The organism is Geodermatophilus sp. URMC 61, from assembly GCF_052931555.1.
This window is the reverse complement of the sequence record NZ_JBRFHZ010000002.1, coordinates 3708970-3766640: the sequence shown is the minus strand read 5'-3', so window position 1 is coordinate 3766640 and position 57671 is coordinate 3708970. Positions and strand designations below refer to the sequence as shown.

At 74.9% G+C, this 57671-nt stretch carries 49 protein-coding genes (2 of these 49 only partly in view); 25 read left to right on the top strand and 24 right to left on the bottom strand.

Annotated features, from left to right (window positions below; all coding sequences use genetic code 11):
* The 3 genes from ACU610_RS17590 to ACU610_RS17580 form a co-directional block, all read right to left on the bottom strand.
* Positions 1-167, bottom strand: the 5' portion of a protein-coding gene (locus ACU610_RS17590) for a hypothetical protein (protein ID WP_446768986.1). The gene continues 91 nt to the left of window position 1, outside the view; only the first 167 of its 258 coding nucleotides appear in the window; its start codon is at positions 165-167; its stop codon lies beyond the left edge, outside the window.
* 144 nt (positions 168-311) lie between these two features.
* The gene (locus ACU610_RS17585) at positions 312-3974 is read right to left on the bottom strand and encodes an nSTAND1 domain-containing NTPase (protein ID WP_446768985.1); all 3663 of its coding nucleotides are present in this window, start codon (positions 3972-3974) and stop codon (positions 312-314) included.
* Positions 3971-6073, bottom strand: a complete 2103-nt coding sequence (locus ACU610_RS17580; protein WP_446768984.1) for a CHAT domain-containing protein — start codon at positions 6071-6073, stop codon at positions 3971-3973. The genes ACU610_RS17585 and ACU610_RS17580 overlap by 4 nt, the downstream gene beginning before the upstream one ends.
* 626 nt (positions 6074-6699) lie before the next feature.
* On the opposite strand from ACU610_RS17580, the gene ACU610_RS17575 reads away from it, so the two are divergent.
* The 11 genes from ACU610_RS17575 to ACU610_RS17525 all read left to right on the top strand — a co-directional run bounded on the left by ACU610_RS17575 (position 6700) and on the right by ACU610_RS17525 (position 18584).
* Positions 6700-6930 (top strand): hypothetical protein, encoded by a 231-nt coding sequence (locus ACU610_RS17575; RefSeq protein WP_446768983.1) that lies wholly within the window; start codon positions 6700-6702, stop codon positions 6928-6930.
* An 81-nt stretch (positions 6931-7011) separates the two neighbouring features.
* On the top strand, positions 7012-7794 hold the full coding sequence (locus ACU610_RS17570; RefSeq protein ID WP_446768982.1) for a hypothetical protein: 783 nt from the start codon (positions 7012-7014) through the stop codon (positions 7792-7794).
* Between the two features lie 355 nt (positions 7795-8149).
* Positions 8150-9712, top strand: a complete 1563-nt coding sequence (locus ACU610_RS17565; protein ID WP_446768981.1) for a multicopper oxidase family protein — start codon at positions 8150-8152, stop codon at positions 9710-9712.
* Between the two features lie 225 nt (positions 9713-9937).
* Entirely contained in the window at positions 9938-11293 is a 1356-nt protein-coding gene (locus ACU610_RS17560; protein ID WP_446768980.1) for an MFS transporter, read from the top strand.
* Positions 11294-11388: 95 nt separating this feature from the next.
* Entirely contained in the window at positions 11389-12837 is a 1449-nt protein-coding gene (locus tag ACU610_RS17555; RefSeq protein ID WP_446768979.1) for a glycosyltransferase, read from the top strand.
* Positions 12834-14135, top strand: a complete 1302-nt coding sequence (locus ACU610_RS17550; RefSeq protein ID WP_446768978.1) for an exosortase/archaeosortase family protein — start codon at positions 12834-12836, stop codon at positions 14133-14135. Before ACU610_RS17555 ends, ACU610_RS17550 begins: the two co-directional genes overlap by 4 nt.
* Positions 14132-15172, top strand: a complete 1041-nt coding sequence (locus ACU610_RS17545; protein ID WP_446768977.1) for an ATP-grasp domain-containing protein — start codon at positions 14132-14134, stop codon at positions 15170-15172. Before ACU610_RS17550 ends, ACU610_RS17545 begins: the two co-directional genes overlap by 4 nt.
* A complete protein-coding gene (gene wecB / locus ACU610_RS17540; protein WP_446768976.1) occupies positions 15169-16317 on the top strand; it encodes a non-hydrolyzing UDP-N-acetylglucosamine 2-epimerase in 1149 nt (382 codons plus the stop codon). The genes ACU610_RS17545 and wecB overlap by 4 nt, the downstream gene beginning before the upstream one ends.
* Positions 16314-17027: an HAD family hydrolase gene (locus ACU610_RS17535; RefSeq protein WP_446768975.1), complete on the top strand. Its 714-nt coding sequence runs from the start codon at positions 16314-16316 to the stop codon at positions 17025-17027. The genes wecB and ACU610_RS17535 overlap by 4 nt, the downstream gene beginning before the upstream one ends.
* A gap of 290 nt (positions 17028-17317) precedes the next feature.
* On the top strand, positions 17318-17890 hold the full coding sequence (locus ACU610_RS17530; protein WP_446768974.1) for a hypothetical protein: 573 nt from the start codon (positions 17318-17320) through the stop codon (positions 17888-17890).
* Positions 17883-18584, top strand: coding sequence for a PIG-L deacetylase family protein (locus tag ACU610_RS17525; RefSeq protein WP_446768973.1), 702 nt, complete (start codon positions 17883-17885; stop codon positions 18582-18584). The genes ACU610_RS17530 and ACU610_RS17525 overlap by 8 nt, the downstream gene beginning before the upstream one ends.
* A 651-nt stretch (positions 18585-19235) precedes the next feature.
* Here ACU610_RS17525 and ACU610_RS17520 read toward each other — a convergent pair.
* Both ACU610_RS17520 and ACU610_RS17515 read right to left on the bottom strand, forming a co-directional pair.
* Positions 19236-19409: a DUF1059 domain-containing protein gene (locus ACU610_RS17520; RefSeq protein ID WP_446768972.1), complete on the bottom strand. Its 174-nt coding sequence runs from the start codon at positions 19407-19409 to the stop codon at positions 19236-19238.
* A gap of 67 nt (positions 19410-19476) precedes the next feature.
* A complete protein-coding gene (locus tag ACU610_RS17515) occupies positions 19477-20628 on the bottom strand; it encodes an EAL domain-containing protein (protein ID WP_446768971.1) in 1152 nt (383 codons plus the stop codon).
* A gap of 195 nt (positions 20629-20823) precedes the next feature.
* Between ACU610_RS17515 and ACU610_RS17510 the strand changes: the two genes are divergently transcribed.
* The 3 genes from ACU610_RS17510 (at position 20824) to ACU610_RS17500 (ending at position 23587) form a co-directional block, all read left to right on the top strand.
* Complete coding sequence (locus ACU610_RS17510; RefSeq protein WP_446768970.1) at positions 20824-22428, top strand: sensor histidine kinase; 1605 nt, start codon at positions 20824-20826, stop codon at positions 22426-22428.
* Positions 22425-23087: a response regulator transcription factor gene (locus tag ACU610_RS17505; protein ID WP_446768969.1), complete on the top strand. Its 663-nt coding sequence runs from the start codon at positions 22425-22427 to the stop codon at positions 23085-23087. Before ACU610_RS17510 ends, ACU610_RS17505 begins: the two co-directional genes overlap by 4 nt.
* 230 nt (positions 23088-23317) lie before the next feature.
* Positions 23318-23587 (top strand): hypothetical protein, encoded by a 270-nt coding sequence (locus ACU610_RS17500; RefSeq protein ID WP_446768968.1) that lies wholly within the window; start codon positions 23318-23320, stop codon positions 23585-23587.
* 83 nt (positions 23588-23670) lie between these two features.
* Here ACU610_RS17500 and ACU610_RS17495 read toward each other — a convergent pair whose 3' ends face one another.
* Positions 23671-24675, bottom strand: coding sequence for a DUF2382 domain-containing protein (locus tag ACU610_RS17495; RefSeq protein ID WP_446768967.1), 1005 nt, complete (start codon positions 24673-24675; stop codon positions 23671-23673).
* Positions 24676-24963: 288 nt separating this feature from the next.
* Here ACU610_RS17495 and ACU610_RS17490 point away from each other — a divergent pair, with 288 nt between their 5' ends.
* Both ACU610_RS17490 and ACU610_RS17485 read left to right on the top strand, forming a co-directional pair.
* Complete coding sequence (locus tag ACU610_RS17490; protein WP_446768966.1) at positions 24964-25656, top strand: TetR/AcrR family transcriptional regulator C-terminal domain-containing protein; 693 nt, start codon at positions 24964-24966, stop codon at positions 25654-25656.
* A gap of 95 nt (positions 25657-25751) precedes the next feature.
* Positions 25752-26459 (top strand): hemerythrin domain-containing protein, encoded by a 708-nt coding sequence (locus ACU610_RS17485; protein WP_446768965.1) that lies wholly within the window; start codon positions 25752-25754, stop codon positions 26457-26459.
* A gap of 106 nt (positions 26460-26565) precedes the next feature.
* Here the strand turns inward: ACU610_RS17485 and ACU610_RS17480 are convergent, their stop codons facing one another.
* A complete protein-coding gene (locus tag ACU610_RS17480) occupies positions 26566-27609 on the bottom strand; it encodes a YihY/virulence factor BrkB family protein (RefSeq protein ID WP_446768964.1) in 1044 nt (347 codons plus the stop codon).
* Between the two features lie 97 nt (positions 27610-27706).
* On the bottom strand, positions 27707-29155 hold the full coding sequence (locus tag ACU610_RS17475) for an MFS transporter (RefSeq protein ID WP_446768963.1): 1449 nt from the start codon (positions 29153-29155) through the stop codon (positions 27707-27709).
* A gap of 191 nt (positions 29156-29346) precedes the next feature.
* Here ACU610_RS17475 and ACU610_RS17470 point away from each other — a divergent pair, with 191 nt between their 5' ends.
* A complete protein-coding gene (locus tag ACU610_RS17470; protein WP_100499932.1) occupies positions 29347-29529 on the top strand; it encodes a hypothetical protein in 183 nt (60 codons plus the stop codon).
* Between the two features lie 179 nt (positions 29530-29708).
* Here the strand turns inward: ACU610_RS17470 and ACU610_RS17465 are convergent, their stop codons facing one another.
* Positions 29709-31502: an acyl-CoA dehydrogenase gene (locus ACU610_RS17465; RefSeq protein WP_446768962.1), complete on the bottom strand. Its 1794-nt coding sequence runs from the start codon at positions 31500-31502 to the stop codon at positions 29709-29711.
* 198 nt (positions 31503-31700) lie between these two features.
* Between ACU610_RS17465 and ACU610_RS17460 the strand changes: the two genes are divergently transcribed.
* The gene (locus tag ACU610_RS17460; protein WP_446768961.1) at positions 31701-32177 is read left to right on the top strand and encodes a hypothetical protein; all 477 of its coding nucleotides are present in this window, start codon (positions 31701-31703) and stop codon (positions 32175-32177) included.
* On the top strand, positions 32174-33343 hold the full coding sequence (locus ACU610_RS17455) for a zinc-dependent alcohol dehydrogenase (RefSeq protein ID WP_446768960.1): 1170 nt from the start codon (positions 32174-32176) through the stop codon (positions 33341-33343). Before ACU610_RS17460 ends, ACU610_RS17455 begins: the two co-directional genes overlap by 4 nt.
* Positions 33344-33409: 66 nt before the next feature.
* On the opposite strand, the gene ACU610_RS17450 is transcribed toward ACU610_RS17455, so the two are convergent.
* Both ACU610_RS17450 and ACU610_RS17445 read right to left on the bottom strand, forming a co-directional pair.
* Positions 33410-36106 (bottom strand): DHA2 family efflux MFS transporter permease subunit, encoded by a 2697-nt coding sequence (locus tag ACU610_RS17450; RefSeq protein WP_446768959.1) that lies wholly within the window; start codon positions 36104-36106, stop codon positions 33410-33412.
* Positions 36103-36630 carry a MarR family winged helix-turn-helix transcriptional regulator gene (locus tag ACU610_RS17445; RefSeq protein ID WP_446768958.1) on the bottom strand — a complete coding sequence of 176 codons (528 nt, stop codon included), beginning with the start codon at positions 36628-36630 and terminating at the stop codon, positions 36103-36105. Before ACU610_RS17445 ends, ACU610_RS17450 begins: the two co-directional genes overlap by 4 nt.
* Positions 36631-36822: 192 nt before the next feature.
* Here ACU610_RS17445 and hrpA point away from each other — a divergent pair, with 192 nt between their 5' ends.
* Positions 36823-40857 carry an ATP-dependent RNA helicase HrpA gene (hrpA, locus tag ACU610_RS17440; protein WP_446768957.1) on the top strand — a complete coding sequence of 1345 codons (4035 nt, stop codon included), beginning with the start codon at positions 36823-36825 and terminating at the stop codon, positions 40855-40857.
* Between the two features lie 52 nt (positions 40858-40909).
* Here hrpA and ACU610_RS17435 read toward each other — a convergent pair whose 3' ends face one another.
* Positions 40910-41275 (bottom strand): hypothetical protein, encoded by a 366-nt coding sequence (locus ACU610_RS17435; RefSeq protein WP_446768956.1) that lies wholly within the window; start codon positions 41273-41275, stop codon positions 40910-40912.
* A 225-nt stretch (positions 41276-41500) separates the two neighbouring features.
* On the opposite strand from ACU610_RS17435, the gene ACU610_RS17430 reads away from it, so the two are divergent.
* Both ACU610_RS17430 and ACU610_RS17425 read left to right on the top strand, forming a co-directional pair.
* The gene (locus tag ACU610_RS17430) at positions 41501-41905 is read left to right on the top strand and encodes an ATP-binding protein (RefSeq protein WP_446768955.1); all 405 of its coding nucleotides are present in this window, start codon (positions 41501-41503) and stop codon (positions 41903-41905) included.
* Between the two features lie 74 nt (positions 41906-41979).
* The gene (locus ACU610_RS17425; RefSeq protein WP_446768954.1) at positions 41980-42156 is read left to right on the top strand and encodes a hypothetical protein; all 177 of its coding nucleotides are present in this window, start codon (positions 41980-41982) and stop codon (positions 42154-42156) included.
* Positions 42157-42300: 144 nt separating this feature from the next.
* Here the strand turns inward: ACU610_RS17425 and ACU610_RS17420 are convergent, their stop codons facing one another.
* The 7 genes from ACU610_RS17420 to ACU610_RS17390 form a co-directional block, all read right to left on the bottom strand.
* The gene (locus tag ACU610_RS17420; RefSeq protein ID WP_446768953.1) at positions 42301-43677 is read right to left on the bottom strand and encodes a sulfate adenylyltransferase subunit 1; all 1377 of its coding nucleotides are present in this window, start codon (positions 43675-43677) and stop codon (positions 42301-42303) included.
* A complete protein-coding gene (gene cysD / locus ACU610_RS17415; protein WP_446768952.1) occupies positions 43677-44585 on the bottom strand; it encodes a sulfate adenylyltransferase subunit CysD in 909 nt (302 codons plus the stop codon). Before cysD ends, ACU610_RS17420 begins: the two co-directional genes overlap by 1 nt.
* Positions 44586-44681: 96 nt before the next feature.
* Positions 44682-45431, bottom strand: coding sequence for an inositol monophosphatase family protein (locus ACU610_RS17410; protein WP_446768951.1), 750 nt, complete (start codon positions 45429-45431; stop codon positions 44682-44684).
* Complete coding sequence (locus tag ACU610_RS17405) at positions 45428-46141, bottom strand: PaaI family thioesterase (RefSeq protein ID WP_446768950.1); 714 nt, start codon at positions 46139-46141, stop codon at positions 45428-45430. The genes ACU610_RS17410 and ACU610_RS17405 overlap by 4 nt, the downstream gene beginning before the upstream one ends.
* Before the next feature lie 30 nt (positions 46142-46171).
* Positions 46172-47692, bottom strand: a complete 1521-nt coding sequence (locus ACU610_RS17400; RefSeq protein ID WP_446768949.1) for a sensor histidine kinase — start codon at positions 47690-47692, stop codon at positions 46172-46174.
* A 79-nt stretch (positions 47693-47771) separates the two neighbouring features.
* A complete protein-coding gene (locus ACU610_RS17395) occupies positions 47772-48494 on the bottom strand; it encodes a response regulator transcription factor (RefSeq protein ID WP_446768948.1) in 723 nt (240 codons plus the stop codon).
* 101 nt (positions 48495-48595) lie between these two features.
* Entirely contained in the window at positions 48596-49372 is a 777-nt protein-coding gene (locus ACU610_RS17390; RefSeq protein WP_446768947.1) for a siderophore-interacting protein, read from the bottom strand.
* A gap of 279 nt (positions 49373-49651) precedes the next feature.
* Here ACU610_RS17390 and ACU610_RS17385 point away from each other — a divergent pair, with 279 nt between their 5' ends.
* Positions 49652-49861, top strand: a complete 210-nt coding sequence (locus tag ACU610_RS17385) for a DUF2945 domain-containing protein (protein ID WP_446768946.1) — start codon at positions 49652-49654, stop codon at positions 49859-49861.
* A 40-nt stretch (positions 49862-49901) separates the two neighbouring features.
* On the top strand, positions 49902-50333 hold the full coding sequence (locus tag ACU610_RS17380) for a DUF2795 domain-containing protein (RefSeq protein ID WP_446768945.1): 432 nt from the start codon (positions 49902-49904) through the stop codon (positions 50331-50333).
* Between the two features lie 40 nt (positions 50334-50373).
* On the opposite strand, the gene ACU610_RS17375 is transcribed toward ACU610_RS17380, so the two are convergent.
* Positions 50374-51513, bottom strand: a complete 1140-nt coding sequence (locus tag ACU610_RS17375; protein WP_446768944.1) for a hypothetical protein — start codon at positions 51511-51513, stop codon at positions 50374-50376.
* A gap of 138 nt (positions 51514-51651) precedes the next feature.
* Here ACU610_RS17375 and ACU610_RS17370 point away from each other — a divergent pair, with 138 nt between their 5' ends.
* The gene (locus ACU610_RS17370; RefSeq protein ID WP_446768943.1) at positions 51652-53850 is read left to right on the top strand and encodes an LCP family glycopolymer transferase; all 2199 of its coding nucleotides are present in this window, start codon (positions 51652-51654) and stop codon (positions 53848-53850) included.
* 221 nt (positions 53851-54071) lie between these two features.
* Here the strand turns inward: ACU610_RS17370 and pstB are convergent, their stop codons facing one another.
* The 4 genes from pstB to pstS all read right to left on the bottom strand — a co-directional run.
* Positions 54072-54851 (bottom strand): phosphate ABC transporter ATP-binding protein PstB, encoded by a 780-nt coding sequence (gene pstB / locus ACU610_RS17365; protein ID WP_446768942.1) that lies wholly within the window; start codon positions 54849-54851, stop codon positions 54072-54074.
* A gap of 23 nt (positions 54852-54874) precedes the next feature.
* A complete protein-coding gene (pstA, locus tag ACU610_RS17360) occupies positions 54875-55960 on the bottom strand; it encodes a phosphate ABC transporter permease PstA (RefSeq protein ID WP_446768941.1) in 1086 nt (361 codons plus the stop codon).
* Positions 55960-56916, bottom strand: coding sequence for a phosphate ABC transporter permease subunit PstC (gene pstC / locus ACU610_RS17355; protein ID WP_446768940.1), 957 nt, complete (start codon positions 56914-56916; stop codon positions 55960-55962). Before pstC ends, pstA begins: the two co-directional genes overlap by 1 nt.
* Before the next feature lie 131 nt (positions 56917-57047).
* Positions 57048-57671: the 3' portion of a phosphate ABC transporter substrate-binding protein PstS gene (gene pstS, locus ACU610_RS17350; protein WP_446768939.1), read on the bottom strand. Its footprint extends 495 nt past the window's final position; the window shows 624 of its 1119 coding nt (coding positions 496-1119); the start codon falls outside the window, past its right edge; its stop codon occupies positions 57048-57050.

Sequence of the window (57671 nt, the reverse complement as noted above, 5' to 3'; positions counted from 1 at the left end):
CAGGCGGCCTGGGTGGGATAGGTCGCGTAGAACGTCCACCCGGCCGCGACCGTCGAGACGGCGGCGGACGAGGGATCGGCCGCGTACACCGGAGTGGCCGCGAGAGCCGGGACCAGGGCCGCACCGGCGAGCAGCACCGCGGCCGTGGAGCGTCGAAGGTGGAGCATCGTCCTTCCCTCCTTCGTCGATCTCCTCATGGGTTCATCGCTCACATGACAGAGCTCGCAACGCTGAGTGTGATACAGGATGCGGGATTCGATCCACGGTCGGACGCCTCATCCGCGCGGCGGGCGGCGGCCGGGGCAGGACGGTTATGGGGTGTACTCGGCGGCGGGGGCATCGGCCGGTGCACCTCCTCCTGGCGGGAGTGCCGGGCAGGTCCGCTGGTACGGCAGCCCCCCGGCGAGCTGGTCCCACTCGGCGCCGGACAGGTTGCGGTTGACCAGCCGGCAGCCGGCCTCGGCCCAGGCCGAGGGTGGCCGAGTCCACCAGCGCAGGTCCCACAGCTGCACGGTCGGGCCGGTGCCGGCGGAGACGAGCAGGGCGCCGTCGCGGCTGATCGCCATGCTCCACACCGTGCCGCTGTGGCCTCCGAGTGGCTGGCCCTCCGCCCGGCCGGTGGCGGGGTCCCACAGCCGCACCGTCTGGTCGGTGCTGGCGCTGGCCAGCAGGGTGCCGTTGGGGCTGAACGCCACGGCGTTCACCTGGTCGGTGTGGCCGGTCAGCGGCTCACCGTGCGGCTGGCCGGTGGCCGGGTCCCACAGCCGCACGGTTCCGTCCGCGCCGCCGCTGGCGAGCAGCGCGCCGTCGGGACTGAACGTCACCGCCCGCACCTGATCGGTGTGGCCGGTCAGCGGCTCACCCTGCGCCTGACCGGTGGCGGGGTCCCACAGCCGCACGGTCCCGTCCGCACCGGCGCTGGCCAGCAGCGCGCCGTCCGGGCTGAACGCCACCGCCCGGACCGCGCCGGCATGGCCGGTCAGCGGCTCACCCTGCGCCTGACCGGTGGCGGGGTCCCACAGCCGCACCGCTCCGTCCTCACCGGCGCTGGCCAGCAGAGCGCCGTCCGGACTGAACGCCACCCCGTTGACCACGCCCGGGGCGGTGGTCAACAGCGCGCCGCGCGGCTCGCCGGTGGCCGGATCCCACAGCCGCACCGCCCCGTCGCCGTGGGCGGTGGCCAGCAGGGACCCGTACGGGCTGAACGCCACACCGCTGACCACGCCCGGGGCGGTGGTCAGCGGCGCGCCGCGCGGCAGCCCAGTGGCGGGGTCCCACAGCCGCACGGTTCCGTCGGCGCCGGCGATGGCCAGCAGGCTGCCGTCGGGGCTGAACGCCACCCCGGTGACCACGCCGAGGTCGACGGTCAGCTCCCGGCGGATGGTGTAGGTGTCGGCGACCTGCCACATCCGCGTCGTCCCGTCGGTGCCGGTGCTGGCCAGCAGGCTCCCGTCGGGGCTGAACGCCACCGCGGTCACCGCGCCGCCGTGACCGGTCAGCGGACCGCCCTGCGGTTGACCGGTGACGGGATCCCACAGCCGCACCGTCGCGTCGGCGCCCGCGGTGGCCAGCAGGGCGCCGTCCGGGCTGAACGCCACCCCGGTGACCACGCCCCGGTGGCCCTCCAGCGGCGCGCCGCGCGGCTGACCGGTGGCGGGATCCCACAGGCGCACCGTCCGGTCCGCGCTGACGCTGGCCAGCAGGGCGCCGTCAGGGCTGAACACCACGTCGTTGATGGCGCCCCAGTGGCCGGCCAGCGGCGCGCCGTGCGGCGCCCCGGTGGCGGGATCCCAGATCCGCACGGTGGCGTCGGCTCCGGCGCTGGCCAGCAGGGTGCCGTCCCGGCTGAACGCCACGGCCTTCACCGCCCCGTTGTGGCCGGCCAGCGACTCGCGGCGCGGCAGCCCGGTGGCGGGGTCCCACAGCCGCACGGTGGCGTCGGCTCCGGCGCTGGCCAGCAGGGTGCCGTCCGGGCTGAACGCCACGGCGTTCACCGCCCCGTTGTGGCCGGCCAGCGGCGCGCCGTGCGGCAGCCCGGTGGCGGGGTCCCACAGCCGCACCGTCCCGTCCTCACCGGCACTGGCCACCAGGGCGCCGTCCGGGCTGTACGCCACGGTGGTCACCGCGTCGGTGTGGCCGGTCAGCGGTGCACCGCGCGGTTGCCCGGTGGCGGCCTCCCACAGCCGCACCGTTCCGTCGGCGCCGGCGGTGGCCACCAGCGCACCGTCGGGACTGAGCGCCACGTCGAACGCCGCCCCGTCGTGGCCGTCGGACACCCACGCGGTGCGGTGGGTGAGCTGGGCCAACCCGGTGATCAGTCCGGAGGGAATGTCCTCGTCCTGGCCACCTGCCAGGCTCATGCTCTGCAGGCCCAGCAGGATGGCCAGATCGGGACGCGTACTGACCAATCGGTCCGCACTGGCTGCCAGCCCCCGCGCCGAGGCCAGGGCGGACGCCTCGCGGGCGTGCACGGAGCTCCTCCAGGCGAGCACGCCGAGCAGGCTGGCGGCGACCAGCAGCGCTGTCACCGCGGCGACTGCGATCTGGAGTCGCCGTGCGAAGCGTCGCAGCACCGTCGCCGTTCGCTGCTCCTTGCGTACCTGCTCGTCGGCCCGCCGCGATGCCTCGAGGAACTCCCGCTGCCGGCGGGTGAGCGCGCCGGCCCGGACGGCGTCGTCCTGCTCCGCCGCGGTGAGGTCCGCGCCGAGCAGCAGCAGTCGGTCCGGCCTGCCCTCCTCCTCCCACAGTGCGGCCGCGCGCTCGAAGGAGGACAGGTGCTGGGCGCGCCAGGCGGCGTTGTCCCGCCGGACCGGTTCGATCAGGCGGTCGTGCGCCAGCTCGTACCAGGTGGCCTGCCGGCGGGTCTCCGCGCGGACGAGGTGGGCGTCGAGCAGTTCACCGAGCAGGCGGCGCCCGGCCTCCCCCGAGTGCTCGGGTCCGCCGAGGACCTGACTGCGCAGACCCTGCGGGGTGATCAGCCGCTCGTCGAACCACTCCCGGATGGTCCGCTCGGGCACCCCGGTGCGCTCAGCCGCGGTGCGGACCCGCTCGGCGTAGTAGCCGGCCAGCGCCTGGTCCACCCGCCCCAGGGCCTGCACGTCGGCGCGGGTGATCCGGGTGGCGTCGGGGGGCAGCGTGGACCACAGCTGGTGGCAGGCGACCTGCAGCTGGACCGGCTCGACGTAGGAGCCCAGCGCCTCGGTGACCCCGTCCGGTCGCTGCACCCGCACGGTGCGCAGGTCGTCGACCAGCTGCTGGGCGGCCTCCTCGGTGAAGTCGACGCCGGCCCGCTCCGCCGGTCGGCGCATCGCCTCGAGCGCCTGGTCCACGTAGAGCAGGTCCAGCCGGAACCTCGTCCGCAGCCGCGTCGGGACGTGGACCAGGTAGGGGTCCAGGGCGGCGAGGAAGTCCTCCCGCATCGAGAACAGCGCCCAGTGACCCCGGTCCCGCAGCGTCTGGCCGAGCTCCTTGAAGAACGCGTGCTTGGCCGGCTCGTCGGTGGGGTCGGCGGTGAGCACCTCCTCGAACTGGTCGAAGATGAGCACCTCGTTGCCCGGCCGGCCGTCCCGGTCGGCGTGGGCGTCCAGGTAGTCGCGCAGCGTCAGGCAGGCCAGCTCGGCGACCGGTCGCTGTCGGTCCGGCGGCAGGCCCTCCTCGAGGGACAGCAGGGCGCTCATCACGTAGCGGTTGCAGGGCGTCAGCAACCCCGGCTGGGGGTCCAGCGGGTGCGTGACCCGGATGACCGGCAGCACCTCGAAGCCGTCGTCCCGCAGGGCCGGGACCAGGGCGGCCTGGATCAGTGACGTCTTGCCGGCGCCGGACGGCGAGTAGAGCAGGACGATCCGCTCGGCCACGAGCAGGTCGACCAGGTCCTCGCGCTCCTGGTCGCGCCCGTACAGCGGGTCGCCCGATCCGAAGGACGCCGGGCCGACGTAGGGGTTGCCGACCCGCCGGGGCGTGTCGGTGGCGGTCATCTCCGACCGCTCCAGGCGCCCTGGAGCTCCTTGACGAAGTGCTCGGTGCTGCCCCAGTACAGGGACACCCGGGCGCTGCTGAAGTAGGTCTCCAGGTACCTCCTGGCGCGCCCCGCGTCGATCGTGGCCCCTTCCTCGGGGTCGAGCTGCACGGCCACGTGCGTGTACTGGGCACGCCGCCGTCCGCCCTCGGAGTTCATGAGGCTGCGGTACAGGACGCGGAAGTCCCACTCGTCCAGGCCGAACCCCAGGAACATGAGCGCCGAGTCCGACAGCCGCCGGCGCACCACCTTGGGGACGAGGTCCTGGTTGCGGGTGACGCCGATCAGGAAGTCGAAGAAGTCGTCCTCGGTCAGCACCAGGGACTCCGGCTCGTCGAAGGTGCCGAGCAGGTGGAAGACCAACGGGCGCTCGGGCGTGGGCCGGTAGCCGGGTTCCCGCTCGAACACCGACTCGGGCCAGTCGGCCTCCTCGTGCCAGCGGCAGAGCTCGACCTCCGGCGTCCGGCCGGCCTTGCGCAGTGCATTGGCGAGCAGGCGGGAGTTCAGGGTCGTGATGTAGACCGGCGCCGGCAGCTGCGCCAGCACCGAGAAGGGCTCGACCTCCTCGCGCCGGTGCCGTGCCTCCCAGGCCGCGGCCAGGAGGTCCTCCAGCGATGCGTCCTCGCGGAGCAGGTCCGCGGGCAGATCGTCCCGGTACCGCTCCACCACCGTGCGGCGCAGGTGGCTCATGAACTGGAGGGCCGGGAAGCGCTGGTTCTGGTTGACCGCCAGGTACTGCGCGACCTGGGGCAGGCTCTCCCGGTTGTGCGGTGCCATCGGGTACCGGTAGCTCTGGGCCCAGTCCATGGCGATCTCCTGGCGGGTGCCCAGCAGCGCTTCGGCGATGCCGAAGCCGATCACCGGGGTGCACATCCCGACCTCGAAGTCGGTGACCAGCGACGGCCACTTGTCGAACCGCTCCCCGCCGGGGGCGGTTCCGGGCTCGTACCAGAGCCGTCCGCTCTTCAGCCGCATGAACAGCGCCGGCACCCACCAGTCCGGCCGCTCCCGCACGGCTGCCCGTGCGACCGCCATCGCCCGGTCCACCAGCCCGTCCTCGTCCAGGCTGTCGAAGAAGGCCCTGGTGAAGGCCGCCGACGTCGCCATGGTGATGTTGCCCTGCATCGCCACGACGGCGGGGACGCCCACCTCGGCCAGCCGCGGCCCGAGCGCGGCCAGCACGCCGGCGTCCTCGCTGCACCGGTCGGCGCCTGCGCCCGCGCTCTGGCACGAGGCCAGGAACACCAGCCGGGGCAGGCGGGAGAGGTCCCGCAGCTGGCTGATCAGCTCGCTGCCCAGCAGCGGCGCGGCGTGGCCGTCGTCGTCCACCAGCAGCAGCACCGGCTCGTCGCGGACGACGTAGCCATGACAGACCAGGTAGAGCACGTCGACCCCGCGGCGCACGTGGTCGAGCAGGTTCGCCGCGGTCGGGGCGCCGGCCCCGGGCAGCGTGGTCAGCGACAGCGACCCCAGCCCCTCCCGGGCACGGTCCAGCTCCTCCTCGACCCGGACGGGCGCCAGCGGGCGTCCGGCCTCGATCGAGTCCAGGTCGGACGGCCCGGCCACCACCGCCAGCGCCTTCAGGTCCCCCCGGGGCCGGACCCCCACCGGGCGCCAGTCCTGGCTGCTCAGGTACCGGGAGAACAGCACGTTCTCGTTGGTCAGCAGCGTGGAGCGGTCGATGGGGCTGCGCAGCGTCTCCCATCTCAGCCCGTGCAACGCGGCGGCGCTGCTGCCCATCACCAGGCGCACGCGCAGCCGCACCCCCTGGCTCTGCGACGTCGCGACCGCCGTGCGCACCGCGGCCCAGACCTCGGGGCCCAACAGGCCCGCGCCCAGCGCCGCGCCGTACTCCTCGTCGTCGTCGATGGCGTCCAGCTCGCGCGGGTCGATGTGGGCCAGCAGCGGGCCGGAGACGTCCAGCTGCGTCTCGGCGTCGGTGCGGGGCAGGGAGAAGCGGAGCTCCACGGTCCAGGTGACGGCGTCGCGCCGGTGGAGGCCGATCTCCAGGTCGGCGTACTCGTCCGCCGCGCTGTGCGGACCCGTGAGGACGGTCATGCACGCCTGCCGAGATGCCATGGACACACCAGCGGTCGCGTCGAGCATGCGCCTCGGACCACCGCGGCAGAAGCGGCCGCGGTCCGGAACGGCGGACAGGCGCCGACCCGACGCATCGGCAAGGCGCGTCGGAGAGCGGGAACCGCGATCACGGGAACTCCTCGCCGAGTTGCCCGACTCCGTGACGCCGCCGTCCGCTCGCCGTGCCTCCAGCAGCCGGGCCTCGATCAGCCTGCGCAGCCTGCGTCACCGCTCCGTCACCACACCGTCACGTGGCCTCGCGCGTGACGTGGGCGGCAGGTGCGATCAGGAGGGCCGGGACTCCAGAGCCACGGCTGTCGGTCCGATCCAGCGGGGCCCCTCCTGCGACACGCGGGTGTCGCACCGGCGACCGGGGTGACCGAGCTCCGTCGGGAGCCGTGCCACGCTCGCGAGCAGGGCGTTTGTCGACATGGCGGCGTCCGCAGGAACGGGTCGCCGACCCCTCGACGAGGCCTCCGCAACGATGCGGTGACGGCGCCGTCGGCGGGGTGTCCGAGCGGGCGGTCCGCAGCCGGGTGAGCCCTAGCTTTCCCGCTGCGCGCGGCCCTTCCCCGGCCGCGGCGGGACCGCCCGAGGAGCCTTGCGTGAGCACGCCGAGCACGACCCTTCCCCGCACGTCGATCCAGGCCGCGGACACCCCGGCCGACGACGGGCTGGCTCTGTTGCTGGACCTCTTCGCGCTCGAGCCCGTCGAGGAGCCGGCGCGCCGTCCGGCCGGCCGGCGCCGGGCCACGGCGCGCGCGCGACTGCAGGACTGGGCCCGGCGGGCGGCCCTGTGGGGCGCCGGTCCACAGGGAGCCTGGCGTGCCTGGTGACCGTGGTCCCCGGTCGACGTCGATGACCACCCGGTCCACCGCCCGCGCGGCCGGACCGCACTGCGGAGGTGTGGAGTGGTGATGCTCGAGCTCGGTGAGCCCCTGCTGGCCCTCGTCGCGCTGCTGGCCCTGGTTGTCGCGCTGGGCCGCAGCTCGACGTCCCGCTACGAGGCCGAGCGCGCGCGCCGCGCTCAGCAGCAGGCCGACGGCGCTCCCGCGGCCCCGCAGACCCGCCCCGACGTGGACACGACGGCGCACCCGGCCGGCCGGGGTGCGTCGGCGTGGTGGCTGGTCGACGAGTCCGTCGACCAGCCGGGCGGCGTGGTCGTGGCCGGCCCCTTCATCGACTGGGTGGAGGCGGACTGGGCTGCCGTCTCCGGCGGGTTCCCCGCCTGGACGCAGCTCGTCCACGGTGCCCGCCGGGCCGACGGCGCGCTTGTCCGGCGTCAGTCGCCGCAGGAGCGTGCGTGGCTGGCCGAGCTCGGGAGCCAGCTGGACCGGCTGGCCGACGACTGGGACGAGCTGCTGACGGACGCCGACGCGCTGACCACCCTCCTGGTCGAGGTGAGCGCGGCGCTGGTCGAGGCGGGCCTCGCCCTGCACGACGCCGCTGGCGAGAGCCCGGCCGGCGGCGTGTGCCTGACGCCCGACCCGGCCCGCCGCGGGATCCTCGTCACCTGGCGCCAGCACGACCGGATGAGCCTGGAGCGCGTCCGGGGTGAGGCGGTGGAGGCGGCCGTGGAGCGGACCATGAACGCCGCGATCGCCGGCGTCCTGACCTCGATGGGCTTCCCCGTCACACCCGTCGGGACCAGCGGGTGCCACCTGGTCGCCGCCGACCAGCAGTCGGCGCCGGCCGCCTGACCCGCTCGTGGGAGCGACCTGGGGGCGGGCCTGCCGTGCTGGACGCGCGCTGCGAACGCGCAGCTCCGACGCCCGGGGCGGGGGCCGTGAGGGCTTCCCCGCAAGGGGCCGTTCCGTGGTGGCTCCGCACGGGCCCCGGCTAGGCTGCCGCCCGCACATGACGCGGACGGCGCCCGGCGCAGCACCTGCGAGCCACGGGCCGCCGACCCCCCGCTGAGCACACAGCGGGCCGTCCGCCCCACCCGAGGGGCGATGACCTCCCGCGCCGTTCCGCGATCCCCTCCTGCGCCACGGGCGCATCGACGCCGGTCCCGTACCGGTGCGGCTCTCTGCCGAGAGCAGGAAGGACGCGGTCATGACAGGTCCCGACTCGCCCCGGACCGGTCCGGAGCGGGTGCCGGCTCCGGACCCGCACCGGGGCGGCGTCGCCCGGACGCGGCCGGGCCCGGAGCTCACCCGCCGCCGGGCCCTCCAGGTCGGCGGGCTCGGCCTGCTCGGGGTCACGGTCGGTGCCCCAGCGTGGGCACGGGGACCGGTCGGCGGACTGCGCACCCTCGCCGCCGAGTCCCTGCGGGAGCCCGAGACGCTGCACAGCGAGGACGGCCTGCTGCGGGTCCGGCTCGAGGTCGCCGAGACCTCCGTGACCCTCGCCGGCCGGCCGGCGCACATGCTGACCTACAACGGCACCGTGCCCGGGCCCACGCTGCGGCTGCGTCCCGGTGACCGGCTGCAGATCGAGCTGGTCAACCGGCTGTCCGCCCCGACGAACCTGCACACGCACGGACTGCACGTCTCCCCGAAGGGCAACGCGGACAACACGCTCGACGTCCACGTGCACCCGGGGGAGTCCTTCCGGTACGACATCCAGCTGCCCGACGACCACCCGCCCGGGCCGTTCTGGTACCACCCGCACGAGCACCACCTGGTGGCCGACCAGATCTGGAGCGGCCTCTACGGCGGCATCGTGGTGGAGGACGCCGGCCCGGAGGTCCCGGTCACCCGGGACCGCCTCCTGGTCGTCTCGGACACCACGCTGGACGACGCCGGCCACCCGGTGCACGTCGCCGAGTGGGAGCGGGTGAAGGGCCGCGAGGGGCAGCTGGTCCTGGTGAACGGGCAGCTGACCCCCACGCTCGAGGCCCGCCCGGGGGAGCGGGAGCGCTGGCGGATCGTCAACGCCTGCACGTCCCGGTTCCTCAGGCTGCGGCTCGACGGTCACCAGATGGACCTGCTGGCCACCGACATCGGCCGGCTCGCCGAGCCCCGTCGGGTGGAGGAGGTCGAGGTCCTCAACAGCGGCCGGGTCGACGTCCTGGTGACCGTGGGGGAGCGGAGCGGCGAGCTGCAGGGGCTGGCCAATCCGCGCACGCGGGACCGGGACGGCGACGGTCCCTCCGGGGCCCCGGGAGCGCTCGCAACGCTGCAGGTGACCGGCACCCCCGTCCCCGCCCTCCCGCCGGTGCCGGCGTACCCGCAGCTCCCCGACCTGCGCGGGGTCGAGCCCGCCGCCCGCCGCACCATGGTGCTCGGCCTCGACTGGTCCGGTGGGGGTCACGAGGACCACGGCGACGGGCACGGGACGGGCGGGATGGTCATGACCATCGACGGCCGCCCGTTCGACCCCGCCCGCACCGACCAGGTCACCCGGCTGGGGACGGTCGAGGAGTGGACCTACGTCAACCGCACCGGCATGGACCACCCCCTGCACCTGCACGTGTGGCCGATGCAGCTCGTCGCCGTCGACGGCCGGCCGGTCGAGGACGTCGTCTACCAGGACGTCGTCCGGGTGCCGGCGGGCGGCGAGACGACGGTGCGCATCCCCTTCGAGGACTTCGACGGCCGCACCGTCTTCCACTGCCACATCAACGACCACGAGGACGCCGGGATGATGGCCGTGGTCGAGGCCCGGAACGGGTGAGCGGGTAGCGCAGCCGCCGGCCGGCCGGTGCCGGCCGGTCGGCGAGGTCGACGGGGCCCGCGGGACGGGTGGGGTGGTGCTGTGGCCACCTGCACACCGCCGATGGGCGGCGGGCGCCGGGCAGAGCTGACACCGTGGAGACGGGTGCCCGAGGTCGTGTGCTCTCCCCGCCCCTCGAGCGGCCACCCCAGCGGTGGCCCGTGTCTCCCTCCTGCGAGGTCCCCCGTGCCCACCTCTCCACTGCTCTCGCGTGCCCGCACCCCTGTGCCGGCACCGGTCGCTCTCCCGCCGTCCCGGCTGCGGGCCGCCGTCGCCGCCGTCTTCGCGCTGGACGGCGCCGTCTTCGGCAGCTGGGCCGCCCGGGTGCCCGACGTCGCCGCCACCGTGGGCGTCGGCCACAGCGCCCTCGGCGTCGCGCTGCTGTGCCTGTCCATCGGCGCACTGGCGGCGATGCAGGTCACCGGCGCGCTCTGCGCCCGGCTCGGCGCCGGCGTCGTGGTCACCGCCGGGGCGCTGCTGCTCTGCGTGTCCGTGGTGCTGCCCGGCCTGGCGACGTCGATGGCCGGGCTGTGCGCCGCGCTGCTCGTCTTCGGCGCCGCCACGGGCGCCGTCAACGTGGCGGCCAACGCCGTCGGCGTCAGCGTCGAGCGCCGGCTCGGCCGGCCGCTGCTCTCCGGCCTGCACGCCGGCTTCAGCTTCGGCGGGCTGGCCGGCGCGCTGCTCGGCGGGCTGCTGGCGACGGTCGCCGGCGCCGCCGCCCACCTGGTGCTCGTCGGCGCCCTCGGCCTGCTGGTGACCGCCTGGGCCGCGCGGGCCCTCGTCGGTGCCGACGGCCCGCGGTCCGCGGCACCCGGCCCCGCCGCGGACGAGGGCCGGTCGCGGCCCACCGCGGTGCTCGTCGTCCTCGGCGCCGTCGCCGGCTGCACCGCCTTCGGCGAGGGCGCGCTCTCCGACTGGGGGGCGCTGCACCTGCGCGAGGAGCTCGGCGCGACGACGGCGCTGGCCGCCGCCGGGTACGCCGGGTTCTCCCTCGCCATGGCCTGCGGTCGCCTCGCCGGGGGTCGGCTGGTGGCGGCGCTGGGGGAGCGGCGCCTGCTGGCCGGCGGTGCCGTGCTGGCCGCCGCCGGTGGAGCGGCCGCGGTGACGGCGACCGCGGTGCCGACCGCCCTGGCCGGGTTCGTGCTCGTCGGGCTCGGCCTCGCGAACGTCTTCCCGCTGGCCATCTCGCGGGCCGGCGTCCTCGGCGGTGCGCGCGGCATCGCCCTGGCCACCACGGTCGGCTACACCGGACTGCTCGGCGGGCCGCCGCTGATCGGGCTGCTGGCCGAGCACGCCGGGCTGCCCGCGGCGCTGGCCACGGTGCCGCTGCTCGCGCTGGTCGCCGCGGTGCTGGCGCTGTCGGTCGCCGGGGACGCGCTGCGGGTCCCGGTGACGCGGCGCGGCCTGGTCACCGCCGTCCGCGGCGGCACCGACGGGCTGCGCGAGGCCGTCGTCCCCCGGCTGCAGCCCCTGGTGTCGGGCTTCGGCCACGGCACGGCCGTCTACGTCCGGGAGCTGCGGGCCCTCGACCCCTGCGCCTGAGGGGCCGCTCGGCTTCAGGAGCGCAGCCCCCGTGCCGATGAGCTGAACGGTGGGGTCCGCACTCCGCCGCAGGTCTCGGGCAGGGGGTGAGGGCGGTGGTCCGCGGCACGACCGCGCTCGGCACCGCGCCCCCGCCGGACGCCGACGTCCCGGCGGCAGCCGCCGCGCGGCCCCCCGACCCGCACGCCGGCCGGCCCGAGGGCCGGCCCCTGGTGCTCCTCTCCTACGTCTGCGGCCTCGCCCTGGCCGCCCTCTTCCTCGGCCTCGACGAGACCCTGGGCGTCATCGGCGGCGTGCTCAACGTCGTCTTCGGCGTCTACTTCTGCCGGCACCTCGCCTTCGCGGTCGCCGCCGCCCGCTGGGCCGAGCACGACATGCTCGCCGCCGACGTCGGGCTGTCGAGCTGGACGCCGTCGGTCGCGGTCTTCGTCGGCTGCAAGAACGAGGAGCTCGTCGTCGACGGGATGGTCACCGCGCTGCTCGCGCTGGACTACCCGGCCGACCGGCTCACCCTCGTCGTGGTCGACGACGGCTCCGACGACAGCACCGGCGCCCGGCTCGATGCCTGGGCCGCCCGGGAGCCGCGGCTGCGCGTGCTGCACCGCGCGCCGGGGTCCGGCGGCGGCAAGTCCGGTGCGCTCAACGACGCGCTGCACCTGGTGGACGCCGAGATCGCCGTCGTCTTCGACGCCGACCACGAGCCGGAACCCACGTCGCTGCGTCGCCTGGTCCGGCACTTCCGCGACCCGGTCGTCGGCGCGGTGATGGGCCGCTGCGTCATCCGCAACGGCCGCGACTCGCAGATGGCCTCGACCGTCTTCGTCGACTTCCTCTCCGGCTACCTCGTCAACGAGTACGGCCGGCAGGCGCTGTTCGAGCTGCCCGCGTACGGCGGCGCGAACTGCGCCGTCCGCATGTCCACGCTGCGCGACCTGGGTGGGTGGAACCCGCACACCGTCACCGAGGACACCGACCTGACGCTGCGCGTGCTCATGGCCGGCCGGCGGGTGCGCTACGACCTCTCCGCCGTCGACTTCGAGGAGGCGGTGGTCAGCGCGCAGCGGTTCTGGAAGCAGCGGTACCGGTGGGCCCGCGGCCACCAGAAGTGCTTCCGCGACTACTGGCGGCCGCTCATGCGCTCGCCGCACCTGGACCTGGTCGAGAAGATCGAGACGACGCTCTTCCTGCTCGTCTACCACGTGCCCCTGCTCAGCGGGATCGGCGTCGTGCTGACCGTGCTGCGCGCCTTCGGCATCGGCGACCTGCCGGTCGTGGCGCTGCTGCCGCTGTCGATGCTGCTCTTCGTCGGCCCCCTGGCCGAGCTCTCCGTCGGCCTGCTGATCGGCCGGGTGGAGCGGCGCTCCGCGTGGCGGCTGCTGGGCTTCCTGCCGGCCTTCGCGCTGTCCATCTGGATCACCACGCGTGCCTACGTCGACGGCATGCTCGGCCGCCCCTACACCTGGGTGAAGACCTCGCGCTCGGGGGCGACCTCGACGGTGCGGATCGACCCGCCCGCGGTCGCGCCGGCCGGGGTGCGGTCGTGACGGCGACCGCTGCCGTGCCGGCCGACGAGTGGACCCGGCACCGGCTGGGACACCGTCCCCGGCGCAGCGGCCGGCGACTGGTCCCGGTGCTGGTCGACCTGGCACTGGCCGTGGCCATCTGCGCCGCCGGCTACCGCTACGGCGCCGCCGTCCTGCAGGTGCACGAGGCCCGCTGGGTCGCCCACGTGCTCGACGTGGTCGGTGTCGACTCGGTCTCGGCGTCCCTGGAGCGGCACGTCCTGGTGTTCCGCCCCGACGGCGAGATCATCCTGGCCGAGGTCACCGAGTCCTGCTCCTCGATCCTGTCGGTGGTCGGCCTGACCGCGCTGACCGCCGTCGTCCTGCGCGGCCGGCGCCAGCACGCCGTCGCCGGGCTCGTCGTCGCCGTCGCCGCCCTGCTGGCGCTCAACCACCTGCGGCTGGTCGGCTCGACCGTCGCCGGCCTGGTGTGGGGGACGCCCGCCCTGGTGCTGTTCCACGACTGGGTCGGCACCGTGTGGAACCTCGCCGCGACCCTCGGCGGCTTCCTGCTGATGGTCTGCGTCACGCTGCCGACCGCCGAGCGCGCCGAGCAGGACGCGGCGGGGCGGCACACCGCCCGCCGTCCCGACAGCTGGGCGCGCCCGGGGCTGGGCTACCGGCCCGCCGAGGAGGACGTGCGCGCCGCCTCCCGGCGGCTCAACCTGACCGGCTTCACGTACCGGTACGTGCTGCCGAACCGGGTCGCCCGGTGGATGGGCGCACGCCGGGAGGCCGCGCGGATCGACTACCGGATCGGCCACCTGCCCTCCGCGGAGCGGGCCGAGCGGGTCCGCGCGCTGGCCGCCGACGGGCTGGGCGCGCACAGCGCCTCACTGCTGGCGGTGGCGACCTACGACGACGACCCGACCGTGCTCGACGTGCTCGCCACCTCGATCGCGGCGCGCCAGTGGGAGCCGGTGACCGACCACCGGATCGCCGCGCTGCGGCTGTGGGCGCGGGGCTGGCTGCTCCGGCACCCGGAGCGGGACGCCGTCCCGGCCTCCGCCGAGAGCCCCGCGCCGGTCCGGCGGCGGCTGCCGCCCCTGCCCGTGCCGCCCCTGCCCGCGGTCGTGCGCGTGGCCGGCTCTCTCCCGCCCCTGCCCGTGCCCCGGCCCCTGCCGCCCCCGCGCCTGCCCGTGCGCGACGTCGGTCCGGACGACGAGCCGCCGACCGAGCGGCTGCCGCGGCTGTCCGCCCGCACCGACCCGGTCCCGCCCCTGCCGGCGCCGCGCCCCCGCACGCCCGTGTCCACCCCGACGACCCAGGACGACCGATGACCCCCTCGCTGCCCCAGCCCCGCCCGCCCGCGGCCCTCGTCCCGTCCGCCGGTGCCGCCGTGCTGGTCACCGGGGCCGGCGGCCCCGCCGGCGTGGCCGTCGTCCGCCGGCTGGTCGCCCTCGGCCACCGGGTCGTCGCCGGCGACGCCGACGTGGCCGCCGCCGGGGGCGCGCTGGCGCACACGGCCGTCGTCCTGCCGCGCGGCGACCACCCCCGTTTCGTCGATGCGCTGCTCGGCGTCTGCGTCGCCTACGGCGTCGACGCGCTGGTCAGCACGGTCGCCGAGGAGCTGCCGCACCTGGCCGCCGGCGCCGGCCGGCTGGCCGCGGCCGGCGTCGCCACCTGGCTGCCGGACGTCGCCGCCGTCGACGTGTGCTGCGACAAGGCGGCCTTCGCGCGGGCCATGGCCGCCGCAGGCGTGCCACACCCGGTGACCGCGGCGTCCGCCGACGAGGTCGCCGGCGTCCCCGGCCCGTGGGTGGTCAAGCCGCTGGCCGGCCGCGGCAGCCGCGGCGTGCGGCTGCTCGACGACCGCGCACTCGTGGTGGAGGCGCTCCGCGCGGACGACGGCCTGATCGCCCAGACCCGGCTGACCGGCCGCGAGTTCACCGCCGACGCCCTGGTCGACCGCGACGGCGCCGTCCGCGTGGTCGTGCCGCGGTGGCGCGAGGAGACCAGGGCCGGGATCTCGGTCAAGGGCCGCACCTTCGCCTCCGACGCCGTCACCCGGGTCGTCAGCGGGGCGCTGGCCGCTGTGCAGCTGACCGGGCCGGCCAACGTGCAGGGCTTCGTGGCCGACGACGGCACCGCGACCGTCATGGAGATCAACCCGCGCTTCTCGGGCGGGCTGCCGCTGACCCTCGCCGCCGGTGCGGACGTCGTGAGCGCGTACCTGGCCGGCGTCCGCGGCGAACCGCTGCCGGAGCTCTCCTCCCGGCCGGGTGTGGCGATGAGCCGCTACTTCGCCGAGACCTACAGCAGCGAGGACGGCAGCCCCGTGGTCGACCCCTGCGCGCCCGTGGCGGTACGGGCGTGACGCGCTCGCGGCACGTGCTGGTGCCGTTCGGCACCCGGCCCGAGGTGGTCAAGCTGGCGCCGGTCGTCCGCGCGCTGACCGTCGCCGGGCACCGGGTCAGCGTGGTCGACACCGGCCAGCACACCGACCCGAGGATGGGGCCGCAGCTGCAGGCGGCGCTCGGGCTCACCCCGGGACACCGCTTCGCGCTGCCGACCGACCCGGCCGAGCGGACCGGGGCGCTGCACGCCGACGCGTCCCGGGCGCTGCGGGTGTTCGAGCCCGACCTGGTGCTCGCGCTCGGCGACACCAACACCGTGCCGGCCTACGCGCTGGCCGCCCGCGCCGCCGGGGTGCCGTTCGCGCATCTCGAGGCCGGGTTGCGCAGCCTCAACCCGCGCAGCGTCGAGGAGGTCAACCGGCGGGTCGCCGCGGCCACCGCTCAGCTGCACCTCGCACCGACGGAGCGGGCCGCGGCCTTCCTCGCCGTCGAGGGGGTCCCCGCCGAGCGGGTGTTCGTCGTCGGCAACCCCGTCATCGACACTCTCGTCGCCCGCGGCGTGCGGCGGGTGCCGGTCGCCGAGCGCGTGGGCGTGCTGGTGACCGCGCACCGGCCGACCAACGTCGACGACCCGGTCCGCCTGGGGCGCCTCGTCGGCGTGGTGCGCGCGCTGGCCGAGCGGGTCGGGCCGGTCACCTTCCCGGTGCACCCCCGCACCGCGGCGCGCCTGGAGGCCACCGGGCTGGGCGCACAGCTGGAGCACCCGGGCGTCACGCTCACCGGCCCCGTGGACCACGGCGTGCTGCTGGGTGCGCTGGCCTCGGCGCGGCTCGCGGTCACCGACTCCGGCGGCATCCAGGAGGAGGCGGCCTTCCTCGGCGTGCCGGTGGTCGTGCTGCGCGGCTCCACGCCGCGCTGGGAGGGCGTGGAGGCCGGGACGACGACGCTCGCCGGCCTGGCCGACGACCGCGCGGCCGCCGCCGTGCTGGCCGCCGCGGCCGGGCACACCAGCCCCCAGGGACAGGAGCGGGCCGCGACGGTGCCGTGCCCGTACGGCGACGGGACGACGGGGCCGCAGGTGGCCGCCGTCCTCGCCGACGAGCGCACCGACGCCCTGCTGGCCCTCGACGAGCCCGACTTCACCGACGGCCGCCTGCCGTGGTGAGGGGACCGGCGCCGCTGGGGGTGGTCGTCGACCTCGACGACACGCTCTACCCGCAGGCGGACTACCTGGCCTCGGCCGCGGCTGCGGTCGGGGTGGCGGCCGGGCACGCGGGGCTGGACGGCGCCGCCGTGCAGGCCGCGCTCCGGCGGGAGCTGGCCGCCGGCTCCGACACCGGCGGGACGATCGACCGGGCGCTGCTCGCCGTGGGCGTCCCGACGTCGTCGCTGCCGGAGCTGGTGCCGCCGCTCGTGGCGGCGTTCACGCGACACGCGCCGCCTCGGCTGACGCCCTACCCCGGCGCCGAGGACGCGCTGCGCGCACTGGCCGCGGCCGCGCCGCTGGCCTGCCTGACCGACGGCCACCCGGCCATCCAGGCGGCGAAGGTGGCCGCGACCGGACTCGGGCCGCTGCTGCCGGTCGTCGTCGTCACCGACACCCTCGGCGGCCGCGCCGTCCGCAAGCCGCACCCGGCCGGCCTGCTCGCCGTCGCAGCACGGCTCGGCCTGCCCCCGGAGCGGCTGTTCGTCATCGGGGACCGCCCCGGCAAGGACGTCGCCGTGGCGGCGGCCGTGGGCGCTCGGGCGATCCGGGTCCGGCAGGGGGAGTACGCCACCGCGCCGGACGAGCCGCGCGCCTGGGCCGTCGTCGACACGTTCCCGGCGGCCGCCGAGCTGGCGCTGTCCGTGCTGGGGGCACCGGCCCGGAGCTGACGCCCCCGTCCGGGTGGACCTCGGCCGGGTCCCCCCGGTCCCGCAGCCGGCCTGCCGATGCGGCCGACGACGGCGGTCCACCGCTCCGGACGCGAGGACGCGGTGGGGGACTCCGGGCCGTCGCCACGGCACGCCCGCGGCCGTCTCCTGCGTGCCGTCCTGGTGGCGGGCGTCGCCGCCTCACCCCTTTCGGGGTGAGGCGTGGCTGCTGGGGCTCCGGAGACGGACGGGACCTGCCGATGGGATCGGTGTCGGGCGGGTCAGCCGCCCCGGACACGAGGACTCACGTCATGGACGGCCTCTCGAGGTCTTCGACGGCACGCCGCCTGCGCGCCCGTGCCGGCCGCGCCGCCCTGGTCGCGGTCATTGCCCTGATCGGGCTCGTCGCGTCGCCGGGCATGGCCTCGGCCACCGGCACGTACACGGTCAAACCGGTGCTGAACTGCTACAAGGAGAACGCCGACGACAGCTGGACCGTCGTGGTCGGCTACGTCAACAGCTCGCGGAAGACCACCAGCATCCCGCGCGGTGCCCACAACCAGGCCTACCCGTCGAAGTTCGCGTCGCTGCCGCCGACCTCGTTCAAGCCCGGCACGGTCAACGGTGCGTTCACCGCGAAGGTCAGCCTCGCTGACCTGTACGCCGGTGCCCGCTGGGTGCTCGACGGTTACACGCTCGACTACCGTGCTGCCGCCTCCTCCTCGCGGGTCTGCCCGTCGTCGACGGAGCTGCCGGCGCAGGGCAACGGCCTCGGCCCGGCCATCGGGCTCGGGGTTGCCGGTGTGGTCGGCGCCGTCCTGGTCGTGCGCGCCAACCGACGGACCCGCGCTCTCGCCGCGGCTGAGGGCCGGGACGATGCGTAGGGTCCTCGCGGTCGGGGCGCACCCCGACGACATCGAGCTCGGCTGCGGCGCCACGCTGCTGGCGCACTCGGCGGCCGGCGATGCCGTCACCATGCTCGTCATGACCGGCGGCGAGAACGGCCCTGGGGACGACGAGACGATCACCGGCCGCCGACGCGAGCAGGAGGCGGCCGCCCGCATCCTGGGCGCCCGGCTGATGTGGGGCGGTCAGGTCGACTGCACCGTCACGGCGGACGCCGCCACGGTGGCGATCGTCGAGCGGGCGCTCGAGCTGACCGACGCCGACGTCGTCTACGTGCACGCGCCCGACGACAGCCACCAGGACCACCGCGCCGTCGCCGCCGCGACGCTGTCGGCGGCCCGCCGGCTCTCCCGGGTCATGCACTACCAGAGCCCCTCCACGCTGACGTTCTCCCCGACGACGTTCGTCGACGTCACCGCCTACCTCACCGGCAAGCTCGCCGCCCTCGGCGCGCACGCCTCGCAGGTGGAGATGTCGGCGATGGTGGAACCCGACGCGGTCGTGGCCTCGGCCCGGCACTGGGGCGCCCACGCCCGGATCGGCTACGCGGAGGCTTTCGCACCGACCCGCCTGGTCATCGACCTGCTGCCCACGCCCCGGCGCGCCGTGGAGGAGGTCCCGGACACCCTCCGGCTGACCCTGCCGGCCTCCCTGGCGGTCAACGCCCGCTGACGCGGAGCACCTCGCACGAGCCCGGTGGGCCGGGCCGGTACCCCCGGCCCGGACCACCGGGCTCGTCGCGTTGCGCTCCCGTCGGGGCCGGGTGCCGTGCTCTGCTCGGGGCGCGCCGGTCGAGCGCGCGGTGGCGGAGCCGAACGCCGAGGACTTCGACCGGTGGCTCGACGATCCGGTGCGCGACGCGGGCGGCGACCATCCCGCCCCCGGCAACTCCGGCTGGTTCCTCGGCGCGCCACCGGACCCAGCGCGTGGGACACCGGTCCCCGGACCGACCCCGGCGATCGCTGCCACGACCAGGACCCGCCCGACCCCGTTGCCGAGGACCCGGCACCACCCACCGCCGCCACCCGGCAGTGGCTGGTGGGCGGCCGCCGACCGCCGCGGCCGACCTGCCGGGCCTCGGCACCGCCGACCACCGCGGCAGACACCAGGCCCCGGCTGGAGCTGCGCCATGGCCCCCGACGGCGCCCTGACCGTCACCACGCCCAGCGGCCTCACCGTGGTCACCGGACCACCGCCCTACCGACCGAGCGGCGCCCCCTGCCGGCGCCGAGTACACCCCCGCGAAAGACGCAGCGAGGCCCCGACCCGGGGACGGGTCGGGGCCTCGGCGCAGCTCAGGCGGTGCGGGTGGAGCGGTACCTCTCAGGCGGGGCGGATGGCGGCCCGCACCTGGTCCACCAGGCTCGCCGGGATGTCGGTGAGGCCGTGGTCGTCACGGGCGTGGCCGGCGACCGCGACGAGGATGTCGTCCTCGGTGGGAGCGGTGAACGTCCGACCGCACGAGGGGACGACGTCGCCACAGGCGAACTGCTTCACGGGGTACCTCCAGGGTGAGGGGCGGACCGTCGTCCGGCGGACGGCGGGGGTCGGGGGTGGGGCTCGATCAGCCGGCGTGCGCCGCGGCGAGCTGCAGCAGCAGCCGTTCCACGCGGACGACGCCGAGGGCGGTGCCCTGCCCGTCCACGCACAGGACCGGGTCGAACCGGGTCTCCTCGGGTCGCGCGGCGACCCGCCGGGCGACCTCGCTGAGGCCGGCGGACGCGGGGACCCGCAGGCTCACCGGGGCGCGGCGGTGGCCGGGCGGGTCCTCACCGCGGCGGAGGGGGAGGAACAGCCAGCGCGGGTGGCCGTACTCGTCGACCTCGACGCCGACTTCGCCGTCCGGCGCGGTGCCGTCCTCGACGACCACGACCGGCTCGGCCAGCCCGGCCACGTGCTCGGTCAGCAGGGCCTGCGCGGCCTGGCGCCGCAGCCGGTCGCGCACCTCGGGGTCGAGCCGCACCCACGGCGGACCGGGGCGCCCCAGCAGCCAGCCCTGGCCGAGCGGCACCCGCAGCCGCAGGAACGCCTGCAGCTCGCCCCACGTCTCGATGCCCTCGGCGAGCAGCCACGCGTCGATCCGCCCGCCGAACTCGCCGAGCATCTCGACGAGGGCCAGCTTGACCTCGTCGCCGTCCGCACCGGTGACCAGCGCCCGGTCCAGCTTGATCAGCTGTGGCCGGAACTGCGTGATCTGCTGCAGCCCTGAGTAGCCCGACCCGGCGTCGTCCAGCGCGAGCAGCGCGCCCTTCGCCCGGAGACGGTCCCGCAGGTCGATCAGCGGGCGCAGGTCGCCGACCGCGTGGTGCTCGGTCAGCTCGAGGACCAGGGGCGCCAGGTCGTCGACGGCCAGCAGCGGCTCGGCCAGCTCGGGCTGCGTGAGCAGGTGCGGGCTGACGTTGACGGTGAGGAAGCAGTCCGCCGGCAGCGTCGGCAGGACGGCGAGCGCCTGGCGGACGACGATCGACTCCAGCTCGGCCCCGCGCCCGACCGCGTCCGCGGCGGCGAACCACTGGTCCGGCGTCGCCTCGCTGGACCGGCCGTCCGGCGTCACGAAGCGGGCCAGCGTCTCGTAGCCCGCGACCGTGCCGCGCTGCAGGTCGACGATCGGCTGGTACACCAGCCGCAGGAGCGAGGGGTCGGCGAAGACGGTGGCGAGCCGGGCGTCCCACTCGGACACCGCGACGTCGACGCGCTCGGGCAGCGACACGGACACGGGCCCTCATCGGCAGCAGCCCACGCACGCTGCAGTCCCGGCCCGGCCGCGCTCACCCCGAGGGGTGGGCGCGGGTCGGGCCGCCCGGCTGACGACCGGCGCCGCGTGGGCGACCACGTCGTCCCCGGAGCTGCGCCCCCGTGCCGGCCGACCCCGGCCCCGCGGATGTCGTCCCGCCGCCGCCCTTGCCGGACGATGACCGGGACGACGACGAGGACGACGACGAGGACGACGGCGGGGACGACGGTGGCGGGGACGACGACTGATGCGGGAGCGCGGCGCCGCAGCTGGGTGCCGCGGGCGGCCCGCACCCGGATCATCGCCTGGGTCCTGCTCCTGGTCCTGCTGGCGCTCGGCATCGTCACCCTCGTGACCTGGCGGCTGCTCATCGCCGCCACCGACGAACGCATCGACATCACGCTCGAGGCCGAGATCGAGGAGTTCCGGCGGATCCTCGAGGGCGACGTCGACCCGCGCACCGGCGAGCCGTTCGGCTCGGTCGAGGACGTGCTGCAGACGCTGATCACCTACAACCTGGCCCGGCCGAACGAGAAGTTCCTCGGCTACGTCGACGGCCGGTACCGCTACCAGAGCCGCATCGAGGCCCCGGTGCTGCTGAGCCGGGACGACGCGTTCACCCGCGAGGTCGGCGCGGTGGCCGACCCGACGTGGGGCCGCTACGAGTCCGGCGCCGGGGAGGTCCGCTACCTCGCCGTCCCGGTGACCCTGGACGGCGACCCGGCGCGCGGCGTCGCCGTCGTGGCCTTCTTCGCCGACCAGGAACGGCAGGCCGCCGACGACGCCGCCCGGCTCATGCTGACGGTCGGGGCCCTGACCCTGCTGCTCGCGGCCGGCGGCGCCTGGGTGGTGGCCGGGCGCGTCCTGCGACCCGTCCGCGACGTGGCCGCCACCGCGCACGGCATCACCGAGACCGACCTCTCCCGGCGCATCCCGGTCGACGGGCGGCCCGCCGACGAGCTCACCGACCTCGCCGCCTCGGTCAACGAGATGCTTGACCGGCTCGAGGCCGGCTCCGCGGCGCAGCGCCGCTTCCTCGACGACGCCGGGCACGAGCTGCGGACGCCGATCACGATCGTCCGCGGCCACCTGGAGGTGCTCGACCCGACCGACTCCACCGACGTCCGGGAGACCGTGGCACTGGTCGACGACGAGCTGGACCGGATGAACCGGATCGTGTCGGACCTGCTGCTCCTCGCCCGCGCCGAGCAGCCGCAGTTCGTCCGGCCGCAGCCGGTGGACGTCGCCGCGCTCACCGCCGAGGTGTTCGACAAGGTGCGCCGGCTGGGGGACCGCGACTGGGTGCTGGAGGCCGCCGCCGACGTCGACGCTGAGCTCGATACCCAGCGGGTCACCCAGGCGCTGGTCGCGCTCGCCGACAACGCCGTCCGCTACACCGTGCCCGGCGACCGCGTCTCCCTCGGCAGCCGGCTCAGCGGCGGCGAGCTGCGGTTCTGGGTGTCCGACACCGGCCCCGGCGTCCCCGAGGAGGAGCAGGCGCGGGTGTTCGAGCGCTTCGCGCGCGGCACGTCGGGAGCCCGGCGCTCGGACGGCGCCGGCCTCGGGCTGGCCGTCGTCCAGGCCATCGCGGTCGCCCACGGCGGTCGGGCGGTTCTCGACAGCGTCCTCGGCCGGGGGACGACGGTCTCCCTGGTCCTGCCCGCCCGGCTGGCACCGCCGCTGGCCGACGACCCGGCGACGGTGGACGACGCCGCCGCCACCCCGGAATCCGGCCCCGCAGCCGGCCGGCTGCCCACCGAGACCCCAGGAGGTCGGTCGTGAGCCGCGTGCTCATCGCCGAGGACGAGGCCCGCATCGCCGCCTTCGTCGAGAAGGGGCTGCGGGCCAACGGCTTCGCCACCGCCGTGGTCGGCGACGGCAGAGCCGCGCGCGCCGCGGCCGCCAGCGGCGACTTCGACCTGATGATCCTCGACATCGGCCTGCCCGGGATGGACGGCTTCGAGGTGCTGCGGGCACTGCGCGCCGACCGGGTGACCATCCCGGTGGTCATCCTCACCGCGCGCGACAGCGTGCAGGACACGGTGGCCGCGCTCGAGGGCGGCGCCGACGACTACATGCCCAAACCGTTCCGCTTCGAGGAGCTGCTGGCCCGGGTGCGGCTGCGGCTCTCCGGCGGCCGGCAGGCCGACACGACGGTGCTCACCTGCGGCGACCTGTCCCTGGACCTGCGCACCCGGCGCGCCCAGGCGGGCAGCCGCACCGTCGACCTGTCGGCCCGGGAGTTCGCCCTGGCCGAGGCGTTCCTGCGCCACCCCGGTCAGGTGCTCGCCCGCGAGCAGCTGCTCAGCCACGTCTGGGGCTACGACTTCGACCCCGGCTCCAACGTCGTCGACGTGTACGTCCGCTACCTGCGCCGCAAGCTCGGGGCCGCGCGGATCGAGACCGTGCGCGGCATGGGCTACCGGCTCGTGGCCGACTGAGGAATGGACGGCGACCGGTTCCGCCGGAGCACCGGGACCGGGGAGGACAGCGGGAGAGCGGTCACCCGACGACGCTGCCCACGGCCGGTGACGCGCCGGTGAGACGCCGGTGAGGGCGTTCTCATGTCGGCAGGACACGCCGGACGGCGCGGGTGTCGGCCACCGGCGGCGGGTAGCTGCGGCTCCCAGCGGCCGCGCAGCACCGCGCGGCCCCGAGAGAGGGAGATGCCGTGCCCGAGGTACCGCAGCCGGTCACCGACAACAGCGTCAAGGTCCGCCAGCTCAGCCACTACCAGTTCAGCTGGGTCGCTGGGGAGCCCGGGAAGCCGGGCACCTACACGCTCCAGCTCGTGCTGGACCAGGGCGCCTGGGAGGAGGTCCTGACCCTCGACCCGGACGACGCGGACAACCTGCAGGACCTGCTGTCCAACACCGAGACGGTGCACTACGACATCGAGCGCCGGGTGCTGATGTTCGGCGTCACCCCGACCGGGAGCTGACCCCGGGACACGACGAGGCCCCGCCGGCGCATCGCGCCGGCGGGGCCTCGTCGTGTCGGTCGGCCCTGCGGGAGGGCCCTTCCTCAGCGGCCGATCCGGCCGTCGTTGTCGCGGTCGAGGGCGTCCTTGGCCTTCTGCACGAAGCCGCGGTCGTCCCCGCCGGTCCGACCGGTCGCCTCACCCCGGACACCGGTCCCGCCGTCGACCTCGATCTCCTCCTTGCGGACGTCGGCGGAGACTCGCTCCTGGTCGGTGACGGTCTCCTTGTCCAGCCGGACCCGCTCGACCGGCACGGCCTCCTTGTCCACCACCGGACGCTCGGCGTGCAGGGTGACCTCGTGCTCCTCCTCGGAGATCGCCGGGCCGTCCAGCGCCTGCCCGACGTTGGCGTCGGTGATCGGCTCGCGCTCGACCCGGACCTCCTCGCGGGAGACCGGCACGGTCTCGGTCACGTTCTCGGTGACCACGTACTTGCGCAGCCGGGCCCGGCCGACCTCCTCGCTGCGGGTGCCCACGTCGAGCCGCTCCTCCGAGCGGGTCATCGCGTTGTCCGTGGTCGGCCCGGAGACGTCCCGGCCCACGACGCCGGGCTCACCGGCGTGGTCGGTCCGCCCGTCACGGTCCAGGTCGCGGTCGGTCCCGGCCAGACCCGCGGTACCGGCGGTGCCGGCCACGCCCGCGGTGCCGGCGGTCCCGGCCGTCGTCGTGGTGTCGGTGACCGTTGACTCGTCGCGGTCGACCCGGCCCACGGTGGTGTCGGTCGTCGTCCCCTGGCCGGAGCCGAGGCCGTAGTAGCGGTAGAGCTCCTGCTCCTCCTGCGGCGACAGGTGCCCGTCGGTGTCGATCTTCGGCGCGTCCTTGACCTTCGCCTTGTCGTACGGGAAGCGCAGGGTGTCACCGGAGAGGTCGGCCTGCGCCAGCGGCACGAAGGTCTCCTTGGTGCCGAACAGGCCGGTGTGCACGGTGGCCCACTCGGGGCGGCCGGTCTCGTCGTCGAGGTAGACCTCGCTGACCTTGCCGATCTTGTCGCCGTCGGCGTCGACGGCGGTGGTGCCGATGACCTGCTGGATCTGCGTCTCGGTGATCATGCTGCTCCTGTCGAGTGTCGAGGGAGGGCTGCGGGTCCGCAGCGCCGTCCGTTGGCGCACCGTCGTGCAGGCGCTGCCGACTCGTTGCCCGCTGCGTTTACCGCGTAAACGCCTGTCTGTCGGGAGACAGTGGGATGGCGGCTCCCCGCGGCGGGGCCCGGGCGGCGTACAACGGGGCCAGGACGGCGACGGGAGGCGGACGTGGCGGACGACGCTGCTCCCCCCGGTCCTGTGCCCCCGGACGGGCAGCCGCACACGCGTGGACTCCGCGCATCCCCGCCGGGGAGGGTGCGCACGCCGCTCGACCGGCGTCGGGTGCTCGCCGCGGCCGTCGAGTTCATCGACGAGCACGGGCTCGAGGCCCTGACCATGCGCCGGATGGGTGCCCACCTGGGCGTCGAGGGGATGGCGCTCTACCGGCACGTCACCGGCCGGGACGACCTGCTCGACGGTGTGGTGGAGCTGGTCGTCGACGAGCTCTACGGCGATCCGGAGGTGTACCTCGCGCCGGAGCACGGCTGGCAGGACTACCTGCAGCGGCTGGCGCACGGGGTCCGGCGGATCGCCCTCGCCCACCCGGCCCTCTTCCCGCTGATCGCGACCCGGCCGCCGGCCGCGCCGTGGGTACGACCGCCGCTGCGCAGCCTGCGCTGGCTGGAGTCCTTCCTCCAGGCCCTGACCGGTCACGGGTTCAGTGACGAGGCCGCGGTCGCCGCCTACCGGGCGTACACCAGCTTCCTGCTGGGGCACCTGCTGCTCGAGGTCTCGCAGCGCGGGGTGCCGATCACCGCGCTGGACGACCCGGAGGGCGCGCCGGACGCCGGGGAGCGGTCGCTGGCCGAGTACCCGCTGGTGCGCCGGCTCGCCCCGCTGCTGTCCGAGGACGAGTCCGCCGCGGAGTTCGAGGAGTCGCTGGAGAACCTGCTCGAGCGCCTCGAGCAGGTGCTCCGTGCGTCGCGGCGCTCCGGCCCGGCGAGCTGAGCGGTCGGTCCCGGACAGCACAACGGGCCGGCGCATGCCGACGTTCTCCAGCGGGAAGGACCGTGGCCCGCAGTTCCCACCGGGAGGTACCCACCGTGAGCCGTTCCATCGCCGACCAGTCGGTCGAGGAGCTCGGGGGGCCGGGCAGCGTCCTGGTCCGCCAGCGTCGTGACCACGTCCAGCTGGACCGGCTCCTGCACCAGCTGGACGGCACGACCGGCCGCGAGCAGGAGGAGGTGCTGATCCGCATCGACCGGCTCGTGTTCAGCCACGCCTTCGCCGAGGAGAGCGTGCTGTGGCCGGTGATGCGCCGGGTGCTGCCCGACGGCGAGGAGCTGACCCTGCGCATCGAGTCGGAGCACCAGGAGGTCAACGAGCTGGTCACCGAGCTCGAGACGCTGGGGCACGACGACCCGCGGCGCGCAGAGCGGCTGTCCCGGTTGGTCGAGGTGCTGCGCGAGGACGTCCGCGACGAGGAGGACGTGCTGTTCCCGCGGCTGCAGGAGCGCCTCGACGCGCACGAGCTGCGGGCGCTGGGCCGCCGCTGGGAGCTGGTCCGTCGCATCTCGCCCACCCGGCCGCACCCGACCGTGTCCCGCCGTCCGCCGGGCAACGCCCTCTCGGCGCTGCCGCTGTCGGTGCTCGACCGCAGCCGGGACGTCGTCGACGCCGTCGTCCGCCGTGTCCCCGCGCCGCTGGCCCCCGTCGGCGAGGTGGTCAGCCGGGGGCTGGCCGGGGTCGCCGGCCTGGTCGAGCAGGTGCCGCCGGCCCGCCGAGGCGACCGCCCGCCGACGGCGCGCTGAACCGGTGGACGACGGCGGCCCCCTCCCGATCGGGAGGGGGCCGCCGTCGGCTGGCCCCGTCCAGAGGCTCGCCGCGAGCTTGCGAGCGGTGAGGAGGACGGGGTCCTTAGTGGGTGTGCCGGTCCTTCGGCTCGGCGCGGGCGTCGAGCTGGATCTCCTTCTCGGCCAGCGGCACGCCGTCCTTGAGCTCCTTGGTGCGCTCGATCTCGGCGTCGAGCTCGATGCCGAACAGCAGCGCCACGTTGGTCAGCCAGAACCAGACCAGGAAGACGATGACACCGGCCAGGGCGCCGTAGGTCTTGTTGTAGCTGCCGAAGTTGGCCACGTAGAAGGCGAACAGCGCCGAGGCGAGGGCCCAGACCAGCAGGGCCACGGCGGCGCCCGGACTCGTGAAGCGGAAGCCGCGCAGCTTCACGTTGGGCGTCGAGTAGTAGAGGACGGCGATCATCAGCGCCACCAGCACGACGACGACCGGCCACTTGACCACGTTCCACACGGTCAGGACGGTCTCGTCCAGGCGGATCGCGCGCCCGATGGCGTCGACCACGGGGCCGCTGAGCACCAGCAACGCCACGACCACCGCGGCGAACAGGATGCCGATCAGCGTGACCAGCAGCTGCAGCGGCTTGAGCTTCCAGACCTTGCGGCCCTCGGGGGTCTCGTACACCACGTTGGCCGCGCGGGTGAACGCGCCGACGTAGCCCGACGCCGACCAGAGGGCACCGGCGAGACCGAGGACCAGACCGAAGCCCACCGGCGCGGTGTTGCCGGCGAGCTGCTCGATCACCGGGGTCAGGGTGCTGGCCGCCTGCTGGGGCACGACGGCGGTCAGCGCGGTGGTGAGCTGCTGCGGGTCGGTCAGCAGGCCGATGATGGACAGCAGCGCGATCAGCGCCGGGAACAGCGCCAGGGTGCCGTAGTAGGTGAGCGCGGCCGCCCAGTCGGTGAGGTTGTCCTCGCTGAACTCCTTCAGCGTCCGCTTCAGCGTGCCGCCGACGGTGGGGGCCTTGTCGGCGCCCTTGGGGGCGCTGTCGAGCCGGGTGTCGTTGACCTTGGGGTCGTCCGGGGCGGGGTCGCCGGCGGTGTTGCCGGAGAAGCGGGTCTCGTTCGCGGCGGTCCTGCTGCCACGTGGACCGGTGGAGCGGGCCATCGTCAGTCCTCCGTCGGGTGTGGAGCGTCCAGGCCGGAGTTCCCCGGATGATCGTGGCCCATGCCCAGCGCCGGTGTGTCGCGACCGCTCCGTGACCTCACCGGGCGCCGGGCACAGGGGCCGTGCCGGTCCGCTCGGCCGGGCCCCGCCGTCCCCGGCCGGCCAGCGTCACGGCGGCGACGGCAGCCGCGCTGCCCGCGCCGACGAGGGCGACCGCGGTGAACGACCCCGCGGTGGGGAACCCGGTCACCGCGACCGTGCCGGAGGCGAGGACGGCGACGGTCACCGTGCTGCCGACCGCCTGCCCGACCGACCGCGCGATGGAGTTCACCGCGTTGGCGACGCCGGTCTCCTCGGGGCGGACGGCGGCCACCACGAGCGCGGGCAGCGCCGCGTAGGCCACGGTGACCCACAGCTGGGTGAGCAGCCCGGCGGCGACCACCTGCGCCGGGGTGTCGCGCAGCACCGCGAACAGCACGAAGCCGGCCAGCCCGCACACCGCGCCCGCGCGCAGCGTGGTCAGCGCGCCGGCCCGGGCAACGATCCGCCCGGCGACCGGCCCGAGCAGCACGCCGACCACCCCGCCGGGCAGCAGGTACACCACCGCTGCGTCGAGCACCGAGGCGCCGAAGCCGTACCCGGCGGTCTCCGGCGGCGTCTGCACGTACTGCAGGACGACGAGGAAGGAGGCGAACAGCCCCACCCCGGTCAACAACCCGGCGACGTTGGGGACGACGACCCGCGGGTCGGCCAGCAGGCCCGGGCGGACCAGCGGCTGGGTCCGCCGCCGCTGCAGCAGCACCCAGCCGGGCAGCACGAGCGCCGCCCCGACCAGGCAGCCCAGCGTCCCCGGCGACGTCCACCCCCACGCGTTGCCCTGCGAGACCGGCAGCAGCAGGAGCACCAGGCCCGCGGCCAGCACGGCGGCGCCGGCCCAGTCGACGCGGCCGGACCCGGTGGCCGGGCGGCGGGGGAGGACGAGCGCCGTCAGCACCAGGGTGACCAGGCAGACGACCAGCCCGATCCAGAAGGGGCGGTGGTAGTCGCCGCCGTCCCGGGTGAGCACCCCGGCGGCCACCAGGCCCACCACACCGCCGACCGCGAGCGTGCTGCTCACCACCGACATCGCGACGTCCAGCCGGGCGGCGGGCAGTTCGCGCCGCAGCACGCTGATCGCCAACGGGAACAGGCCGTAGGAGGCGCCCTGCAGCACCCGGGCCACCAGCAGCAGCGGCAGGGAGGCGGTGACCAGCGCCAGCAGCGTGCCGACCGACATCGCCGCGAGGACGCCGAGCGCCACCGGGCGCTCGCCCCAGGTGTCACCGAGGCGGCCCAGCACCGGCGTGGCGACGGCGGCAGCGAGCAGGTTGGCCGTCAGCACCCAGCCCGCGGCGTTGGCGGAGACCCCGAGCTGCGCGCCGATCGCCGGCAGCAGCGGGACGACGAGGCTCTGCATGAGCGACAGCGCGGTCGTCCCGAGCGCCAGGACGGCGACCAGCACCGCCGGCCGCGGCGTGCGCTGCTCGTCGTCGGCACGGCGGGACACCCGGGGATGAGACCACGCCCGCTGCCACCGGGCGCGCCCACCCGGGGCCGTGCACTTGGTCACACCCACCAGGTGGAGCGCCTGGTCCGAGGGTTGGGAGGGCGGTCGGACGGGGTAGAGCCGGTACAACGACGTGCCACGGGGGCCTTCGACCCCTGCGGCGACTTCTCCGCACAAAGGGGTTCTGACTGATGGTGCTGTGGCCGACCGTGACCCTCGTCGGGTTCCTGGTCCTGACCGCACTGGTGATCGGCTTGGGGACGTCCTCGACGGCCCGCTACGAGCGCGAGCAGCGTGCCGCGAAGGCCGTCCCGGCCCGCCCGGCCACCACCCGGACGGCGACAGGCGAACCGGTGGGGGCCCGCGCCGCCTGAAGGAGGACCCCGTCCTCCCCACCCTTCGTGAGAGGACCCTCCTGCCCCCGCCACTTGCAGGCTCGCGGCGGGACCCTGCAGGAAGGCCGGCGGGGCTCTGGACGGGGCCACACCCGCCCGTCACCGGCGCCCCGCGCCTCCTCACCGGAGACGCGGGGCGCAGTGCTGCCGGGGGCTGCTCAGAGCCAGGCGTCGTCGGTGTCGAGGACGGTGCGGTCCAGTGACTCCAGCAGGTCGAACTGGGCCCGGGTGCGCGGCAGCTCCCACCGCCAGAAGTAGCGGGCGGCCGCGCGCTTGCCCTCGTGGAAGGCGTCGGACGAGCCCTCGCAGGCCAGCGCCTGCTCCAGCCACAGCCAGCCGACCACCAGGTGGCCGGCGGCCTCCAGGTAGACGCTGGCGTTGGCCAGCGCCAGGTCCGGGTCGCCGGTGCCCCACAGCGTGGCGGTCACCGCGCCGATCCGGGCCACCGCGGCGTCGAGGTCGGCGGCGAAGCCGGCCCACTGCGTCCCCGCTGCGCGCGCCGTCGTCGCGGTGATCGTCTCCTCGAGCAGCCGCAGCCCGGCGCCGCCCTGGGCGACCACCTTGCGGCCGAGCAGGTCCAGCGCCTGGATGCCGTTGGTGCCCTCGTGGATCGGGTTGAGCCGGTTGTCCCGGTAGAACTGCTCGACGGGGTAGTCGCGGGTGTAGCCGTAGCCGCCGTGCACCTGGATGGCCAGGTCGTCGGCGACCGGGCCCCACTGGGAGGGCCAGGCCTTGGCGATCGGGGTCAGGGTGTCGAGCAGCAGGTGGGCGCGGGCGCGCTCCTCCTCGGTCTCGGCGGTCTGCTCCTCGTCGACCAGCCGGGCGCAGTACAGCCCCAGGGCCAGTCCGCCCTCGGCGTAGGACTTGGCGGCCAGCAGCATCCGGCGCACGTCGGGGTGCTCGATGATCGGCACCCCCGGGCTGTTCGGGTCCTTGGCGCCGGCGCGGCGGCCCTGCGTGCGGGTGCGGGCGTACTCGAGGGCGTACAGGTAGCCGGTGTAGCCGAGCACGGTCGCGCCCATCCCGACGCCGATCCGGGCCTCGTTCATCATGTGGAACATGTAGGTGAGGCCGCGGTGCGGCTCGCCCACCAGGTAGCCGACGGCTCCCGGCCGGCCGCCCGGGGTGTGCACGCCCTCGCCGAAGTTGAGCAGCGTGTTCGTCGTCCCCCGGTAGCCCATCTTGTGGTTCAGGCCGGCCAGGACGACGTCGTTGCGTTCACCGAGGGTGCCGTCCTCGTCGACGAGGAACTTCGGCACGATGAACAGCGAGATGCCCTTCACGCCGGGCGGGCCACCGGGGATCTTGGCCAGGACCAGGTGGACGATGTTCTCGGTCAGCTCGTGGTCGCCGCCGGAGATCCACATCTTGTTGCCGGTCAGCCGGTACGTGCCGTCGTCCTGCGGCACCGCCCGGGTGGTGATGTCGGCCAGCGAGGACCCGGCCTGCGGCTCCGACAGCGCCATCGTGCCGAACCAGCGGCCCTCGATCTCCGGGCGCACGTAGGTGTCGATCTGTTCCCGGCTGCCGTGCGCGAGCAGCAGCCGGGCGTTGCCCATGGTGAGGAACGGGTAGGCCGACGTCCCGACGTTGGCCGCCTTGAACCACGCGAAGACCGCCTGGCCGACGACGTGCGGCAGCTGCATGCCGCCGTACTCCTCGTCGAACTCCCCGGCCATCAGCCCGGCCTCGACGAAGACGTCGAGCGCCTGCTTCACCTCGGGGATGAGCACGGCCCTGCCGTCGACCATGCGCGGCTCGTTCTCGTCGGCCTTCCGGTTGTGGGGCGCGAAGTGCTCGGTGGCGATCTGCTCGGCGAGGTCGAGCACCGCGTCGAAGGTCTCCCGGGAGTGTTCGGCGTAGCGCGGGCGCTTCACCAGGTCCTCGACGTCCAGCCACTCGTGGAGCAGGAAGTCCAGGTCGCGGCGGGACAGGATCAACGACGAGCGCACGACGCCTCCGGAGCGGTTCGGCAGGGACCCGGGTTCCGTCCGGCCCGGTGCCGCCACAGTAGGACGTCGCGGGGACGGCGGGCCCCCGGCGGGCGACCCGGGGCCCGAGGGGGGCGGGACGGACGGGTCCGGCGATTGCCCCCGTCGGGGTCCTGGGTAGCCCGCAGCCTCCAGACGTCGACGTCAGGAGGACGCGTCATGGCCGTGCCCAGGTTGCTCGACTCCCTGCTGGGAGCCGCCACGGAGGCAGGAGGGGCGCTGCTCGGCCGCCTCCAGCACGTGCGGCTGCCCGGCCTGGGGCAGTCGTCGGCCACCGAGGACCCCGAGACCGCCGGCCGCCGCTGGCGCGCGGTCACCGTGCTGCGCTCGCCGGAACAGGTGGGCACCGGCGCGGACCTCCCCGCGCCCCTGGCCGCGCTCGGCGACCGCGTCGAGGTGCGGATCACCCCCGCGCCGGGAGACCGCGGCACCGAGCTCGCCGCGCGCTACCGCGACCGGCCGACGGACGAGGACGTGCGCGCGCTGCGCTCCGCGCTGCGGGAGGCCAAGCAGCTGATCGAGGTGGGCGAGGTGCTGCGGGTGGACCCGGCGCCGCACGGCGTCCGCAAGCCCACGCCGCAGGGCGCGGCGCTGGAGGGCGCGACGGCTCGCGCCCGGGGGGAGGGTGTGCTGTGAGGGCGGCGACCTGGACCGGGGTCAACGAGGTCTCGGTGGAGACCGTCCCGGACCCGCAGATCCTCAACGACCACGACGTCATCCTGCGGGTCGGCCGCACCACCACCTGCGGCTCGGACCTGCACCTGCTCGGCGGCTACATCCCGTTCATGCGGGCCGGCGACGTGCTCGGCCACGAGTTCATGGGCGAGGTCGTCGAGGTCGGCAGGGGCGTGCGGCACCGCAAGGTGGGTGACCGGGTCGTCGTCAACTCCTTCATCGCCTGCGGCACCTGCTGGTACTGCACGCAGGAGCTCTACAGCCTCTGCGACAACGGCAACCCGAACCCGGGGATCACCGAGTCGCTGTGGGGCCAGAGCCCGGGGGGCTGCTTCGGCTACTCGCACGCCATGGGCGGCTGGGCCGGCAGCCACGCGGAGTACATCCGGGTCCCCTACGCCGACGTCGGCGCCTTCGTCGTCCCCGAGGGGGTCAGCGACGAGCGGGCGCTGTTCGCCTCCGACGCCGTCTCCACCGGCTGGATGGGCGCCGACCTGGCCGGCACTAGGCCGGGGGACGTCGTCGCCGTCTGGGGCGCCGGCGGGGTCGGCCAGATGGCGGCCCGGGCCGCGATGCTGCTGGGCGCGGAGCGGGTGTACGTGATCGACCGGCTGCCCGAGCGGCTGGCCCAGGTCCGGGAGCACGTGGGCGCCGAGACGATCGACTACTCGCGGACCGACGTCCTGGCCGAGCTGCGCGAGGTCACCGGCGGCCGCGGACCCGACGTCTGCATCGAGGCGGTCGGCATGGAGGCGCACAGCTCCGGGATCCAGGGCGCCTACGACCAGGTCAAACAGCAGCTGCGGCTGCAGACCGACCGGCCCTCCGCCGTCCGGGAGGCGATCCTGGCCTGCCGCAAGGGCGGCAGCGTCTTCGTGCTCGGCGTCTTCGCGCTGATGGTCGACAAGTTCCCGCTCGGCGCGATGATGAACAAGGGCCTGACCGTGCGCGGCGCCCAGGTGCACGGGCAGCGCTACATGCCGCGCATCCTCGAGCACATGGCCCGCGGCGAGCTCATCACCGAGCACCTGGCCACCCACGTGATGCCGCTCGAGGAGGCGCCGCGGGGCTACCAGATGTTCAAGGACAAGACCGACGGCTGCGTGCGGGCGGTCTTCCTGCCCTGACACTCCGAGCCTCGCCCGACGGGGTGGGGACCGGCGGGATCTCCGGGGTCTGCTGCGGCGCCGGCGTCACCTGCTGCGGGGGGCGTCGGCAGCCGGCTGCACGCTGGGCGACTCGGGGGGACGCGTGCGCTGCCGGGCCGCGGCCTTGCCGTCGCCCGTGGGGAGCTCGGCGGCCTTGCCGTTGCCCGTGGGGAGCTCCGCCCGCCGGTCGCCGAGGTCGGGCAGCCGGTCGAGCGGTCGGAAGGCCTCGCGCAACCGGCCGGTGAGCTCGTCGCGCACCGCGCGGACGGCGGCCGCGGCGGCCTCGGCCTCGCTGACCAGCTTCGCGGCGTGCTGCTCGGCCGCGGCGATCCGCTGCTGGGCGGCCTCGGTCGAGGAGCGGGCGCGCTCCTCCTCCAGCCGCGCGGCCTCCTGCCGGCGTGCCCGCTGGGCGATCTCGAAGTCCTCCTCGACCTTGGCCCGCCGCGCCTGGGACTCCGCGTCCAGCCGGGCCACCTTCTCCTGCATGTCGGCGACCAGCTCGTCGGCGCGGATCTGTGCCCTGGTGGCGATCTGCTCGGCGGTCTGCCGGGCCTCGGCGAGCATCCGGTCGACCTCGGCCTGGCCGGCGGCGTGCCGCTCGTGCATCGCCCGTTCCTCGGCGGCGGTGTGCTCCCGCAGCGCCTGGGCCTCCTGCTCGGCCGAGCGCCGGATCTCCGTGGCCTCCTCCTCGGCCAGCTGCAGCATGTGCTGGATGCGCTCGCTGACGTTCTCGGAGGTGGGCGGGCCGGAGGACGCGGCCGTGCGGCGCAGCTGGTCGATCTCCGCGTGCAGCGCCGAGAGCTGGCCGGCCAGGTCGGCCGAGCGGCTCATCGCTGCGTCGCGGTCGGCCAGGGCCACCTGGATGTCGGCCTCGAGGCGCTCGATCGCCTCGGCCGCCTGGTGCCGGTCGTAGCCCCGGAGGACCACGTCGAACGAGTGCCGGGCCGCACGCACCGGCGGAACGTCACCGCCGGGATCGTTGGGGGCGGCGTCGCCGGGGCGGCCCGTCGGCGGGGCGGTGGACGTCGGGGCCGCGGCGCCGACCGCCTGCGTGGCCTGCTCCGCCGGCTCGTCGGCGGATGCGGCGCCCGCGGTCTGCTGCGCCGCCCGGCGGGCCTGGATGCCGGACTTGTTCGACAGCGCCAGCTGCGGCAGGAACAGGAAGACGAAGAACCCGAGGGCCGACACGGCCGCGGCGATGAGGAACACCAGGTCGATCGAGTCCGAGAAGCCGGCCTTGAACGGCAGCGCCAGGAACGACGGCAGGTCCTGGATGAACGAGGTGTCCGACAGGTCCGAGCCGGCCTGCAACTGACCGCCCTGCAGCGCCTGGGCCACCCGCCGGTCGGTCGCCGCCGCGGAGGTCAGCGATTCGTCGATGTCCACCGGCAGCCGGCTGAACAGCACCGAGAGGAACGCGGCGGTGCCGATCGTCGCGCCCATCTGCCGGAAGAACGTGACCGAGGAGGTGGCCACGCCGATCTGGCGCGGCGGTACGGCGTTCTGCACCGCGAGGACCGCGGGCTGGAAGTTGAAGCCGAGCCCGATGCCCAGCAGGACCATGAACGGCACCAGTGTCCAGATCGAGGTCTCGGCGCCGACGACGAAGGACAGCGACAGCAGGCCGGCGGCCATGAGCGTGGTGCCGGCCAGCGGGAAGACCTTGTACTTGCCGGTCCTGGAGATCGCGATGCCGGAGCTCATCGCGCCGATCATGATCCCGGCGACCAGGGGGATCATCTGCAGGCCGGCGACGGTCGCGCTCGAGCCGTGCACGATCTGCAGGTACTGCGGCAGCAGCAGCAGGCCGCCGAACATGCCGGCCCCGATGACGACGCTGCCGAGGCTGGCGATGGTGAAGCTGCGGATGCCGAACAGGCGCAGCGGCAGCAGCGCCTCGTTGCGGTAGGCCCGCTCGGCCAGCAGGAAGAGGACGAGGCCGACGGCGCCGATGGCGTAGCAGACGAGGGCGCGGCCCGACGTCCAACCCCAGAGCCGGCCCTGCTCGGCGACGATCAACAGCGGCACGATGGAGGTGACCAGGGCCAGCGCGCCCGGCCAGTCGATGCGGTGCTCGCGGCGCTCGTGCGGCAGGTGCAGGACGCGGTAGACGGCGGCGAAGGCCAGCGCGCCGAGCGGCACGTTGATCAGGAAGATCCAGCGCCAGCCGGTCAGCCCCAGCAGGGACGACTGACCGGCGAGGAAGCCGCCGAGGACCGGGCCGAGCACGCTGGAGGTGCCGAAGACGGCCATGAAGTAGCCCTGGTACCGGGAACGCTCGCGCGGCGGCACGATGTCGCCGATGATCGCGAGGGCCAGCGACATCAGGCCGCCGGCGCCGATGCCCTGGAGCGCCCGGTAGGCGGCCAGCTGGTACATCGAGCCCGCGATGCCGCAGAGGACCGAGCCGACGACGAAGACGCCGATGGCGAACAGGTAGAACGGTCGCCGTCCGTAGATGTCGGAGAGCTTCCCGTACAGCGGCGTGGAGATCGTCGAGGTGATCAGGAACGCCGTGGTCGCCCAGGCCTGGAGGTCGTAGCCCTGCAGGTCGTCGGCGATGGTGCGGATGGCCGTGGCCACGACGGTCTGGTCCAGCGCCGCGAGGAACATCGCCACCATCAGCCCGGCGATGATCGTGAGGATCTGCCGGTGGGTGAAGGCGCCGTCCTCGGCGGGAGCGGAGGCCGCCGCGCGGGCGTTGCTGCGCCCGGCCGCGCTGGTGCGGGTGCTCTGGCTCATGACTTCTCTCTCGGCGACGCGGCGACCGGCACGACGGTGGGCTCGGTGGGCAGGGACGCGGCGAGGTCGTCGAGGAGACGACCGAACAGGGTCGTCAGGGTGGCCAGGTCCGCGGTCGGCCAGGCCGCGGTGACCCGGGCCAGGTGGGCCTCGCGCTCCGCGCGGAACCGCGCCAGGGCGGCCCGGCCCGCGTCGGTGACGACCAGCCGGCTGGCCCGGCCGTCGGTCTCGTCGGGGACACGGTGGACCAGCCCCTGCTCGATCAGGCTCCCCACGTGCCGGCTGACCGTGGAGGGATCGGCGTGCACCAGCTCGGCGAGGGCGCCCTGGCGCAGCGGGCCCAGCCGCTCGAGCGGGAAGAGCAGGACCAGCGCGGCCCGGTCACGGCCCTCGGCGGCCTGCCCCGCCTTGAGCGCGTGCACCAGCCGCATGAAACGGGGCAGCTGCTCGCCGAGGGTCCGCAGGTCGGCGAGCCGGTCGTCACCGGGCGCGGCGGGGTCGTGCACGGTTGGGGACGGCGGCACGGGTACTCCAGGAGGACGGCGCGGGGGAACACGTGCACGCTACAAGTTCTTGTACGGCACAAGCAACAAGTTGCCCGGCGCATCCGAGTGGGCGGCCCACGCCCGCCCGGGCGGGCGCGGTGCGATCCTGGAGGCCGCGCAGGCCGCCGTCCGGCCGTGGCCCGTACCCCTGCCCAGATCGAGGAGACCGTCGTGACCACCCCGCCCGACGACTTGCGTGCGCGGCTGGCCGACCTGACCCTCGAGGACGAGCACCGCCTGCGCCGCCGGCTCGACGGCACGCGCAAGACGAGGGACGCCGAGGCGCGGGCCCGGCAACGGGCGCGGATCGCCGCCGACGTCGCGGCCGCCGAGGAACGGATCGCCCGCCGTCGCGCCGCCGTCCCGACACTGCGCTACCCGGCCGAGCTGCCGGTCAGTGCCCGCCGCGACGACATCGCCGCGGCCCTGCGCGATCACCAGGTGGTCGTCGTGGCGGGGGAGACCGGCTCGGGCAAGACCACCCAGCTGCCCAAGATCGCCCTCGAGCTCGGCCGTGGCGTGCGGGGTCGGATCGGGCACACGCAACCGCGGCGGATCGCCGCGCGCACCGTGGCCGAGCGGATCGCCGAGGAGCTGGAGACCCCGCTGGGCGAGGTCGTCGGCTGGAAGGTGCGCTTCACCGACCAGGTCGGCGACGCGACGCTGGTCAAGGTCATGACCGACGGCGTCCTGCTCGCCGAGATCGGCCGCGACCGGCTGCTGCGCCAGTACGACACCCTGATCATCGACGAGGCGCACGAGCGCAGCCTCAACATCGACTTCCTGCTCGGCTACCTCGCCCGGCTGCTGCCCCGCCGTCCCGACCTCAAGCTGGTCATCACCTCGGCGACGATCGACGTCGACCGCATCGCGAAGCACTTCGCAGGTCTCGGCGACGACGGGCATGGCAGTCACGACGGGCATGGCAGTCACGACGGGCATGGCAGTGACGACGGGCATGGCCGTGCGGACGGCGCCGTGGTGCCGGTCGTCGAGGTCAGTGGGCGCACCTATCCGGTGGAGGTCCGCTACCGCCCGGTGGTCGACCCCGACGATCCGGACGCCGACCCGGACCGCGACCAGGTCAGCGCCATCGCCGACGCCGTCGACGAGCTGACCGCCGAGGGCCCGGGCGACGTCCTGGTCTTCCTCGCCGGCGAGCGGGAGATCCGCGACACCGCCGATGTCCTGACCGAGCGCTTCCCCTCCGCCGAGGTGCTGCCGCTCTACTCGCGGCTCTCCGCCGCCGACCAGCACCGGGTCTTCGCGCCGCACACCGGACGACGCATCGTGCTGGCCACCAACGTCGCGGAGACCTCGCTGACGGTCCCGGGGATCCGCTACGTCGTCGATACGGGCACCGCCCGCATCTCCCGCTACAGCTCCCGGCTCAAGGTGCAGCGGCTGCCGATCGAGCCGATCAGCCAGGCCTCGGCGCGGCAGCGCTCCGGCCGCTGCGGGCGCACCTCCGAGGGCATCGCGATCCGGCTCTACACCGAGGAGGACTTCGAGAGCCGGCCGGAGTACACCGACCCGGAGATCCTGCGCACCAGCCTCGCCTCGGTGCTGCTGCAGATGGCCGCCCTCGAGCTGGGGGACGTCGCCGACTTCCCGTTCATCGACCCGCCGGACCGCCGTGCGGTCGCCGACGGCGTGGCGCTGCTCGAGGAGCTCGGCGCCCTCGACGCCGACAACCGCCTGACGGCGACCGGCCGCGCGCTGGCCGCCCTGCCGCTGGACCCGCGCATGGCGCGCATGGTCGTCGAGGCCGACCGGCGCGGCGTGCTGGAGGAGGTGCTGGTCATCGCCGCGGGGCTGACCATCCAGGACCCCCGCGAGCGGCCCACCGAGCACCAGCAGGCTGCCGACCAGATGCACGCCCGCTTCGCCGACGAGAACTCCGACTTCCTCGCGCTGCTCAACCTGTGGCGGTACGTGACCGAGCAGCAGGAGACGCTCTCGGGCAGCCAGTTCCGCCGCACCCTCAAGCGCGAGTTCCTGCACTACCTGCGCATCCGTGAGTGGCAGGACCTCTACGGCCAGCTGCGCAGCACCGCCCGCCGGCTGGGCATGGCCGTCGGCGAGCTGGCGACCGAGCCCGACGAACGCGGCATCCACACCGCGCTCCTCGCCGGGCTGCTCTCCCACGTCGGTCTGCAGGTCGAGGAGGCGGGCAACGGCCGGGCCCACCCCGACCGGCGGCGCGGCGGCCGGGAGTACCTCGGCGCCCGCAACGCCCGCTTCGTGATCGCGCCGGGCACCCCGCTGGCCAAGAAACCGCCGCGCTGGGTGGTCGCCGCCGAGCTGGTGGAGACCAGCCGGCTGTTCGCGCGCACCGTCGCCCGCATCGACCCCGAGGTCGTCGAGCGGCTGGCCGGACACCTCGTCAAGCGGCAGTACTCCGAGCCGCGCTGGGACGCCAAGCGGGGCTCGGTCGTCGCCACCGAGCGGGTCACCCTCTACGGCATCCCGCTCGTCGTCGGCCGCCGCGTGCAGTACGGCTCGATCGACCCGGTCGTCTCCCGGGAGCTGTTCATCCGGCACGCGCTGGTCGAGGGCGAGTGGACGACGCACCACCGTTTCTGGCACGACAACCAGAAGGCGATGCACCGGGTCGCCGAGCTGGAGGAGCGGGCCCGGCGTCGCGACATCCGGGTGGACGACGAGACGTTGTTCGAGCTCTACGAGGCCCGCATCCCGGCCGACGTCGTCTCCACCCGGCACTTCGACAAGTGGTGGAAGCAGGCTCGAGGGCAGACCCCCGACCTGCTCACCTTCTCCCCGGCGATGCTCACCGACGCCGCGGCGGCCGGGCAGGTGCGGGTCGAGGACTACCCGGACGAGGTGCCGCTCGCGCAGGGCCTCACCCTGCCGCTGTCCTACGCGTTCGCGCCCGGCACGCCGCAGGACGGCGTCACCGTCGACGTCCCGCTGGCCGTGCTGGACTCCGTCGCCGAGCGGACCTCCGGCGAGTCGCTCGCCTTCACCGTCCCGGGGCTGCGCGAGGAGCTGGTCACCGCGCTGCTGCGCACGCTGCCCAAGCAGCTGCGCCGCGCGCTGGTGCCGATCCCCGACCGGGTGCGGGAGGTGCTGCCGCGCATCGCGCCGACCGAGCCGCTGCTGCCGGCGCTGGAGCGGGAGCTGCGGCGGGCTGCGGGAGTCGTCGTCCCGCCGGACGCGTGGGCGCCGGACCAGGTGCCCGACCACCTGCGGGCCACGTTCCGCGTCGTCGACGACCGGCACCGGCCGCTGGCCACCGGCAAGGACCTGCAGGCGCTGCGCCGGGAGGTCGCGCCGCAGAGCCGGGCCAGCCTGGCCGCGGCCGCCTCGGACGTCGAGCGCACCGGCCAGACCGCCTGGACCTTCGGTGCGCTGCCGCGCACCGTCGAGGTCCGCCGCGGCGGGCACGTGGTCCCCGCGTGGGTGGCGCTGGTCGACGAGGGGACGACGGTCGGCGTCCGGGTGGTCGCCACCGAGGTCGAGGCAACCCGGCTGACCTGGCGCGGGGCCCGGCGGCTGCTGCTGCTCGTCGCCGGCTCGCCCACCCGGCAGGTGGTGAAGGGGTTGTCGCCGACCACCCGGCTGGCGTTGCAGTTCAACCCCGACGGCGAGATCCCCGCGCTGGTCGACGACTGCGTGGACGCCGCCGCCGACGAGCTCATCGCCGCCGCCGGCGGGCCGCCGCGCGACGAGGCCGGGTTCGCCACCCTGGTGCAGACCGCCCGCGCGCAGCTGCTGCCGCTCACCTCCGACACCGTCCGGCGCGTCGAGGCGGTGCTGGTGCAGGCCCGCGAGGTCGCCGTCGCGATCGGTGCCGCGCCGGGACGGCGGGTGCCCGAGGCGGCGATCGCGGACCTGCGCCGGCAGATGGGTGGCCTGCTGCACCGCGGCTTCGTCGCCGCGGCCGGACGGCGCCGGCTGCCGGACCTGGTGCGCTACCTCAGGGGGATGGTGCACCGGCTGGAGAAGCTGCCGGCCAACGCCGTGCGCGACGAGCTCTGGATGCAACAGGTCGCCGCGGTCACCGCCGAGTACGAGCAGCTGCGCGCGCAGGTGCCGTCGACCGGGGCACCTGACGACCCGGTCGCCCGGGTGCGCTGGATGCTCGAGGAGCTGCGCGTCAGCCTCTTCGCGCAGAGCGTCGGCACCCCGCGGCCGGTGTCGGAGCAGCGGGTCTACAAGGCCATCGACGCGCTGACGGCCTGAGAGGACCCCTGCAGGGGCCCACGGTTCGGCGATCCCCGCGGGGGTGGCCGGATCAGTCTCGGGCGCCGCGGGCGCGCTCGCGCAGCAGGGCGGAGATGCGCTGCCGGGTGACGCCGAACATGGCGGCGATCCGGTTGATGCTGACCTGTTCGGACGCCAGGGCGTAGGCCTGCTCACGCCGCCAGGCACCCCCGGCGCTGGCCAGGGCCGCCATCACCGAGCTGATCTGCTCGACGACCAGCGGGCGGGACTCGGCGGTGACGATGTCGAGCCAGGCGCGGCCGGTCTGCCGCTCCTCGAGCAGCTTCTCGGCCCGCGCGCGAGCGCCCCCCAGCTCGGTCACGCAGGTGTCGAGCACGGCCATGAGCTCGGTGAGCGCGCGGACGGCCGGATCCTGCTCGGTGAGGTGGGTCGACACGGGCCCTCCGACTCTGGTGGTAGATGGATGTGAGCAATCCGGTTGTCCACTATCCATAGTCGGCGGGCCGAGCGCAAGGCCCGTGACACGCAACTACCCTCGCACGGCAATGGTCGTTGCCTGCGCCCCGTGCGACGGATAGGTTGCGTACAACGGGGTGGCGCGGCACGGAGCTCGCGCCCGCAGCTTCCGTGCGGTCGGGACCCCGTCGAGGGGGGAGACCCGATGTCCACGCTCACGGCCGCCGTCGACCTGAGACCGGTGCCCGCCAGCGTCCCGGTCGCCCGGCACCTCGTGCTGGACCTGCTGGGCGCCTGGAAGGCGCCACACGACGCCGGCGACGCCGCGCTCCTCGTCACCGAGCTCGTCGCCAACGTCGTCGACCACGTCGACGGTAGGGCCTCCTTCACCCTCGAGGTCACGCTGGCCGAGGACTGGCTGCGCGTCTCGGTCGCCGACGGCTCCGCGCTCCGGCCGGCCGTGCGGGAGTTCGAGGTCGCTGCCCCGCGGGGGCGGGGGGTGCGGCTGGTGGAGGGCATCGCCGACCGCTGGGGCGTCGAGGACCACTCCGACGGCAAGCGGGTCTGGTTCGAGCTCGCGCCGCAGGGCCCGGAGGTCCCACAGCCGTAGCTCCGGGTCCGGGTTTGCCGACGAGGGCTCCCGGGGACGGGCGGGGGAGACCGATCCACCGAGGAGGAAGCGGCATGAGCGAGCCGGACGGCAAGACCTACAGCGCGGGCGAGGGGCTCTCCGACGAGGAGATGGTGCGCACCGTCGCCGAGCAGACCGACAGCATCTCCGAGCACGCCGACGAGGCGGGCAAGGACTGGAACGGCGACGCCAGCAAGGCGCCCGACCCCAACGCCGACCCCACCAGCTGACCCCTCGGCCGTCCGACGCCGGGCGTGACCGGTGCGGCGCGCCCGGCGTCGCACGACGCTGTGCTGGAGGGACGGCCCCGTCCCGGGCCGGCCCCGTTCAGAGGCTCACCGTGAGCCTCGAACGGTGAGGAGGGCGGGGCCCTGTCAACCGGCAGGGGTCAGCATGCCGGCGCCGACGGTGGCGTTGGTGGCCTCGTCGACCAGGATGAACCGGCCGGTCACCCGGTTGCGGGTGTAGTCGTCGACGAAGAGCGGCTGGGTGACCCGCAGGCGCACCCGGCCGATGTCGTTGAGGCCGAGCTCGGTGGCCTCCCGGTCCCGGTGCAGCGTGTTGACGTCGAGCCGGTAGGCCAGCTCCTTGACCATCGCGCGCGCCGTGCGGGTGGTGTGCTTGACCGCGATCCGCTGGCGCGGCCGCAGCGGCTCGTCGGTCATCCAGCAGACCAGCGCGTCGAGGTCCTGCGTGACCGTCGGGGCGTTCTCCGGCTTGCCGATCAGGTCCCCGCGGGAGACGTCGAGGTCGTCGGCCAGCCGCAGGGTCACCGCCATCGGCGGGAAGGCCTCGTCCACCGGGCCGCGGGGGCCGTCGATGCCGGCGATCGTCGTCGCCAGGCCGCTGGGCAGCACCGTGATCTCGTCGCCGACGCGGAAGACCCCGCTGGCGACGGTGCCGGCGTAGCCGCGGTAGTCGTGGTGCTCCTCGGTCTGCGGCCGGATGACGTACTGCACCGGGAACCGCGCGTCGGTGAGGTTGCGGTCGCTGGCCACGTGCACGTGCTCGAGGTGGTGGAGCAGCGTCGGGCCCTCGTACCAGGGCGTGTTCGCCGAGTGGGTGACGACGTTGTCGCCGCGCAGCGCCGAGATGGGGACGACGGTCAGGTCCGGCACGCTCAGCTTGGCCGCGAACGCGCTGAACTCGTCGGCGATGGCGTCGAAGACCTCCTCCGACCAGTCGACGAGGTCCATCTTGTTGACGGCGACCACCAGGTGCGGCACCCGCAGCAGCGAGGCGAGGAAGGCGTGCCGGCGGCTCTGCTCCACCATGCCCTTGCGGGCGTCGACCAGCACGATCGCCAGGTCGGCGGTCGAGGCGCCGGTGACCATGTTGCGGGTGTACTGCACGTGGCCGGGGGTGTCGGCCAGGATGAAGGTGCGCCGCGGGGTGGCGAAGTACCGGTAGGCGACGTCGATGGTGATGCCCTGCTCGCGCTCGGCCCGCAGGCCGTCGGTGAGCAGCGCCAGGTCGACGTGGTCCCCCTTGCTGGCGCGGGCCACGGCCTCGTACTGGTCCTCGAAGATGGCCTTGCTGTCGTAGAGCAGCCGGCCGATCAGCGTGCTCTTGCCGTCGTCCACCGAGCCGGCGGTCGCGATGCGCAGGATGTCCTTGCGCGCGGTGGCGAGCTCCACAGCGTGCTCGGCGACGGCCGAGTGGACGTCGACCGGCTGGTCGTCGGCGTCCTCAGCGGTGGGGTACGTGATGTCGGGGTGGACGCCGGCCTGCGCGGCGGCATTCGTGGCCATCAGAAGTAGCCCTCCTTCTTCCGGTCCTCCATGGCGGCGTCGCTGACCTTGTCGTCGCCCCGGGTGGCGCCCCGCTCGGTCATCCGGGTCACCGCGATCTCGGCGATGACCTCCTCGACCGTGGTGGCCTCCGAGCGGACCGCGGCGGTGAGGTTGGCGTCGCCGACGGTGCGGTACCGGACCGTCGCCCGGAACGGCCGCTCGCCGTCCTTGGGGCGGATGAACTCGTTGACCGCGTAGAGCATCCCCTGGCGCTCGACGACCTCCCGCTCCTGGGCGAGGTACAGCGGCGGGATGGCGACCTGCTCGCGGGCGATGTACTGCCAGATGTCCAGCTCGGTCCAGTTCGACAGCGGGAAGACCCGGATCGACTCACCGAGGTGGATGCGGCCGTTGTACAGGTCCCACAGCTCGGGGCGCTGGTTCTTCGGGTCCCACTGGCCGAACTCGTCGCGGAAGGAGAACACGCGCTCCTTGGCGCGCGCCTTGTCCTCGTCGCGGCGGGCGCCGCCGAACAGGGCGGTGAAGCCGTGCTCCTCGACCGCATCGAGCAGCACCGGGGTCTGGATGCGGTTGCGGGAGCCGTTGGGCTCCTCCTTGACCAGGCCCCTGGCCATGGCGTCGGGCACCGAGGCGACGATCAGCTGGACGCCGAGTTCGGCGACCCGCTTGTCGCGGAACTCCAGCACGTCGGGGAAGTTCAGCCCGGTGTCGACGTGCATGACCGGGAACGGGATGCGGGCCGGCGCGAACGCCTTGCGGGCCAGCTCCAGCATCACGATCGAGTCCTTGCCGCCGGAGAACAGCAGCACCGGGCGCTCCAGCTCGGCGGCCACCTCACGGATCACGTGGATGGACTCCGCCTCCAGTGTCTCCAGCTGGGAGAGCCGGTAGTCGGGGGTCGTCACGAGTCTGATCTCCGGGGTGGTCGGGGGACGGGCTCGAACCAGCAGCAACCGCACCGGCCCGGGGGAGATTCCCTGGGTCCAGTCTCCGCCATCGCCCTACGTGAGCGGCTGTGACCCCGGTCGCACCGCGGCGAGCAGCCGTTCAGCCAGGTGCGGGCGGCAGACCAGCAGGTCCGGCAGGGACGGGTCCGGCGCGTTGTAGCGCAGGGGTGAGCCGTCGAGCCGGACGGCGGTGAGCCCCGCGGCCTGCGCGACGGCGACCGGTGCGGCGGAGTCCCACTGGTACATGCCGCCGGCGTGCACGTAGGCGTCGGCCTCGCCGCGGACGACCGCGGTCACCTTCCACCCGGCCGAGCCCATCGGCACGAGCTCGGCGTCGAGGGCGGCCGCCGCGGTGGCGGCCACCTCGGGCGGGCGGGTGCGGCTGACCGCGATCCGCGGCCGCCCGTGTGCCGGCGGGGACACCACGGGCGGCGGGTCGGTCACCAGCACCTCGCGCAGCGCCGGCAGCGCCACGGCGGCAGCCGTCAGCTCGCCGGCCGCCCACAGCGCCACGTGCACCGCCCAGTCCGGCCGCGGCGCCTCGCCGTACTCGCGGGTGCCGTCGAGCGGGTCGACGATCCACACCCGGTCGGCGGTCAGCCGGCGACGGTCGTCGACCGCCTCCTCGCTGAAGACGGCGTCGTCCGGGCGCTGCTCGGTCAGCACGCCGGTGATCGCGGCCTGCGCGGCCGCGTCACCGGCGTCCCCGAGCTCCCGGCCGGTGAGCCGGCCCTCCTCGCGCAGCCCGGTGAGGACGGCGGCGGCCGCCCGGGCCGCGGTGGCGGCGACCTCGACGTCCCTCACGGGCGGTCGGTGAGGGCCGTGGCGTCGGTGGGCCGCCCCGGGGGCCGGTGCTGGCCGGAGGCGTCGGTGATCGCGCCGAAGTAGTCGGCGTGCAGCTCCTCACGCGGCATGACGAACACGCCGCGGGCCTCGACCAGCGTCCGGTCGGACGCCGACGCGGTCGCGATGGTGCCGGTGACGACGCACTTGTGGCCGGCGGCCTCGGTGACCTGCGCCCGCATCGTCAGGGGCGTCGACAGCGGCACCGGCCGCCGGTAGTCCACCTCCAGCCGGACGGTCATGCCCCAGAGCCCCGCGGCGATGGCGGCCGAGCCGAGCAGCTGGTCCATGAGCAGGCTGCTCATGCCGCCGTGCACGTAGCCGGGCGGGCCCTCGTAGGCCGGGCCGAGCAGGGCCTCGCCGACGACGCCGCCCTCGACCCGGCGGATCCGCACCGGCGGGGCGAGCGCGCTGCCCACCCCGCTCACCGGGTTGTAGACGCGGCGGAAGACCAGCGGGTCGTCGAGCACGGGCAGCTGCGTCGCCGGCCGTTGCGTGGCGGCGAGGCGGGCGGTGACGGCTCGCGCGTCGGCGGCCGCCGCGCGCAGCTGGTCGGCCGGGACCGTGGTGAGCACGGAGGCGTCCACCAGCTCCCGCAGGGCCGTGCCGAGCTCGGTCACCGCGGCCATCAGGTCGGCGTCGTAGGGCTGCCCGCCCGCGTCGGAGGTCACCCGCGGACGGTAACCGGACCGCCCGCGGACTCAGGTCGTCGGGCCGTCCGGCACCGACGGGACGGCCGCGCCCGGGCCGGACCGGGGCAGCCGGACGGTGAACGTCGCGCCCCGGCCGGGAGCGGTGTCCAGGTGCACCGTGCCGCCGTGCGCGGCCACCAGCGCGCTGACGATGGCCAGGCCCAGCCCGGTGCCGCCCGCCGTCCGGGCCCGGGACGGGTCGGCGCGGTAGAAGCGCTCGAACACCCGCGCGGCGTCCTCGGGCGCCATGCCCGGGCCCTGGTCGGCCACCCGCAGCACGACCACGCCCCCGTCGTCGCCGTCCGCCGTCCCGTCGGTCGGCGCCGGCTCGTCGGAGATGCTGACCGTGACCGGCGCGGTCGGTGGCGTGTGCACCAGCGCGTTGGTCACCAGGTTGCCGACGACCTGCCGCAGCCGGGCCTCGTCGCCGAGGACCACGGGCAGCTCGCTGAGCGCCTCGTCCAGGTGCAGGGTGATCGGCCGCTCGGGCTGGACCGCGCGGGCGTCGTGGACGGCGTCCCCGGCGACCTCGGCCAGGTCGACCGGGGTGATGGTCAGCGGGCGCTGCTGGTCCAGACGGGCCAGCTGCAGCAGGTCCTCGACCAGCAGGCCCATCCGGGCGCCCTCGGACTCGATGCGCTGCATCAGCCGGGCGGTCTCCTCCGGGCTGCCCACCGCACCCTGCCGGTAGAGCTCCGCGAAGCCGCGGATCGAGGTCAGCGGGGTGCGCAGCTCGTGGCTGGCGTCGGCGACGAACCGGCGCATCCGGGCCTCCGAGGCGCGGGCCTGCTCCTCGGAGGCCTGCTGCGCCCGGAAGCCCTGCTCGATGCGGCTGAGCATCCCGTTGAGCGCGGTGGCCAGCCGCCCCACCTCGGTGCGGTCGTCCCCGGCCGGGACCCGCTGGGAGAGGTCACCGGCCGCGATCGCGGCGGCCGTGCGCTCCACCTCGGTCAGCGGGCGCAGGCTGTTGCGGACCAGCACGTAGGCCGCGGCCCCGAGGACGGTCAGCACGACCAGCCCGACGATCACCTCGATGACCACCAGTTGGCGGATGACGCGCTCGTCGCGGCCCAGGTCCCCGCCGATGACCAGCGTGTAGCCGCCGGGGAGGTCCGAGGTCAGCAGCTGCCAGTCGCCGTCCTTGGACCAGGTGCCGCGCGGCCGGCGGCCGGGCTGGGCCGTGTCGTCGTCGACGTCGGGCAGGTCCCCGGCCCTCGGCGGGGGGACGTAGACGACGGTGAGGTCCTCGGAGCCCGGCGCAAGGCACCCGACGAGGTAGCCGGCCGGCAGAGCCCGGTCGATGCCGTCCAAGCAGGCCCTCAGGACCGTCGGGTCGCGGCCGTAGTCGTCGACGACCTGTCGCAGTTCGTCCTCCTGCTGCACGGCCAGGTAGTGCCGCAGCATCCCGGTTGCGGCGAGGCCCGTGGCGGTCAGGGCGACCCCGACCAGCGCCACGATGAGCGCGACCAGGGTGATCCGCAGGGGCAGGCGCGGCGCGCGGCGGCCCCGGCGGAGGGACGTCGCCGTCACGGTGTCACCGGTTCGCTCCCGCGGGGCGTTCCGCTCCTCGCTCGCTGGCGCTCGCTGCGATGCTCGCGCCCCTGTCCGCTCACGCCCCGCGGGGCAGCCGCAGCGTGTAGCCCACGCCGCGGATGGTGTGCAGCAGCCGCGGCTCGGTCGTGTCGACCTTGCGGCGCAGGTAGGAGATGTAGGACTCGACCACGTTGGCGTCGCCGTTGAAGTCGTAGTTCCACACGTGGTCGAGGATCTGCGCCTTCGACAGCACCCGCCCGGCGTTGGCCATCAGGTAGCGCAGCAGCTTGAACTCCGTCGGCGACAGGCTGACCACCTGGCCGGCCTTGACCACCTCGTGCGTCTCCTCGTCGAGCTCGATGTCGGCGAAGGAGAGCCGGGGCGAGTCGGCAGGGCGCTGCGGCCCGGTGCTGCGGCGCAGCACCGCCCGGATGCGGGCGAGCACCTCGTCGAGGCTGAACGGCTTGGTGACGTAGTCGTCGCCGCCCAGGGTCAGCCCGGACACCTTGTCCTCCGCCGCGTCGCGGGCGGTGAGGAAGAGCACGGGCGTGTACCGGCCGCTCTCGCGCAGCCGGCGGACGACGCCGAAGCCGTCCAGCCCCGGCATCATCACGTCGAGCACCAGCAGGTCGGGGCGGAAGGACGCCGCCATCGCCAGCGCCTGCTGGCCGTCCGCGGCCGTGGCCACCTCGAAGCCGGCGTAGCGGAGGCTGGCCGACAGCAGTTCGCGGATGTTGGGCTCGTCGTCCACCACGAGGAGGCGCGCCTCCGGTGCCGAGTCCCTGCCGGTGCTGGTCACAGCACCTCCTGTCGAACGCGCTGCCGTGGTCATGCCACGAGGGTGCGGCCCGCTGCTGGAGCGGCGCTGGGCATTCCCTGTGAGGAGTCTGGACACGGGGGTCACCCGGCGGGGGACATCGCCCGACCGCGCCGCCAGTAGCCGATCGCGTGGTGCTGCGCCCGGCCCAGCCCCCACCGGCCGCGCAGGTCGGCACGCACCGCGCGCACCGTCGCGGACTCGGCGGCCACCCAGGCGAAGAGGTCCTCGCCCTCGGGCCGCTCCAGGGCCGCGACGGCGTCGGCCAGCAGCGTGCCCTCACCGGGCGGGGTGCCGTCGCGGTGCAGCCAGCGGACCGCCACCCCCTCCGGCGCCGGCAGCGGCTGCTCCTCGCCGGCATCGGCGACCTCCACCAGCGCGACGCCGCGGGTGGACGCCGGCGCCGACGCCAGGATGCGGGTGATCGCCGGGAGTGCCGTCTCGTCGCCGGCCAGCAACAGCCAGCCGGCCGGACGGTCGCCCAGCGGACCGCCGCTCGCGACGGCCACCGTCGTCCCGGGCGCGGCGGCCGCGGCCCACGCCGCCGCCGGACCGTCGCCGTGCAGCACGAAGTCGATCTCCACCTCGCCGCGCTCGGGGTCCTGCCGGCGGGCGGTGTAGCTGCGCAGGCTGACCCCGTGCGCGCCCTCGGGCCAGACGATCCGCCCGTCCCGCTGCACCGACGGCCAGCGCGGCGCCGGGTCGCCGACCCGGGGGACCAGCAGCGAGATCGTGGGGCCGGCCGCGGCAGCCGCCGCCGGCGTTCCGGAGAGCAGGATGCGGCGCACCGACGCGGTGACGTCGTGGACCGAGGTCACGGTGAGGACGTCGACCGGCCGGGTGGGGTCAGGGACGGTCACGGGGACCGAGCCTAGATGCGGGCCGACCCGGCCGACCCCGGGGGAATGGGGTCGACCGGGCCGGCGATCGAGGACGGAGCCGTCACGCTGAGTGCGCACTCACTCTGCTCTGAGCAGCGAGAACAGCGTCGCGATCTCCGTCGGGGAGAACGCTACGTGACGATCGGGCCCACGTCAGTGCCCGCACGGGTGATTGGGCCTCCCTGACGGGTGATGTGTGCCCCGGGCCCGCGCCGGGCAGAGGCGGGAGGACCGCGCCGAGCACCCGGGGAGGACCACGTGTCGGACGAGCTGCAGAAGGGCGACCACGTCACCTGGAACAGCCACGGCCAGGAGGTCGAGGGCACTGTCGAGCGGGAGATCACGTCCGAGACGGAGGCCGCCGGCCGGAAGGTCAAGGCCAGCAAGGACGAGCCGCAGTACGAGGTCCGGAGCGACGGGACCGGCAAGACCGCGGTGCACAAGCCCGGCGCCCTGCACGAGAAGTGACCGGCGCGGCACGGATGAAGCCACCAGGAGGAGGACGATCGTGAGCGAGACCGGAGACCAGTTCGCCGGGACGTCGGCCCGCAGCACCAAGCACAGCCCACGGGTTGACGAGGAGCTCGAGCACGAGATCCAGGGGATGCTCAAGGCCGAGCGGGCCACCCGCGCCGAGGAGTGGCGCGAGGTGGAGCCGGTGGCCGAGGGGGAGCCGGACATCGACGCCGACCCCCAGGGCACCCTGGTCGGCGGCGTCCCGGTGGGCATGACCGAGGACGCGGTCGTCGCCCGCGCCGAGCTGGCCCGCTGGCTCGACCGGGCCGACTTCCCGAGCGACGGGCCGGCGCTCGTCGAGGCGGCCCTGGACCACCGGGCCCCGGACGCGGTCGTCGACGAGCTGCGGCGCCTGCCCGAGGGGCAGACCTACGAGCGGATCGGGGACGTCGTCCGCGCGCTGGGTTACCCGACCGAGACCTGACCGGCGGCGGCCGGAAGCCGGGTGGACCGGTTCCCGGCCGTCACCCGCCCTCGGCGGCCTCCCGCTCCTCGTCCTCCGCGACCTCCTCCGCGCCCCGCCGGCGGAACAGCCGGGAGCCGGGGAAGCCCTTCACCACGTGTCGCAGGTCCTGCATGGTGTCGAGCAGGTCGTGCACGTCCTCGCCGACCGATCCCAGGGACCCCATGACCGGCAGGATGTCCTCGTCGAGGTGCGTCATCAGCTGGGGCAGGCGGTCGATGAAGGCGACCACCGCCTCCACCTCGTCCGCGTCGATGCTCGCCGCCAGGCGGCGCACCGCCGGCTCGAGGGCCCGCAGCGGCTCCTGGAAGACGTCGACCATCGGGTCGACCCGGCCCAGCAGTCCCTCGGCCCGGGTCACCGCGCCGTCCGCGGCGGAGACCGTCCCGCCGGCCGCGGTGATCGCCTCGTCGGACCGGGCGATGGTCCCTTCCACGGCGGTGATCGCGTCGTCCGACCGGGCGATGGTCCGTCCGACGGCGGTGATCGCGTCGTCCGATCGGGCGATGGTCCCTTCCACGGCGGTGATCGCGTCGTCCGAACGGGAGATCGTCTGTCCGACCGCGGTGATCGCGTCGTCCGAACGGGAGATCGTTTGTCCGACCGCGGTGATCGCGTCGTCGGAGCGGGAGATCGTGCGGGCCACCGCCGCGATCGCCTCGTCGGCCTTCTGCTGGGTGCGACCGACCGCGCTGATCGCCGCGTCGGCCTTCTGCTGGGTGCGACCGACCGCGCTGATCGCCGCGTCGGCCTTCTGCTGGGTGCTGCCGACCGCGCTGATCGCCTCGTCGGCCTTCTGCTGGGTGCGACCGACCGCCGCGACGGCGTCGTCGGCACTCCGCCGGGTCGCGTCCACCGCGGCGACCTCGTCGTCGGCCCGCTTCCGGGTGACCTCGACGGCGGCGATGGCGTCGTCCGCCCGTTGGCGGGTGCCCTCCACGGACGTGATGGCCGCGTCGGCCCGGTCGACGATGCCCTCCACCCGGTCGACGACGGTCGTGACCCGGTCGAGCAGCGACTCCACGCGCCCGACGACCGTCGCCAGCCGCGGGACCAGCGCGAGCGCTTCGGTGACGCCGTCGCGGAACCCCTCCACCGCGGAGATCACGTCGGACGGCCCCGGCACGAACGGCAGCTTCACCCGGGGGACGCTACGACGACGCGCAGGGTCCTGCCTGCCGATCTCCGCGCGTCCGTCCCGGGAGGAAGCCTCCGCGCACGTATCGTGGGTGACTGCCCGACTGCGGAGCGGTACCACCGCGCGCGGATGGGAACGACGGTGCCCGCCAGGGCGGAGTTCGACGATGGGAAGTCGGCACGGGTGGGGAACGAGCGCACGCGCGACGACGCGGAGGAGGCCCGGGCGTCCGGCCGTCTCCACGGCCGGCGTCGCCCGGCCGCGCCCTCCCCGGGCGCGGCCGGTGGGGCGCCGGCCCGTGAGTCGATCACCGTCGAGCAGCTGATCGCCCGCCAGGGTGGTGAGGTCGGTCGCCGCCGGGCCGCCCGGACCGGCGAGATCCCGCTGCCCCTGGCCGTCGGCGAGAAGACCCCGGAGCGCCGGCGCGGCCTGCCCCCGGTGCCGGCCGAGGGCGCACCCGCCCCCGCCCCCGTCGCGCCCCCGGCGGCCCGCACGCCCTCCGGACGGCGGTCCGGTGACGTCCCCCGTGCGGCCGGCGACACCCCGGCCCCGCAGCGCGGCCTGCCCCCGGTCCCCGGTGGGGCGGCCGGTCGTGCACCCGCGCCCGCCGGTGCGCCGGCCGCCGTCCCCCCGTTGCCCGTACCGACCGCGCAGCCGCAGACCCCGGCCGAGCCGCCACGCGGCGGCCTGCCACCGGTACCGCCGTCGGCCCGCCCGTCGGTGCCGCTCTTCCCGCCGCTCGACGAGGGGGCGGGCCACCGCCCGTCCCGACCGATCGCGCCGCTGCCGCCGATCCCGGGCCGGGACGCCGCGCTGTCCGGCGCCACCCGGCTCGCGCCGCCTTCCCCGCGCGAGCGCCGGGCCGCCCGCCGCGCCGCCCGCAGCCCCGGCCGCCGCCGCCTCATCCGCGCCGCCGTCGGTCTGGCGGCCCTGCTGGGCGTCGTCCTCGCCTACCACCTGGGGCTGTACTTCTACGTCGACCAGCGCATCGAGCGCGTTGCCGCGTTGACCCCCGACGGCGCGGAGGTGCTCGCGCCCGCCCTCCAGGAGGGCGCGGCCACCTACCTGGTCGTCGGCACGGGCCTGCCCGGCGCGGAGGGGCCGGCCTCGGTGGCCACCCTGCTGGCGCACGTCACCGCGGACGAGGAGCGGGCCGTCCTGGTCAGCATCCCGCCGACCGCGCTGGTCGACACCCCCACCTGCGTCCGCGCCGACGGCGAGGTGCGCGAGGCGGTCACCGAGTCCTTCGCCGACTCCCTGCTGCAGGGCGGCCCGTCGTGCACGGTCCGCGCCGTGCAGCAGCTCTCCGGGCTGCGCGTCGACCACTACCTCGGCGTGGACCTGGACCGGCTGCCCGGCATGGTCGACGCCCTCGGTGGCGTCGCCGTCTGCCTGCCCGCGGCGACGCCGGCGGTCACCGCCGCGGCCGAGCCGCTGCCGACCGGCGCCAGCACCGTGTCGGGGGAGCGCGCCACCGGCTACCTCGCCCCGGGCGACGCCGGCGCCGACGTCACCGGCGAGGCGGTCGCCGAGCGGGCGCAGCTGGTGCTCACCTCCACCCTGCGGACGGCGATGTCGGCGGGGATCCTCGGCAACCCGGCCACCCTCACCCGGTTCCTGACCCGCGCCTCCGACGCCCTCACCGTCGACGAGACGACCACCCTGGGCGACCTGCGCACCCTCGCCGGCGCGCTCGGTGACCTCTCCGGCGACGCGGTGCAGCGGATCGGCCTCCCGGTGGCCCAGGTGGGCTACGTGCCGGCCGGCAGCGAGCAGGCCCACGTCGTGCTGGACTCCACCACCACCCGGTCCCTGTTCGACCAGGTGATCGAGGAGGGCCGGCTGCCCGCGGAGCTCGTCGCCCCCGCCCCCGCCGACCCGGCCGCCGTGGCCGCCGCTCCCGCACCCGCGGCAGCGGAGCAGCCCGTCACCACGCCCGCGGAGCAGCCGCTGACCGCCGCGCCCGCGGGGATCACCCTCGACGTCCTCAACGGCACCGCCACGAGCGGGCTGGCCGCCTCCGTGGCCGACCAGCTGCGGGCGCAGGGCTTCGGCGTCGGCCAGGTCGGCAACGAGCTCGGCGTGGTGAACGAGACCGTCGTCCGTTTCGGTGCCGGCGCCGAGGAACAGGCCCGCACCGTCGCCGCCGCCGTCCCCGGCGCGGTGCTGCAGCCCAGCGACGCCACCGGCGGGACGATCCAGCTGGTCATCGGCCCGGGCTTCTCCAGCGTCGTCCCGGTCGTGATCCCCCCGGCGCCGGTCGCGGCCCCCGAGACGCCGGCCCCCGCCGCGCCCGCCACCCCGTCCGCCGAGCCGGTCGCCAGCACCGCCAGCTGCTGAGCCCGGCCCCGCCTGCGCCCCCGCGAGGGTGTCCCCGGCGACCCAGGCGCTGCTCGCGCGGCGCGACCGGGGGTGAGGGTCCCGGGGAGGAGGTCGGGGCGCGACGGTCCCGCGCGGCCCGGGTGTGCCCCGCTCGTGGACCGGCACCCTCGGGTCCAAGGGCCGACGCACGCGAAGGGGCCGCCGCGGGAGTCCCACGGCGGCCCTGGAGGCTGGTCGGCTCAGCCGAAGCGGCCGGAGATGTAGTCCTCGGTCGCCTTCTCGTCCGGGTTGCTGAAGATCTTCTCGGTCGGGTTGAACTCGATCAGCCGGCCCGGCTGACCGACCCCACTGAGGTTGAAGAAGCCCGTCTGCTCGCTCACCCGCGCCGCCTGCTGCATGTTGTGGGTGACGATGACGATGGTGAAGCGCTCCTTGAGCTCGGCCATCAGGTCCTCGATCGCCAGCGTGGAGATCGGGTCCAGCGCGGAGGCCGGCTCGTCCATGAGCAGGACGTCGGGCTCGACGGCGATCGCGCGGGCGATGCACAGCCGCTGCTGCTGACCACCGGAGAGGCCGGCGCCCGGACGGTTGAGACGGTCCTTCACCTCGTTCCACAGGTTGGCGCCCCGGAGCGAGCGCTCGACCAGGTCGTCGAGGTCGGACTTCCTCATCCTCTTGTTGTTCAGCCGGATGCCCGCGGCGACGTTCTCGTAGATCGACATGGTCGGGAACGGGTTGGGGCGCTGGAAGACCATGCCGATCTGCCGCCGGACGTCCACCGGGTCGACGTCGGCGCCGTAGAGGTCCTGGCCGTCCATGACGATCTTGCCCTCGACGCGCCCGCCGGGGATGACCTCGTGCATCCGGTTGATCGAGCGCAGGAAGGTGGACTTCCCGCAGCCCGACGGCCCGATGAGGGCCGTGATGCTGCGCGGCTCGATCGAGACGTTGACGTTCTCGACCGCCAGGAAGTTGCCGTAGTAGATGTTGAGGTCGGAGACGTCGATGCGCTTGGCCACTGAGGGTCCTCCAGGGTTGCCGGTCAGCGACCGGTCTTGGGGGCGAAGAAGCGACTGATGAGCCGGGCGACGACGTTGAGACCCATCACCAGGATGATCAGGACGAGGGCCGCCGTCCAGGCCCGATCGGTGGCGAACTGCGGCGGGACGCCCGGCTGGGTGAGCTGGTAGTAGGCGTAGACCGGCAGGGTCGCCATGCGGCCGTCGAACGCGTTGAGGTTCGTGGCGTTGGTGATGCCCAGGGTGATCAGCAACGGAGCGGTCTCGCCGACCACGCGGGCGATCGCCAGGGTGACGCCGGTGCCCAGGCCGGCGATCGCCGTCGGGATGACCACCTTGACGATGGTGCGCCACTTCGGCACACCCAGCGCGTAGGAGGCCTCACGCAGCTCGTTGGGGACCAGCTTGAGCACCTCCTCCGCCGAGCGGACGACGACCGGGATCATCAGCACCGACAGCGCGATCGCACCCATGACGCCGAGCCGGATGCCCGGGCCGAGGAAGATCGCGAACAGCGCGTAGGCGAACAGGCCGGCCACGATCGACGGGATGCCGGTCATGACGTCGACCAGGAAGGTGATCGCCCGCTTCAGCCTCCCGCGGGCGTACTCGACGAGGAAGATCGCCGTCATCAGGCCGATCGGCACGGAGATCAGCGTGGTCAGCGCCGTGATGATCAGGGTGCCCATGATCGCGTGGTAGGCGCCGCCGCCCTCGCCGACGATGCCGACCAGCGACGAGTTGAAGAACTCGCCGTCCAGGCGCGCGAAGCCGCGGCTGAGGACCTCCCAGACCAGCGAGACCAGCGGCACCATCGCCAGCCCGAAGGCGCTCACCACCAGGCAGGTGACCAGCCGGTCCGTGGCCCGCCGGGGGCCCTCCACGGTCCGGGTCAGCACGTACACCGCCAGGGTCCCGAGGACGACGGTGTAGAGCACGAACAGCGCGATGTTGAGGTCGAACAGGGGCCAGAGCGCGCCCACGACGACGGCGGCCGCGGCGAAGGCGGCCCAGGGCGCCCAGTTCGGCAGCCGCCGGGCGCGCTCACCCCGGCGTGGGGCGGGCGCGCTGCTGCCCGTGGGCGCCGGCGCGGTGGAGGTCGAGCTCATCAGTTCGCTCCGGAGAAGTCGGCGCGCCGGTTGACGACCGCGCGGGCCAGCATGTTGACCGCGAGGGTGATGACGAACAGCGCCAGGCCGCTGGCGATGAGCGTGTTGATGTCGATGCCCGAGGACTCGGGGAACTCCAGCGCGATGTTCGCGGCGATCGTCGAGGGGTTGCCGCTGCTGATCAGGTTGAAGGTGATGCCCCCGGAGACCGACAGCACGATGGCGACGGCCATGGTCTCGCCGAGCGCCCGGCCCAGGCCCAGCATGGCGCCACCGATGACGCCGGACCGGCCGTAGGGGAGGACCGCCATCCGGATCATCTCCCAGCGCGTGGCACCCAGGGCCAGTGCCGCCTCGCGGTGCAGGCTCGGCACCTGCAGGAAGACCTCGCGTGAGATGGCGCTGACGATCGGCAGGATCATCACGGCGAGCACCAGGCCCGCCGTCAGCATGGTGCGCCCGGTGGTCGAGGCCGGCCCGGCGAACAGCGGGATGAAGCCGAGGCGGCGCTCGAGCCACTCGTAGAAGGGCACCAGCTTGGGGGCCAGCCAGAAGATGCCCCAGAAGCCGTAGACGATGCTGGGGATCGCGGCGAGCAGGTCGACCAGGTAACCCAGCCCCTGGGCCATCCGCCGCGGCGCGTAGTAGCCGATGAACAGCGCGATGGCCACCGCCAGCGGCGCCGCCACCAGCAGCGCGATGACCGCCGCCAGCAGGGTGCCGAAGACGAGGGGGGCGACGTAGGCGGCCAGGCCGCTGCCGCCGGGGATGTCCTCGGCCGGGGCGGTCAGCGCCGGCACCGCCTCCACGACGAGGAACGCGGCGACCCCGGCGAGGATGACGAGGATGAGGATGCCGGCGCCCTTGGCGGCACCGGCGAAGACGCGGTCACCGGGACGGCGGACCGACCGTCCGGTCCCGGCGGGGGACGGGGGTGTGGTCCTGGTGCTGCTCACCGCTGCTCCGTGGTGTGTGGGCCGGTGCCTGGGGACCCGGCGAGGGGTGGTTCGGGCGCCCGACCGGGGCCGGGCCTGCCGACGGCCCGGGGCGCCGTCGGGCACCCCGGGCCGTCGCCGGACATCGTCGCTCAGCCGGCCGTGATCGCGTCCACGGCCGTCTGAGCCTGCTGGCGCAGCGCGTCGGAGATCGGTGCGGAACCCGCGGCCTCGGCCGCGGCCTGCTGGCCCTCCTCGCTGATCACGTACCCCATGAAGTCGGCCACCAGTCCGGCCTTCTCCGCGTCGTCGTACGTGATGCAACCGATGTGGTAGCTGACCAGCACGATCGGGTAGCTGCCCGACTCCGTGGTGTCGCGGGCCAGCTCGATGGCGACGTCGTACTGCCCCCGGCCCTGGACCCGCTCGGAGTTCTCCACGACCGCGGCGGCCGCCTCGGGGGTCGGGGCGACGAACTCCTCGCCGACCCCGACGTTGGCCACACCGAGCTCGCCGGCCTGGCTCTCGTCGGCGTACCCGATGGTGCCGTTGCCCCCGCTGACGGCGCTGATGACGCCGGAGGTGCCCTGGGCGGCCTCGCCGCCGGCGACCGGCCAGTTGCCGTCGGGCTCGTGCGGCCACGCCTCGCCTGCGGCGGCGGCCAGGTACTCGGTGAAGTTCTCGGTGGTGCCCGACTCGTCGGACCGGTTCACCGGGGTGATCGCCAGGTCGGGCAGCGTCACGCCCGGGTTGTCGGCGGCGATCGCCGGGTCGTT

What these genes read in the sequence shown, in the direction of transcription:
- ACU610_RS17585 (WP_446768985.1), bottom strand. Translation starts at nt 3,974, where the DNA reads ATGACCGCCACCGACACGCCCCGGCGGGTCGGCAACCCCTACGTCGGC.
- ACU610_RS17580 (WP_446768984.1), bottom strand. Translation starts at nt 6,073, where the DNA reads ATGACCGTCCTCACGGGTCCGCACAGCGCGGCGGACGAGTACGCCGAC.
- ACU610_RS17570 (WP_446768982.1), top strand. Translation starts at nt 7,012, where the DNA reads ATGCTCGAGCTCGGTGAGCCCCTGCTGGCCCTCGTCGCGCTGCTGGCC.
- ACU610_RS17565 (WP_446768981.1), top strand. Translation starts at nt 8,150, where the DNA reads ATGACAGGTCCCGACTCGCCCCGGACCGGTCCGGAGCGGGTGCCGGCT.
- ACU610_RS17545 (WP_446768977.1), top strand. Translation starts at nt 14,132, where the DNA reads ATGACCCCCTCGCTGCCCCAGCCCCGCCCGCCCGCGGCCCTCGTCCCG.
- ACU610_RS17530 (WP_446768974.1), top strand. Translation starts at nt 17,318, where the DNA reads ATGGACGGCCTCTCGAGGTCTTCGACGGCACGCCGCCTGCGCGCCCGT.
- ACU610_RS17525 (WP_446768973.1), top strand. Translation starts at nt 17,883, where the DNA reads ATGCGTAGGGTCCTCGCGGTCGGGGCGCACCCCGACGACATCGAGCTC.
- ACU610_RS17510 (WP_446768970.1), top strand. Translation starts at nt 20,824, where the DNA reads ATGACCGGGACGACGACGAGGACGACGACGAGGACGACGGCGGGGACG.
- ACU610_RS17495 (WP_446768967.1), bottom strand. Translation starts at nt 24,675, where the DNA reads ATGATCACCGAGACGCAGATCCAGCAGGTCATCGGCACCACCGCCGTC.
- ACU610_RS17480 (WP_446768964.1), bottom strand. Translation starts at nt 27,609, where the DNA reads ATGGCCCGCTCCACCGGTCCACGTGGCAGCAGGACCGCCGCGAACGAG.
- ACU610_RS17470 (WP_100499932.1), top strand. Translation starts at nt 29,347, where the DNA reads ATGGTGCTGTGGCCGACCGTGACCCTCGTCGGGTTCCTGGTCCTGACC.
- ACU610_RS17460 (WP_446768961.1), top strand. Translation starts at nt 31,701, where the DNA reads ATGGCCGTGCCCAGGTTGCTCGACTCCCTGCTGGGAGCCGCCACGGAG.
- ACU610_RS17450 (WP_446768959.1), bottom strand. Translation starts at nt 36,106, where the DNA reads ATGAGCCAGAGCACCCGCACCAGCGCGGCCGGGCGCAGCAACGCCCGC.
- ACU610_RS17430 (WP_446768955.1), top strand. Translation starts at nt 41,501, where the DNA reads ATGTCCACGCTCACGGCCGCCGTCGACCTGAGACCGGTGCCCGCCAGC.
- ACU610_RS17425 (WP_446768954.1), top strand. Translation starts at nt 41,980, where the DNA reads ATGAGCGAGCCGGACGGCAAGACCTACAGCGCGGGCGAGGGGCTCTCC.
- ACU610_RS17420 (WP_446768953.1), bottom strand. Translation starts at nt 43,677, where the DNA reads ATGGCCACGAATGCCGCCGCGCAGGCCGGCGTCCACCCCGACATCACG.
- pstA (WP_446768941.1), bottom strand. Translation starts at nt 55,960, where the DNA reads ATGAGCTCGACCTCCACCGCGCCGGCGCCCACGGGCAGCAGCGCGCCC.